The sequence below is a fragment of the Chitinophaga sp. G7 BAM 1005 genome, from assembly GCF_057126945.1.
Window position 1 is genome coordinate 2,710,557 of record NZ_CP181478.1, and the last position, 57,671, is coordinate 2,768,227.

Below are 57,671 nucleotides of genomic sequence, written 5' to 3' on the forward strand. Positions count from 1 at the left end.
AAGGTAAGCAATGCAAAAGCCAAAAAGCTATTAGGATGGCAGCCTATTGCTACACAGGAGCAAACCATATTGGAAGCAGTAAAGAGTATGATTAAATACGACCTGATAAAATGAGAGGAATAACAGAAAATCAACAATCCAATTTTTTAAAAGAACAGTTCATACCCGATCACGTTTTTTTATATGTGGTAAAAGGTAGTATTAGTTTCTTCGACGGGAATAAAACATATACACTTAAAACAGGTGGTTGTGGTATTGCCCGCAAAAATAGTTTAATGAAATTTATGTTGCCGGACAATGAAGAGACGTTCAATCCAATTATATTCTGCTTTGATGAAGAATTTCTTCAGCAATTTCAGACAAAACATAAGATCCAGCCAACTGCATCTAACATGATTGAAAGCTTTTTGGAGGTCAGAAAAACAGATTGGATTGATAACTTCATCACTTCCTTGAAACCGTATTATAAAGGGGTCATGCAATTAGATGAAGCGGTAGAAGATCTGAAATATGAAGAGCTTTTAATTATTCTACTCAAACAGCAACCCGAACTTGCTGGAGTCCTTTTTAACTACACCAGGCCTGAAAAGCTCAATTTAGAAGCTTTTATGAACAGCAACTACAAATTCAATGTGAGCATAGAACGTTTCGCTTATTTAACTGGACGAAGTTTGTCTGCCTTCAAAAGGGATTTCAAAGAAATTTTTGGCAGCACACCTAATCGTTGGTTAGTAAAGAAACGGCTAAATGAAGCGCATTTCCTCATTGATAAGAAAAAACAGAAGCCCTCTGAAATATATCTTGATTTAGGTTTTCTAGACTTATCGCATTTCTATTACGTCTTCAAGAAACAATTCGGTTACCCACCAAGTATGTTACAAAACGAAAAACCGAAGAAGTAACAAAGTCATTATAGCGGTGTAAGAAGAATAAGGGGCTGTATCATAAATAAATGATGCAGCCCCTTATGTACTTACCATTTCTTCCATGATGGCAAAAACATTATCTCCTTTTATGCCATAGGCGATATTTCAACAATAAAAGAATAAAATCAGTTACGGCCTAAACTCGAGCCAGTCCAGCGTAAACAAATGCTGGTCTGGTTGCTGATCTTTACTGAACACAAAGTAGAGATCATTTTTACCGGCGGGCATCTCCACCGGTGCGGTTACTTCTATAAATTTCTCCCAGCTGCCGGTGGCCTTGTATGCCAGCCTGCTGATCACCGGACCGTTAACGCTGCCGGTATGAATTTCCAGCACCGCATCTTTGTCGAGCGACGAATAACGGTAGGTTACTTTGTGGATGCCTTTCAGATCGATGTTCCTGAATACAAAGAACGATTTATTATGAATGGCTCCCAGGTGTTCAGCTGAACGGTTTATGTTGTTAACGGAGTCCGCATCTTCCGCCTGTACGCGGAGGGAGCGAAGTTGTAACAGTCCGCTGCCGCTGAGTGGGGAGGCGTTGCCGCCGCCATCTGTATAGGTGGCTGCCAGTACATAAGTACCATATTTTTCTTTGCCGAGGTGATCTTTCATCGCTACGGCGCCGGAAGCAGGCAGGCTACCTCCCGCCTGTGGTGTGCCCAGCGTGAGGATGTATTTTACAATTTGTCCGGCTTCATCCACTGACAGCTGCGGGTGTGCCGCCATTGAGTGTTCTCCCCAAACGCCACCGCCGCCTTTGATGATTTTGCCAGCAAGATAGGCCGGCGCTTTTGGATCTTTCTCATAACGTTTCGCTACCTGTGTAAAGGCGGGGCCTACGGAAGCTTTATCTACCTGGTGACAAGCCTTGCAGTCGCTGCTTTCCATCAGCAACTTACCCGGATGTGCCGGTACAGTGGTGATAAGCTGGTGTCCTTTCCCGGCTTTCGCTTTGCTGCGCGGAATGTAATGCAGGCCGATCATCAGTTGTTCGTTGTTGATAGCCGGATCTTCCTTGTCAGTAACCGTAACGGTATAATGCAGCGGGCTGTTATCAAAATAGAAAGTAGTGTTATCGGTGGTGCTGATCTTTACTTCCGGTATGGTGTTACCTACGCGGATGGTGAGGGTATCGGTGTTGCTGGCGCCTTCCGGATCCGTTATTTTCAGGATGGCATGGTACACGCCGTTCTTTTCATAGGTATGCACCGGTGCGGAATCTGTTACTGCAGCTGTTTCATCGCCAAAGTTCCATTCGTATTTCAGTGTCTGTCCTTCGTCAAAATCATAGCTCTCTTTGCTGCTGAAGTTTACCTTCATGGGTGCGGTACCTGCGGTATCCACAGTGGTAATAGCTGCTACCGGCGCCCGGTTGCCGCCGTTGTACGAAATACGTACCAGTCGCGCATCGTCGTTGTCGATACCATATACAGAGCCATATTCCAGTATGTACAGGTCGCCGCCTTTCCCGATGGCCATGTCTACCGGGCGTCTGAAGTCGCCGTTGGTTTTCATGAAGGGTTCCATCGATTTAAAGTTCTGCTGACTGTCCAGTCGCACGGCATATACCCAGTTACGCATCCAGTCGTAAATAAATAATGCGTTATCATACCATGCGGGTAAACCGGTGGGAGAAGCGGTAGCTTCATTATAATGGAATACGGGGCCGGCCATTGCACAGCGGCCGCCGTTGCCCAGTTGGGGGAACACTGTGGATGAGTCGTACGGATACCAGATCATTGCTTTTTGCGCTGGTGGTAATACTTTCAGCCCGGTGTTATTGGGTGAATTATTTACCGGGGCATCTGCTTTAAAAGGAGCGCCAATGGTTTTGGTGGCAAAATCATATTGCGGGTATACTTTATTATCGCCTACTACAAATGGCCATCCGAAGTTGCCTGGTTTTTTAGCCTGGTTGATTTCATCATATCCGCGTGGTCCCTGGTCGCTGTCTTCGCCGGCATCCGGACCTACTTCCCCCCAGTAAACGATACCGGTGGCGGTGTCTACCGACATGCGGTAGGGGTTACGGCAGCCCATTGCGTATATCTCGGCGCGGGCGCCGGCCGTGCCTTTGGGAAAGAGGTTGCCCGCGGGCACGGTGTAGCTGCCATCTGGTTCCGGATGGATACGCAGTACTTTTCCGCGGAGGTCGTTGGTGTTACCGGCGGAGCGTTCTGCGTCAAAGGTGATGCGGCCGGGAATTGTATCTATCGGTGCATATCCGTTGGAGGCAAAAGGCACGGTATTGTCGCCGGTGGAAATGAAGAGGTTGCCGTTGCGGTCCCAGTCGAGCGAGCCGCCGGTATGCGCGCTCACTTCCAGTTCCAGCGGGATGGTCAGTAATACTTTCTCGGAAGCTATGATCAGGGAGTCTTTGCCTTCCAGCGTAAAACGGGATACCTGTTGCACTGCCGGGAGTTTGTTGGGTGTGTAGTAAAAGTAGATATAATGATTTTTGTCGAAGCCCGGGTCCAGGGTAACACCCAGTAGCCCGTTACCAAATCCTTCCTTTGTGTCGGGAAGTACCGGGAACGTATATACGACTTTGGTGGCCTGGGTGGCAGGGTCGTAGTGATACAATTTACCGCTGCGTTCAATAAAATATACGCTGCCATTACCAGCTACGGCCAGTTCCATCGGCTCATTGAGGTCGTTGGAAAGAATGGTTTTGGTAAAACGGTTGTCTTCCGGGGCTTTGGCAGCTTTGCTTTTGGTAGGATGGTCGCCGCATCCCTGCATAATTAATGTTAATCCGACAATAAACAGGGCCGGGAGTTTCCGCGTGCATAACTTGAATTGTTCACTCATGTAAGGTGATTATAGATTTGATTAACAGGGCACAAAATAAAAGAATATTGTATTTTTTTTCTCAGAGATGGATGAAAGGAAATAATATGGGATAGCCATATCGTTTTAAAGATCGGGGAATATTGGCTAATTTAATATCAGAAGAGAAAGGGAAGTTGTCATTTTGTGTGCTGCTTCCGTATATTTGAGGCCCACATTATTCAGGCTGGTAAATTGAAAAGATGGATCTGAACGAATTTAAGCAATCTTTACAGGATGCGCATCCACCCAAAAATATGTCGGTATACCTTGAATCCCTTTGGTACGAAGGGAAAGGTAACTGGAAGAAGGCGCACGACCTGGTAGACGACCTGCCGGGAGCCGATGCTGCGAGGGTACATGCCTATCTGCACCGGGTAGAAGGAGATCAGGGAAACGCTGATTACTGGTATCGCCGGGCGGGAGCAACCAGGCCCCCTGGTACACAGGAAGAAGAATGGGAAGTATTAGTAATCCAATATTTAAAATAACCGGCAACTGACAGTTACCGGTGGCCAGCTTAGCGTGTACATTTTACATTTGTCATTGATTATTAGGCTATAAAAAAGCACTAATTTGTTTATTATTTGTATATTCCACGTGGCTTTAGATCAACAAATATTAGACAATCAGTTATTTTAGTTTTTTAGCGGAGTATGTGGAAATTTATCCTTTTACTGTTTTTATCTGTTCATCTGATTACAAATGCTGGTTATGCTCAATCCTATGGATTACGCTTTTCTAGTCATGAAGTGGTGCAGGAAAGAAGAACAACGCTGAACTTAACTTCATCCGGTCCGCTGTGTTTTAAAAAAAACGGAGAAATATCATTCGATCTGAACTTCCTTCCCTATAAAGAAACCTATTTCGGATACGTATTAAGGATCATCGCCGCCAATAACCAGAATATAGACCTGGTATATAACCAGAAAGAAAGAACCTTTAACTTCCTCATCGGGGAAAGTTTCTCCCGTGCATTTGCCATCGACTCCATCGCCCTCTTTGGCGGGTGGACGCATATCACTATTCATTTCGACCTGGAGCGCAATGAAGCCGCTATCTCGGTGAATAATAAATTTATTGCCAAAGGTCCTGCAAAACTGGGCAACCCGGCATGTACCCGCGTGTTCTTTGGCGCCAATACCTACGAAGGTTTTCAAACAGTGGATATCCCGCCCATGAACCTCCGTAACATCGTGGTGAAAGAAGGCGGGCATACCAGGTACAACTGGCCGCTCTCTGAAAACGACGGCAGCAAAGCTACCGACCAGCAGGAAGGTAAAACCGCCGTGATCCGCAACGCCAACTGGATAGGCCCGAAGCACCGCAACTGGAGCCTGCTCCGGAGCTGGGAAATAAACGGTACTCCCAGCGTGGCTTTCGACCGGGAGAAAGAAGTCCTCTACATTGTATCTTCCGATTCGCTCTATAATATCTCATTTAAAAATGAACAGCAACAGGGGACCCGGCTGGCTCAGCGCCTCGATAGCCTGATGCCGGGGAACCAATCGGTGTACAACCCGTTTCTCCATAAACTCTTTAACTTTTATATAGATCAGCAAAAAGCAGGGTCCTACGATTCCCTTACCCGGAAATGGGATATCAGCTACACACCAGACCTGCTCACCGTTTACTGGCAGGCCAATAAATTTATTTCCCACCCGGATTCAGCTCTCTATATCCTCTGCGGATACGGACAAATGCAATATAAGAATACCGTACAGCGCTATCATTTTGCCAATAAAAGATGGGACTCTGTACCCACCACCGGCGAAAGGCTCACGCCCCGGTACCTCGCTGCCGTTGGCGCTACCGGTAATGGCGACACGGCCTATATTTTAGGGGGCTACGGCAGCAACAGCGGCAACCAGGTAGTAAATCCCCGTCATTACTACGACCTCATGGCCTTTTATGTGAAAGATCATTCCTTTCACAAGGTGTTCCAGCTGGAAGATCCCCCCGTGCAGTTCTGCTTTGCCAACAGCCTGGTGATAGATCCCGACACGCAAAACTATTACGCTCTCATCTTCCCTGATGATAAATTTAATACCACCCTCCAGCTGGTGGAAGGCTCTCTGAAAGCGCCACGGTTAAAGCCGCTGGCCAATACCATCCCGTATTCCTTTCATGATATCAAGTCGTTCGCGGACCTCTACTATTGCCGCGATAGCAAAAAACTGGTGGCCGTTACCTTGTATACTTCCAAAGACAATATCACGGAAGTAAAGGTATACACCCTCGAGTTCCCACCAGATGCAATAGTGGCCGATAATTCCGGTCTCACGAAATTCTCCGCCGGGTACCTGCTGCTGCTGCTTATCCCGGTAGCGGGTATCGGCCTCTTCCTGTTCCTGCAACGCCGTAAAAAAACAACACCTCCACCGGCAGCTGCCGTGCCGCCGGCCCTGGTTACACCGCTTTCTCCGCTGCCAGTGGTAATACCCGAAACCGCCACCGATGAAACCGCACCGGAAGAGATCATTGCAGAGAAAAAAGGAAGCATCTATTTCTTTGGTCCGTTTGAAGTACTGGACAAAGAAGGGCAGGATATCACCAAATTCTTTACGCCGCTGCTCAAAGAACTATTCCTGCTGATAGCCATTAACACCATCCGCTCAGGAAAAGGGATTTCATCCGACCGGCTCTATGCTACCTTGTGGCGCGATAAGTCCAGCAAGGAAGCGCAGAACAACCGCTCCGTAAATATGGTGAAGCTGAAAGCCATACTCGATAAGCTGGGCGCCTGCGCCTTCGTAAAAGAGGCCGACCGCTGGAGTCTCCAATACTCGATCGCCGATATCGATATGGATCTGGCCGGGTTCCAGCAGCTGCTGCATTCGCCACGCCCGCTGCAAAAGCAACCTGTACGCGATTTGCTGAAGATCCTTCATAGAGGCTCCTTCCTGCCCGACACCAATTACACCTGGCTGGACGACATCCAGTCCGAAATCTCCGGTGCAGCCCTCGATATCCTTACCGAGGCAGCCAACCAGTTCAAATCAGATCCGGAACTCCTCATTGAAATTGCCGACAGCATCTTCCTTTTTGATCCCATCAATGAAGAAGCACTCCGTATGAAATGCAGCAGTCTCGTATCACTGGGCCGTCATTCTCTTGCCAAAACCGCCTTCAACAAATTTGCAAAGGAATACCTCCACATGTACGGGGAGGAGTTTCCGCAGTCCTTCACAGCCTACTCCGGGGATAAGTAGCGGAGGATCGCCTTCGGCGATTGTAAATTGTCTTGGTTCAGGATTAAGATGATTAACCGTGATTACGCTGATTTGATTATGTTTTGATTTTTTATGATTTTATAAAGGATTAAAGAAGATATAAGCGGATATATTAGCTTTTATCTCCCTTAATTATTATTAATCATTAAAAGTCAAAACAGAGATCTCTCTTAATTATTATTAATCATAGAAAATCAAAACATAATCAAATCAGCGTAATCACGGTTAATCATCTTAATCCTGAACCAAGACAATTTACAATCGCCGAAGGCGATCCTCCGCATTTTTTCGCGCAGTTAGTGCATTATTAGTGCTGCTGTTAAGGCCCCCCGCATAAATTGCATTGAAATGAATAAGACAAGGTTCCACGACTATGGCACTCAGGCCGCTTTATTACAAAAAAGAAGAATGCTGGTGATTAAAATCATCAGCATTCTTTTTCCCTTTTTAATTATCGGTGGAGTGGAAGCAGGACTGCGGTTATTTAATTACGGCCACAACCTGGAACTGTTTATTACATCTCCCCAAAACAATAATTATTACCAGCTTAACCCCGCAGCCTCCCTGAAGTATTTTTCCAACACGGAAATCGCCACCAAAGGCAATAGTGAATTATTTAAGAAAGTAAAAGACTCAGGGACACTCCGGATCTTCGTATTGGGCGAATCCACTACTATCGGGTATCCCTATTTTCATAACGGCTCTTTTCACCGCTGGCTGCAATACCGCCTCATGCATTCCTGCCCGGAGAAGCACCTGGAGATCATTAATCTTTCACTAACAGGCGTTAATTCCTATACAGTAGAAGGTTTTACAAAAGAATTATTGCCGTATCAGCCGGATGCAGTACTTATTTACACCGGTCATAATGAGTATTATGGTTGCCTGGGCACAGGCAGCACCGACAAAGTGGCTGGCAGCCCTTTCCTTATCCACCTGGTGCTGAAGCTCCGGGAATTCCGGATCACCCAGCTGATGGCCAATGCACTCCATAAAATTTCCACGTTGAAACCCGCCAGCCCCGGAGGCGCGGGCAAAACCCGCATGGAAATGATGGTGGCCGCACAACAAATCCCTTTCGGATCAGCGATGTACGAAAGAGGCATTGCCCAGTTCACCACCAACATGGATAACACGTTGCGTATACTGGATGAGGCAAACGTTCCGGTGTTCATCAGCAACCTGGTATCCACTGAAAAAGACCTGTTCCCTTTTATCAGTGTATCACCCGACAGCATAAAGTATCCCGGCTTCAACACCGCATACCGGCAGGGTGAGCAGGCCATTACCAAAGGAGATTCGGCCACGGCATTGCAGTATTTCATGACCGCGGACAGCAGCTATAACGCGCACGCCGGCTGCAACTACTACCTGGGATTATTAACCCTGCACAACGGCGACAGCACCGCTGCCAAAACGTATTTCGATAAAGCAAGAGACCTTGATGCGCTTCGTTTCCGCGCGCCCTCCAAACTGAATAACGTGATGCTGGAACTATGCAGCAAATATAAAAATGCCCACCTGGTAGATGCCAATGCCGCTTTTGAAACCGCCAGCGCCGGCCATATTATCGGTAATGATCTGATCCTGGAACATGTGCATCCTAACCTGAAAGGCTATGCGCTGTTGTCGGATGTGTTTTATAATACCATGAAAGCACAGGGACTTTTCAAGGCGCCGCGTGAAACAGAAATGAGCTTTGCACAGCTGCAGCAAACAATGCCCGTTACCGTAATCGATAGCTTATCCGGCGCCTATAAGATCGCCAATCTTAAAAGAAGCTGGCCTTTTAGTAAAACGCATGCTTCCGATACCATGCTGATTTCCAGTGCAGAAGAACAGCTTGCTTATGAAGTTGCTTTCAGGAAAACATCCTGGGCCGCAGCGTTGCAACAACTCTATAACGCCTATAATCAGAACGGCGATTTTGCCAACGCCGCTACCATCGTAGCGGCATGGGTACAGGAGCATCCCACCGAAGCAGGCTACTATGAAGAAGCCGGTAACTACTATGGCAAGCTGGATAATACGACAGAAGCCATCTTCTACTTTAAAAAAGTATTTGGCATGTCGCCCTCATTTGAGGTGGCCAGAATGCTTTTTGTGCTTTACCTGAAACAGGACAATGCTACCGGGGCATTGCCTTATCTGAATTACGCCATCGATCATAACGCGCGCCGTTTAAACCTGCTGCCCGTAAAAGATTGCCTGTTGCAGATCCTGGAGCTGCAAACAAAGGCGGCAAGGGAGCCGGCAAATATAGACGTGCTTAACCGGATCGCCGGATTGTACTACCGGATGGGAAATAAAGATGGCGCCGTACTATACGTAGAAAAAGTACTGCACGCCTCACCGGGTAACCGGGATGCACGTACGATGCAACGTCAACTGAAAAAAGTATAGTCATGTGGAAAGGCATTACCAACATTACCCGGCAGCAATGCATAGAATTTGGGCAGGTGGCAGCCACGGTGCTATTGGTTGCGGCGTTGTATTTCCGTGATTTCACGCTGGTGGCCGTTGCGATACCGGTGCTGCTCATCACAATGCTGGTGCCCCGGCTTCTTTATCCGCTGGCCGTGGCCTGGTTTGGGTTAGCAAAAGTTTTGGGAGAAGTAAACATACGCATACTCCTTACCCTTGTTTTTATACTGGTGGTAGTGCCCGTGGGTATATGGCGGAAGTGGCGGGGCAAAGATGCTTTACAGCTGCGCAGGTTCAAAAAAGAGAAGACATCGGTGATGGATATACGTAATCATGTATATACGAGAGAGGATTTGCGACACACATTTTAAAACGACTATAATTTTACGTCATGGAATTTCTGCATGAACTGCTTTACTTTTTAAGAACACGTAAGAAGTTCTGGTTGCTTCCGCTGATCATCGTGTTGTTGTTGCTGGCATCGCTGGTAGCATTGACCAGTGCTTCAGCGCTGGCGCCTTTTATTTATGCCATATTTTAATTGTGTTGACGAAAATTATCCTGGGCATATCCGCATTTTATCACGACAGCGCCGCCGCGCTGATCATCGACGGGCGCATTGTTGCGGCTGCACAGGAAGAACGTTTTACGCGCATAAAGCAGGATGCTTCTTTCCCGGCGCAGGCCATTAAATATGTATTGTCGGAAGCGGGGATCTCTTTTGATGAGCTGACAGCCGTGGCGTTTTATGACAAACCGCTGCTGAAATTTGAACGGTTGCTGGAAACTTACCATGCCTTTGCACCGCGCGGCTGGCGCAGCTTTATCACGGCCATGCCGGTGTGGATGAAGGAAAAAGTGTTTATGAAGAAAATGCTCCGTCAACAGTTCCGGGCACTGGGAGCTACCGTGAAAGTGCCGTTGTATTTTCCCGAACATCATTTATCCCATGCTGCCAGCGCTTTTTATCCGTCGCCTTTTGAGTCGGCGGCCATTCTTACGGTGGATGGTGTGGGGGAGTGGGCTACCACTACTATTTGTTATGGCGTCAATAATGACATCAAAATTTTAAGGGAACTGCGCTTTCCACATTCTCCCGGTTTATTATATGCCGCCTTTACTTATTTCCTGGGGTTTAAAGTAAACAGCGGCGAGTATAAATTAATGGGACTATCGCCTTACGGCCTGCCCGATGCCCCGCAAACCGTTGCGTTCCGGGAAAAGATCCTGGCAACGTTGGTGGATATACGAAACGATGGTTCCATCCTGCTGAACATGGATTATTTTGAATTTGCCACGGGGCTGAAAATGACGGCCACCCCATTATGGGAAGCGCTGTTTGGTTTTTCCCGCCGCGAGCCGGAATCAGCCATCACGCAGGAGCATATGAACCTGGCGCTGGCTATTCAACAGGTTACAGAAGAAATTGTAGTAGCGCTGGCACGCACGGCAAAAGAAATTACGAAGAGTCATCACCTGGTGATGGCGGGCGGTGTGGCGCTCAATTGTGTGGCGAATCATAAAATAAAAGCCGCCGGTATTTTTAAGGATATCTGGATACAACCTGCAGCCGGTGATGCCGGCGGCGCATTAGGCGCTGCATATGCTGCTTATCATGTAGGTATGGAACAGGCGCGTATCTTTTTTCCGGGAGATGATGGGATGCAGGGTACATTTCTCGGCCCCGCTTATGGCGACGCTGATATCCGGAAGCTGCTGACCCGCTATGCAGCGGTAGCTGTTCATCAACCGGACTTTGATGTACTCACGCAGGAAGTGAGTGAGCACCTGGCCAACGGAAAGGTGGTGGGCTGGTACCAGGACCGGATGGAGTTTGGTCCGCGTGCCCTCGGCAACCGGAGTATCCTTGCGGATCCGCGGCAGGCAGCCATGCAACAGCAACTGAACGCGAAAATAAAGTTCCGCGAGAGCTTTCGTCCCTTTGCACCCGCCGTCCTGGCAGAAGATGCGCACCATTATTTTAATGATGCCACTGCTTCTCCTTATATGTTATTTACCACCACGCTAAAAGAAGCGCTGCGCACAAACACCCCTGCGGATACTACCGCCTCCATATATGAACGGTTGCATCAGCAACGCGCTGCTATCCCCGCGGTTACACACCTCGATTATTCTGCGAGGGTACAAACCGTACACGATACGCTTCATCCAAAGCTCTGGCAACTTATTAATTGTTTTAAAAAACTAACAGGTTGCAGTGTGTTGATCAACACCTCTTTTAATATAAGGGGAGAGCCGGTAGTAAATACGCCGGAAGATGCATGGTTTGCTTTTATGCGAACGGAAATGGATTACCTGGTAATGGGTAATTATGTTTTTGATCGCCGTTACCAGCCTGTGTTGCCACCAGGATTGTTTAAATCCTTTGAAAGGGATTAAGATCTTCTTCTCATCAAAGAAAATTAAAAAAAACAGCACATTAATACGGCAGTTAGTTCATTATTAGCGCTGCTGTTAGGCCGGTGATGCTTACTTGCATTCATTATTTTCTTATCAATCGAAATATCGTTCGCGTTATGAAAAGATTACTATTGCTGATGCTCCTCGCATCGGGCCTGCTGCAGGCCTATGCACAAAAGCAGTTGACAAAGGGTAAAGTGCTGGATGAAACCGGCCAACCACTACCCGGAGCAACCGTTAGAGTAAAAGGTACCAACATTTCAAGTCCTACCAATGCACAGGGCGAATTCCAGATTGCCACCAGCGAAACAGCTTCCCCGGTACTGGTAATTTCCTATATCGGCTACCTCACACAGGAGGTGGCAGTAACCGGTGGCGACTTGTCCATTACATTAAAAACGGATGCCAGATCCCTGAATGATATTGTGGTAGTGGGATATGGTACACAGAAAAAGAGCGACGTGACCGGCGCTACCAGCTCCGTGAAAGCCGTGGAAATTGCCAAACGTCCTTTGGTAAGAGTAGAACAGGCTTTACAGGGTACTACCTCCGGCGTAACGGTGCAAAGTAACAGTGGTCAACCTGGCAGAGGGATCAGTGTAAGGATTCGTGGCGCCAGCTCCATCACCGGCGGCAATGATCCGTTGTATGTAATCGATGGTTACATTGGCGGCAACCTGGAGTCGATTGCACCCGGCGACATTGAAAGCATGGAAATTCTGAAAGATGCTTCTGCCACCGCCATCTACGGTTCCCGCGGATCTAACGGCGTGGTAATGGTAACCACCAAAACCGGTAAATCAGGGAAGCCCCGCGTAGATGCAAGCGCCTGGATAAGCAAAGCGTCTTTGCCAAAAAAATTAAACCTGATGAACGCCTACGAATTTGCACAGCAGGTAAATAAAAAAGGAGATGTTGCCGGAACAGGCCATCCGTTTACCGATGCACAACTCGCAGAGCTTCAGAAAAATCCCGGCGGCACCGACTGGCAGGATGAGCTGACCCGCAAACCATTAACACAAAATTACCAGGTTGGCGTATCCGGTGGTTCTGAAAATGTAAAGTACTATTTCTCCTATAATCATCTTGATCAGCCAGGACTGCTGATTAACTCCGGCTATAAAAGAAATACACTGCGCGCCAACGTGGATATTAAGCTGAACAGGAAAATGGACCTGAAAGTAAATATTACCGGTCTGCTGCCGGAATCGCACAACACAGATTTCTCCGGTGATATCACCGATCCGTTCTCCCAGTCCAGTATGTGGGATCCCACCAGCCCCGTGAGAAATGCGGAGGGTGATTATATCAGCCAGTCTAACTTCGCCTCCCTGGCTAAAAACCCGGTACAAAATATCATGAGCCGTTCAGTAGATGGAAAAACTTCCAACTTAACCGCTACCGGCGTTTTTACCTACCGGATCATCGATCACCTCACCTTTACTTCCAATAACAGTTACGAGCTGCAAAACCAGCAAACGCAATCTGTTTTCCCTCCGGGAACCAACGAGGCCTTTAACGGTAACGACTATGCGAAAATGGAAAACAACCGGTACAGAAGCTGGCAGAACTCTAACTTCCTGACGTATAATAATCGTTTCGGTGATCACTCACTCACCGTTACCGCGTTGGTGGAACAGGCTTCCAAAACTAATACCAGCACCATTGCACAGGCCAACCAGTTATCTACCTACAGCCTCGGCTACTGGAACCTGGGATTAGGTAAAACACAGTCCACCAGCAGCGGCTACTGGGCAGATGCCCTCATTTCCTATATGGGAAGGGTGAACTACGCCTTTAAAGATAAGTACCTGTTAACTGTTTCTGTTCGTACAGATGGATCTTCCCACCTGGTAGAGAAGTACTCCACTTTCCCGGCAGTTGCGTTGGGATGGGCGGTAGACAAAGAAGGATTCATGGCCAACTCAAAAGTGGTAACCGGCCTGAAGATCCGCGCCAGCTATGGTCAAACAGGTAACCAGGCCGTTCCTTCCTATTCTACCATTGCCCAGATCGGTACAGCACTGCCATACTACTTCGACGGTAGTACGTCGAGCGTAAACACACCGCTGGGAACACCGGTATCTACCATGCTTCAATGGGAGAAGAACACTACCTATGATGTGGGGCTGGATATGGAATTCTGGCGTGGCCGCTTAACCTTCACCGCGGATGCCTATAATAAAAAAGTATCCGACCTGCTGTACGCCACCGACAATCCTTTCTATTATGGCGGCGGCAGCTTCCAGCGTAATATCGGCAGCGTAAGGAATACAGGCCTGGAATTCAGCGTAGGCGGTATGCCCGTTGTTGGAAAAGATTTCAAATGGACCAGTAACTTCAATATCTCCTTCAACAGGAACGAAGTATTGGATCTGGGAGGTCAGGACAATATCATCGTAAATGGTATCGGCTCTGCACAACAGGGCGTATCTATTATTAAAGTAGGCGAACCGCTGGGTACCTTCTATGGTTACAAATACCTGGGTACCTGGAAAAGTGAAGAGAAAACAGAAGCCGCTTTATATGGCAAGAAACCGGGAGATACAAAATATGCTGACCTCGATGGCGATCATAAACTCTCCGGCGGCGATCTTACCACTATTGGTAACGGTATGCCTAAATACTATTTCGGTTTCATCAATGATTTCTCTTATAAAAACTGGAGCCTGAACGTGATGTTCCAGGGCACTCACGGCAACCAGATGTATTCCTTCACCCAGGCGTATACGATGGGCGGACTGGGAGATGCACGCGATGCCACCAATGCGCAGCTCCTCGATATGTGGACGCCTGAAAAACAGACAGACGTTCCTACCTACGGCAACCAGAACGAAATCAAAAGCAGCCGTTATGTATACGACGCCAGCTATATCAAACTGAAAAATATCTCCCTCACTTATACCATTCCGGAATCACTGCTGGGAAGGATTCATGCACGCAGCCTGGATGTTTATATCAGCGCCCAGAATATCTGGACCATCACCAATTACCCTGGCTACGATCCGGAAGTAACCAATGCTACCAATGCCATCACACAAGGACTGGAAACAGGTACCATACCTAACCCCAAAACCTATACGATTGGTTTAAGACTTGGTTTATAATTGAAATAGTGTATAAGTAAGGATTCTGTTTTTCTAAAAAATTACTATTATGAACAAAAAATATTTCCTCCCTTTAGCGATTGCAGCCATGATCGGCGTATCATCCTGCGTGAAGCTGACGGAAGATCCAAGAGCAACACTCACCCCGGGCAATTATTTTAATACCCAAAGTGAACTGGACGGCGCCGTAACGGCTGCTTTCAGGGCGCTTGCCATAGATGGCGCATGGGGTTTTACCAGTAAAATGACCAGCTATTTCGGTTCTGATGACTTAACCACGCACCCCGCTTCCAACAAAGCCGATTCGCGGGAATTTGACCGGCTCCAGGGTACCACCACCAACGCCAGTATGAGAAGCGAATGGGAAGGACCGTGGAATACCATCTACCAGGCCAACAACGTGATCACCAATTTTGAAAAAGTAGCCGCCACTACCAACGACGCCATTCAGCAACGTACCTATTCCGGCGGGCAGGCATACTTTCTCCGGGGGCTGTGTTATTTTTATCTCGTAAGAACATTTGGCGCATTGCCTATTGTTACCGGTCCGGCAGATATCACCGTAACACCGCCCAGGGAAGAACCCGCAAAAGTATACGAACTGATCGTCGCCGATCTGAAAAAAGCGGCTGAAATGCTGCCCGACAAATGGACCGGCGTAAATGTAGGCAGACCCGGCGCATTGGCTGCAAGAGCCGTGCTGGCAAATGTATACCTCACAATGGCAGGCTGGCCTGTTAACCAGAATTCCAACTATGCGCTGGCCGCTACGGAAGCAAAGGCCGTAATGGATGCAGGGAAATACGACCTGATGCCTGACTATCTGGATGTATTTAAAACCAACAATAATATTGAATCTGTATTCGGACTGCAATACAATGTAGGCGGTCAATTGCCTAACCGCTCCTTTGGCGCTACCTGTATTCCTGATGATGAAGGCGGCTGGGATGACTTCTTCCCTGAAATCAACTACTTCAGGGATGCACCGGTTTGTAAACGTACCGATCAAACATTCCATACACAAATTAAGAGTAATAAGATCGGCGTAGTAAGCTGGGATGATCCGAGAACAGCTACGCACCATCCTTACTATAACAAATTCCGTTATGGCGCCGGCGATGGTATTGTTGAAACGCCTACCCAGGTAGTAAGCTTTAACGCCAGTACCAACAAAACCACCGATATTGTTCGTTTTGCAGAAACATTGCTTACCTACGCAGAAGCTTCTGCAATGGCGGCCAACACCGTTTCTGATGAAGCTTACGAAGCGCTGAACAGGGTAAGACGCCGAGCCGGTTTGCCTAACATCGTAAAAGGTTTAACTGCGGTGGCTTTCCGCGACTCCGTAGTGAATGAACGCAAATATGAGTTTGCCGGTGAATTCGGGCAACGCTGGTTTGATATCGTTCGTTTGCAGTTGCTGCCAAAAGTAATTGCACGCCGCGATCCGAATGAGTTCAAGGATCTTCCGTTGAATCCTGCTGCTGTTGCTAACCCGGGTCCTAAATACATCGCGCCGATTCCTTTCAGGGATCTGAACCTGAGCCCGGGATGGACACAAAACCCAACATACTAAGTAGTTTTTGATTTGACCCGTAAATAGTTTAATCATGCCTTGTGCATGATTAAACTATTTTGTTAATTCGTTCTGTGACCAATGAGGAATTCTCCCTGCGTATAAATTTTAGTGAATGAAAAAAACAAACTGGAAGCTGTACAGCCTTCTGTTGCTGACGCCTTTTGTATGCTTATCCGGCCGCGCACACGCTGCGGTGTATGATACGATCCCCGGAGCAAAGCAACCCATCGACCTGATTGACCCTACCATAGGAAACGTAGGGCAGCTGCTGGAACCCACCCGGCCCACCGTGCAGTTGCCGAATCAGCTGATCCGGTTTACACCGCAACGGAAAGATTTTATGGACGACCAGATCTCCGACTTCCCCCTGAACGTGGTATCCCACCGGCTCGGGCAGGTATTTTCCGTGAAACCCGCCACCGGCAAGCTGTCGGAAAACGATTGGAAAACCCGCATGGCATATGACCATAACCTGGAAACGAACCGTCCCTGGTATTACTCCACCTGGCTGCTGGATGAAGAAGTAAACGTGGAATTTACTGCCGGCAAAAAAGCAGGTTACTACCGTTTCCTTTTTCCCGCCGGTAAAGAAAAATCCCTGTTGTTTGGTACCTACAACGATGGTGAAGCGGTTTACAGCTTCCTGCCCAACAAGGTCATCACCGGTATGGAAACCTACAACGGCTATGTAAAAGTATACCTGTACGGCGTTTTCAGTGAAGCAGGTGCGCCCGGAGTAGTGGAACAGGGACAGTTGAGCAACCATAAAAATATTGCTGGTAAAGGAATCAGGGCATTTATCAGTTTCCCTGCTGCTACAAAGGAAGTTACTTTTAAATATGCTATCAGCTACATCAGCCAGGAACAGGCAAAGAAAAGTTATGAAGAAGAAATCAGTAAGAAAGATTTTGACGCCGTAGCTGCCAATGGAAAAAAAGCCTGGGCAGATGTAATGAACCAGGTTAAAGTAAAAGGTGGTACGCCGGCGCAACAACGCTCTTTTTATACCGCTTTGTACCGTTGCTATGAAAGAGCCGTGGATATTACGGAAGACGGACAATATTACAGTGGCTATGATAAACAGGTCCATAAAGACAGTCGCCCTTTTTATGTGGATGACTGGACCTGGGATACCTACCTGGCGCTGCATCCGCTGAGAATGATCCTCAACCCTGCAAAGGAAGAAGATATGCTGCAATCATTTGTACACATGTACGAGCAAAGCGGCTGGTTACCTACCTTCCCCGTGCTGTTTGGCGATCATGCCTGTATGAACGGATTCCATTCTTCTGTAGTAATGCTGGACGCACACCGGAAGGGACTGAAAAATTTCGATATTGAGAAAGCCTATGAAGGTATGCGGAAAAACGCAACAGAAGCTACCATGCTTCCGTGGCGCAACGGCCCTAAAACAGCGCTCGATGATGTGTATCACAACAAGGGCTATTTCCCTGCACTGCGCATCGGCGAAAAGGAAACCGAACCTGCAGTGCATCCTTTTGAAAAAAGACAGGCGGTAGCCGTTACCTTAGGCGGTAGCTACGACGACTGGGCATTGTCTGAACTGGCAGGCGATCTGAATAAGAAAGATGACCAGCGTTTGTTTGCACCAAGAGCGAAGAATTATAAAAATCTCTGGAACGCCGATAAACAGTTTTTCCTGCCAAAAGATAGTAATGGAGAATGGATCGACATCAACGTAAAATATGACGGCGGTATCGGCGGTCGTGATTTCTATGATGAAAACAACGGCTGGACATACCTCTGGCAGGTGCAGCAGGATATTCCCGGCCTCATCAGCCTGATGGGTGGTAAAGATGCTTTTGAAAAAAGACTGGATCAGCTGTTCCGTGAACCGCTGGACATGTCGCGCTATGCTTTCTGGAGCAAGTTCCCGGATGCCACTGGTCTCGTAGGGCAATACTCTATGGGGAATGAACCCAGTTTTCATATTCCTTACTTATACAACTACACCGGCGCTCCGTGGAAAACGCAGCAACGTATCCGCTTCCTGCTGGATACCTGGTTTAAGGATAACATCTTTGGTATTCCCGGCGATGAAGACGGCGGCGGTATGTCTGCCTTCGTAGTATTTTCTTCTATGGGCTTCTACCCGGTAACACCCGGTATCCCGGAGTATACTATTGGCAGCCCGGTGTTTGAAAATGTAAGCATCGCATTGCCCAACAAAAAACAGTTTACCGTGATAGCGCACAACAGCTCCGTGGTAAATAAATATATTCAGCAGGCAAAGTTCAACGGTAAACCGTTGAACAAACCTGCGTTTACGCATCAGCAGTTAACCGATGGCGGAACGCTGGAACTGTTCATGGGCCCCAAACCTAACAAGAGCTGGGGTGTGCAGTAGTAATGGTGCAATAAAAAGTTTACTGGTCTAGTGAGCCGGTAACAATGATGAAGACAAAAGAAAGACCGTCTCTTTATGGGGCGGTCTTTTTTTCTTTTTTAGTGGCTGTAAACCGGCGCTGCATTGTTATCTTCGCATCTGATATGGCATCTTTCATCGTTACCCTGCAGCTTCAGCCCGATGACGCCGCATTCTTTAACCGGATGCGCCGGCAGTATTATCCTGCTCATGCCAACGAGGTAGCTGCACATCTTACTTTATTTTACCGCCTGCCGGCGGACGAGCCACAGATCATTACTTCCCTGGCTACGATGGTTGCGCGGCCTCCTTTTATAGTGCAGGTAAATGAAGTACAACGGTATACCAACGGCATCGCCTATACGTTGATGTCTGCGGAATTACAGGCGTTACATGAAGCGTTGCAAACCCATTGGGCGCCCTGGCTCATCCCGCGCGACCGGCAGCCGTTACGGCCGCATATCACCATCATGAACCAGGTAACGGCTTTTAAAGCGCAACAGGCGCATGAACAACTAATGGCGAACTTCCGTCCTTTTGAGGTAACTGCCACGGGGATACAGGTGTGGCGGTATTTAAAGGGCCCCTGGAAGCTGGTGGGAGCGTATCCTTTCCTTACATAAGAAAGCCTTCCCGCATTACCGGAAAGGCCTTCTTACTTCATTCATCTTTCTATCGTTGCTAAATAATTCTGTTCACATGTTTTATTTTAACAACTACTTCATAAGTACCCTCCTGGAAGATCTGGAACTGGAACCTTGGGTTTACGTTATAGATCTTTTCGTTGGTGGGTGCATACCCCGGATCCACTGTTACAAACTGGCTGGGAATACGATAGTAGATCAGGTATCCGTAAGCACTTTGTAATAAAGGGAATGGGGTGGTTTCAAAGTTGCAGACCATGCTGGTATCTGTTCTCTCCAACGGATGGAACTGTGCATAGGTCTGGAAGTCGCTGCGGTCGCCTCTCCGGATAATCTCTCCTTTGGCCGGGTTAAAATAGCGGCCGTTCTGATCCGCGATCTTCAGGATAATATTGGTGCCTTCATCAGAAATCTTCCTGATGGTAACAGTGGGCACGCCCAGATCGCCATTGGCATCGGTGCCGTCTTTAAACCAGGCAGCGCCGCCGTCACCTACGTGGTAGGGGGGCTCATCTATCAGGGTAAAGGTGGCAATGTTTTTATACTCTTTGCTGCCGTTCTGATTGGAAGCCTGGATATCAAATTCGTAGGTACCCAGTGGCACTTTGATGGACGTACCGTAAAAAGTAAAGGCGCCGGTATGCTCATTGAATTCAAAGCAGGGGGTATTTACTTTTTGTCTTTTTGTATTCAGCAACTCCACCGTGGTATCTTTTTCCGGATCAAATTTCCCGATCCATTCATAGCGCTCATAATTGGTAAATACAGAGTCGGCATGGGTGTGTTTTTCTGCATCGCGGATATCCAGGAGCTTGTATACTACCGGTGCACTGGAGCCATCGTTACTAACGGGGTTGGTGGATTGTATCTGTCCCCGTTTTATTTTAATCGGGTTATCGATATAACGAATCTGGTTGCTGAGAAAACCGTTTTCCACTTTGGAGCAACCGTACATAGCTGCCGAAACAGCCATCACCACGGCGCCGAATATTTTTATATTTCTTTTCATGATCATTGCGTAAGGGTGAAAACTCAGTTAAACGTATCCGCGAAATAGGTGAACGTGTGATTGTTATTCAGCACATGCAATATTCCGTTGGTGGTGAGTATGCCGGTAGTCTGACAGCGTGTTTGCAGGTATTGCTCCGGTATAGTGTTAGCAAGGTCGGCATCCGTTACAGGAACAGGATAGCCGGGTTTTGCAATCAGCTTGGTCAGGTACAGGTATACCGGGTATTGTGTAAACACACTTCCATCTGTATAATCCGTACTGGGAATGCCTTGAACCAGGCGCAGTTCCCCATCGTTTGCTTTATATAACTTCCCGGTTTTGGTAGCCTTGTCCAGAGGAATGAGGTCTTTGAAGAGATATGCCCGCAGGGAATCTCTCATTACGCCAAAATCCAGTGAGTCGAAAGTAAAGATATAGTTAGGATCCACTCTCCGCGTGCGTTCCAGCTCCTGCCGTAAACTGATGTAGTTGGTGAGGTCATAATCCGTGATGGCAAAGAAAGTGCCGGTAGCATTTACTTCTTCCTTCAAACCTGTTTTATCGATCATGAGCACAACCGTATCAAAAAGCGGATTTGTTTTCAGGTAATCGTAAGTGGTCATGTTTACATGCGGATCATGCAAACTGCCGCCGATGGTATATTCCTTCTTACAGGAAAATAACACCACGGCCACCAGAGCGATGAAAGAGATATATATTTTGTGTTTCATACTGCTGATTTTAATGGGTTAGAGTTTACCTCTCCAGTAGGGAGTTTGTGTAAGGGTGAAATCGTCTTTGAACATGTTGGGATCAATGGGCCATAACCAGCCGCCGTTTTCAAACTGATCGCCGGGGAAATGTTCGTTGTACGAAGTCAGTTTTTTGTTACGCACCAGGTCGTAATAAGCATGGCCTTCGTAGAAGAGTTCCCGCAGGCGTTCTTCCAGGATGGTAGTAGCGAGTTCTTCACCGGCGCCAACATAATCATCCAATCCTGCGCGTTCGCGTACCCTGTTAAGCAGTGGTAGCGCATCGCCATCCTTACCCAGTTTACTCAGCGCCTCCGCCCTGAGCAGCAGCATGTCTGCCAGTCTGAAGATGGTGAGGTTGTTGGTCATGCGGGGATCTTTTTTGGCAGAGCCGTCGGCATAGGCAATGTTGGAGAACTTGATGATCTGTCCCTGGTTACCGCCAAGTCCGTAGAAGAAGTCTTTGAAGCGGATATCTTTATCGCGGTCGTCATAAATAGACAGGTAGTTTTCATTCACCGGCCATTCTATATATCCTTTTCCGTCAATAAACGGCATCATCAGCGTAACGCCTGCACCGCCATTGGTGGCGAGGGAAATTCCTTCTGATTGGCCGTCGTTGATGTTGATTTCAAAAATGCCTTCCTGTGTTTTGCCGATAAATACTTTCATGTAATTGGCAGAATCGATCAGGGTATAACCGCCGTTGGTGATCACTTCATTCGCGGCTACTTCACAACCGGCGTAATCGCCTTTCCATGCCAGGATATGTGCCTGCAGGGCAAATGCGGCCCCTTTATTGGCTCTTACCGCACGTTCAGATTCATCTTCATAACCAAAATCCAGGTTTTGTTTAGCTACTTCAAGATCGGCCAGGCATTGCTTCCATACACTGTCGGCCGGGCTTCTCGGGATGTTTTTTGCAGTAGATACATCCAGGTCCGGTTCCAGTTTCAAAGGTATATCTCCCCAAATCCTGCTCATATAGAAGTAGGTAAAGGCGCGGAGAAAATAGGCTTCGCCAATCACATGCCGCTTGTTATTGATATTCGTGAATTTGCTGTCGTCGATACCGGGTACTTTATTGATGATCAGGTTTACCTGTTGCAGCAGCTGGTAGTATTGTTGCCAGTTCCAGTTGCCGCTGCCTACGTTGAGGCCAACAAATTCGCCGTTGGAAATATTGAAGTTGCCATTATCCCGGCCCCCGTCGATACTCAGTTCTCCGGATACAATGTCTCCGTATTTATGCCAGGAGTTATCGCGGATCAGGATATTACGCAGGATGGCGTAAGCGCCGGCAAGCGATGTTTTGGCATCTGTTTCCGTAGAAAAATAAGCGCTGGTAAAAGTAGAGTTATGCGGTTCCAGGTCCAGTATTTTGGAGCAGGACGACACCAGGGTAGCTGCAGAAATAACAGCAGCTGCATAAGCGATATATAAGCGTTGTTTCTTCATGATTTTCTTTTTTATGGTTAAAGGCTAAGATCCAGTCCCAGGGTGAATTTTCTGGGAATGGGATAACCACTGCCGCTATATACTCCAAAGGCATCCACCTGCTCGGGATCAGGTATATTTTTAGATTGTTTGAAGATATACAGGTTGTCGGCCAGCGCATAGATCCTTAAACGTCTGAAGTGAATTTTATCCAGCACTTCCTGTTTGAAGGAGTAGGAGAGGGATACGTTTTTCACCCGGAAGTAGGCGCCGCTTTCAATCCATGCAGAACTCACCATCGCATATTTGTAATGGGTACCGTTTACGGAACTGAGGCTGGGATAGGTGGCATTATCGCCCGGGTTTCTCCAGTAGTTAATATTACTCAGGTCAGGCATGGAATGGGTGGAAAGAGAATGATAGGGATCGGGATCGCCATCATCCGTAGGTACCAGCTGGGAGAGCTTTCCGGCGAGGTAGTCGTTGAATACTTTACGGCCTGCCGTGAAAGTACAGAATACATACAGCGTGAAATTTTTATAGCTGAAGGTATTACCAAAACCACCTGTTACTTTGGGGTTAGGGTTACCAGCTGGTATGTAATCGGTATTATCGAGGATACCGTCGCCGTTGGAGTCCTGCCAGATCGGGTCGCCACCTTTAAATGGATAGCCATAGAAACTGAGCGGCAATCCGCTTGCTTTATTTACGGGTACATCTGCATCTGTAAAGTAGATGCCTGTTTTGTTGAATACGTTGTATGAATTCAGTGGCTGTCCCTGGCGGAGCAGGTATTTATCGAGATAAATATCACGGCCGCCGTTTGGCAGGGAAGTGATCAGGTTATCGTTATGCGCCAGGTTTAATAACGCCTGCCACTGGAATTTTGAAGATGGCTTCAGGATGTTGGCAATGAACTGCACTTCCACACCGGTGTTGCGTATGCCGATGGCATTGGCGGTGAGGATGGAGTAGCCGGTGGTTACGGGTACATTCAGGTTAAAGATACCGCCGTTGGTATTCTTAATATAAGCATCGGCAACCACATTAAACCTGCCGTTATATAAGGTTACATCCAAACCAAGATTGCTTTGTGTACTCTTTTCCCAGCTCAGGTTATTGTTGGTGAGTCCTTTGTCGAAGTCGAGGGACACCGCCGGGATACCGTTGTATGCAAAGCCATAATTATTTCCGGTAGCAGGATTGGTGCTGCCTGGAAAATCACCTGCGCCAATACGGTAGGTATTATAAGAAAGGTAGTTGTCGCCACCATCCGGTTGCCGGCCGGCCACGCCATAGCTGGCGCGCAATTTCAACAGGCTAAGCCAGCTGCTGGCAGATTTCAGGGCGGGCTCGTCGCTGATCACCCAGCCACCGGATACGGAAGGGAAATAACCCCAGCGGTTGTTTTTACCAAAACGGGAAGAGGCATCTGCGGTGATTACGGCAGATAACAGGTAACGTTCTTTATAGCCGTAGTTGGCCCTGAAGAAAAGTGATTGGATACCGCTCTGTAACAGGTCGGAGCGGGTATCAGCCAGGTTTTTATTGAGCACGGTAACGGTGCGGATCTGGTCATTCGGAATGCCGATAGCGCTGGACTGTGTAGCCCGGTATTCCCAGTACTCTGTATTCTGACCGGCCAGTAAGTTGAACGAGTGATTGGTATTCAGCGTGGTGGTATACTGGAGGGTATTGCTCATTAAGTAGTTGTTGGATTTATCAACAAAACTGGTGGCTTTACCGGTTCCGTCTCTCCTTACAGCGCCGGGGGTGTAAGAGTCCATCCGGCTGTTGGTTTGTGTAAAGGAGATCACCGTGGTGAAGTTGAATTTGCTGGAGATCTTCCATTCAATGATCGGGCTGATAGACAGGTTGTCGTTGCTGTTCTGATCCGTGTTGCTGGTGGTGTTGCCAAAGATGAAGTCTTTGTTGGCATCGGTCATATACAGCAGGGAAGTAGGCAATGCGTTGGAGGCATAGTACCCGCCATTGAAGGGACCGTAGCCGCCGGAGAGATCATTAATAGATCTCGGGCGGTCTATTTTTGAATAACGGATCTGTGTATTGATCTGTACATTGGGAGAGAGGTTCAAGCCGGTGCTGCTGCTGAAGCTGTAACGTTTCAGGCCTGATTTCCGGATGATGCCATCTTCACTATAGTAGTTGAGGCCATAGCGGTAATTGATCAGGTTATTACCCCCGGAAATGGAGAGGTCGTAATTGTCCACCCGGCCGGTTTGATACATACCGCCCTGGTAATCGTTGGCGTTATTGAAAGCGGGATTGAGGCTATCGGTCAGCACCTGCGGAATATTTCTCAGGGTACCCCAGTTACCGTAGTGGTTGATCAGCTCCATTTTTGCGCGGCGTTCTTCTGCGCCGATTAACACTTTATCCAGCTGCGGCATTTCAGTGAAGCCATGATAGGTAGCGAAATCAATTTTCGGTTTGCCGGAGATGCCTCTTTTTGTTTTGATGATGATCACCCCGCCTGCGCCTCTTGATCCATAGATCGCAGCCGCGGAGGCATCTTTGAGGATATCGATGCTTTGAATATCGTTGATGGAAATGCCGGCCATTACGTCGGTGTTGGTACCGGAGCCGTAATTGATGGCGGCAATGTCTTCCGTGGTTTGCGGTACGCCGTCTATTACGTAAAGGGGGCCGCTCAATGCGCGGGCGAGACTGGCCTTCCCGGCGTTGCTGGTAAAATCGCTGTTGATGTTACGGCTTACGGCGGTGTTACCGCGCATTACCACGTTGCTTCTTACACCGGGTTCGCCGGAATAGTTCTGTACATCCAGGCCGGGTGCGCGTCCCTGCAGTAAGGCGTCGAAGGTAGGTGTGGGTACATCCAGTAATGTTTTTGGATTAATGGAAGTCACGGCCGCAGTCACTGTTTTGCGGGATGTTTCCTGGTAACCGATAACTACCACATCTTTCAACACTTTTTTGTCTACCGGCAATACTACGTTCAGGTGTGTGTTGGCTTCCTTTACTGTTACCGAGTAGGGGAGGTAGCCCATCATGCTGAAGGTAAGTGTGCTGCCCGGATTCATTTTGAGCGTGTAGCTGCCATCTGGGTTGGTGATAGCGCCTGATTTGGTATCTGAAATGCTTACAGATACGCCCGGCAATGGGTTGCCGTCTGAACCATCCTTTACTGTGCCTGATACGGTGATCTGTGTGGAGGCAGATTTTACCTGTGCGGTACCTCTCAGGCATAGGAAGGCGAGGCAGAACGTTAATAACATAACAGCGCCGTTACGGCTGTTTTGTGTAAAATTAACAGTCATGTAAATTGATTTGAAACTGATGAATGATACTGGAATGCTGATTACCCAGTTGTTATTATGGTATTGGTTGACGTATTATGCCCGGAATAAATATTGCTAAACGTATGCGTTGTTATTGATTGATTTTGATTTGATAAATACCATCGTTATTTCCGATGGCTGAATGCTGGCCTGATAAATTCCTTTTTCTGTTACTGATTTACTTTTGGTCTGATAAAATTCTTATCTTGCTAAATCGATTTTCTGAACAAGTCACAGGTCTCTGAATGTGAAGATGAAATTAGTATGAAAGAGAAAAATAACTTGTTAATGAAATTTAAAAGATTGTAAACAATATTAAAAAGAAGCGGGTCTCACGGCGGGCTGTATCTCCCTGCAGGTATACAAAGACAGGAATTTTTTCCACTCCGTTTCCGGAGGATAGATATATAGTTTAAAAATATTATATTTACAGGTATAAACAAACTACCTATCCGGAAATTATACCTATGAAACAACGCTACTTATTTGTCGGCATCCTGCTGACTATTTTCAGCATCCACAGCTTTGCGCAACAGGCAGCCAACGTGGGAAGCAAGGCTAAAGCAGCCGCCGTATTTACCAAAATACTCAACGAAGCCGCCGTCGTATATCCGCCGGAGTTATCCTATCTCACAGAGGCGGGCGCAAAAATTGAGTCGTCTTTCCGCGTGAGTGAAGACGGTATCCTGTCGGTGACCTTCCGCTACCCGGTGGAAAACAGTTATAGCCTTTACCGCCTGAGCGCGCCGGTAAGCTCCATCAAAGGCGTATTCTACGACTATTATATCGGGCTGGAATTTGACGGCCCGGTAGTACACATAGCGGAGAGCGACAAAGGCAGCCGGGAGCTGAAAGAAAACAATGCACTGGCGCTTTTTCATATTGCCAGGCCAGGCGACGGGCCGCAGGGTGAAAAGCTGAAGGTACGGATGGAACAGGCATTGCAGGCGTTCCGGGAGAATTATAAGTAAAGGGATCTTCAGAAAGATATGTTAAAAAGAACGATGCGGGGCAACCGGCATCGTTTTTTTGTAGTCACCGGTTTATATTTAGATAAACCAGGTTGCATGAAAATGCTATTTCATTACTACAAGGCTATTCATAGTTTTAATATTCCGTTTTCCCTGCTGGCTGGGTTATTCGGATTAACAGGTCATGATAAGCTGGAAGGATTTCTGCGTGGATTTGCTCTTTCCCTGTTTACAGGCGGCTTTCTGCTATCGGTGTTTTTCTTCGGACTGGCCTATGAAAACCGGTATTACTTTTATTACAATAAGGGGTTTTCCAAATTGCAACTGATAGGAGGGGCATACCTGTTGAATGTATCCGTACTGGCGGTTTACGGGCTGATTAAATATATTTTCGCATGATACAAAATGAGTTGCAGGCCGATAGCGTTTTCAAGTATTTCGGTGACCGGGAAATACTGACTGATTGTTTTGTGAGATGTAAAACAGGAGAAGTGATTGGGATTTTAGGAAGAAATGGTTGTGGAAAGTCCACCTTTATGAAGATCATTTTTGGCGCCCTTTCCTCTCACCATAAATACGTCAGCATCAATGGAAAAAAGTACGATGCTCCTTATAAAGTAAAAGGACTGATGGCTTATCTGCCGCAGCAGAACTTTCTGCCGGATCTCTTAACCGTAAAGTCAGCCATCCGCCTTTATGCGGACAGCAATAGTGACAAGAGAAATATGTTGGCCGATGAATACATCTTACCACATCTCTCTAAAAATATATTTTCTCTTTCCGGCGGTGAACGCAGGTACCTGGAGATATTGTTACTGGTAAATTCACCTGCAAAATTCATCCTGCTGGACGAGCCCTTTAATGGGCTGGATCCATTGGTCAAAGAAAAGATTGTTGCCCTTATTCATGCGTACAGGACTACAAAAGGCTTTATTATCACTGATCATGATTATCGTAACATCATCGCCACCAGCGACCGGATTATCCTGGTCGCCAATGGCGCATTCAAAAATATTAAGGCACTGGAGGAATTGGAAACCCTCCACTATCTTCCACCGGGAAGTCTTGCACTGGCGGGGTTGATTTAGTTCAGTTCCGGGAACTGTTTGCTCACATAGCCTATGAAAGTCCATATCTCCAGTACTTCTTCAATCGCTACGGTTACTGTTTCATATTGAGGGTTTAGTGAATGCAGCGATAAGGTACCGTTTTGTTTAACGTGGTTGCCTACCACTTTAAATATAATTTCTTCTTCTCCGCCTTTCAGCACAAGGATGCAGGCGGTGTTATCTTTTAAGTGGGACCAGTCCTGCAGGTATTGCGCAATAACATGACTGCCATCCGGGATAGGCTCCATCGAGTCGCCGCTGATGGGGAACATGCGGATGGTTTTGCCCCTGGGTAAACCGGGCAGGGTAAATTTGGGCAATGCCGAAATAAATGCCGGGTCGCTGAAGCCGCTGCGGTAGCCTGCCCTGGCGCGTGCCGGTACAAACTCCATGTTTTCTTCGTTACTATTGTCTACCGTAATTGGGAGAATACGTATATGCCTGCCTGTTAGGTCCACTTTCTTGCCGGCTTCCAGCTCCTGGAGTTGTTCTTCCGGCAGCTGCGAAAGGTCTGTTTTTACCATGAGGTCCAGGTCTATTTTGAAATAACCGGAAATCAGCGCCAGGTCGTCCATCCGGGGATTGCGCGTTTTACCGCTTTCCTGTGCGGTGATCTTGTTCCGGTTCAGTCCAAGTAAGTCCGATAAATGTTGTTGGGAAATCTTCTTTCGTGTCCGTAATAATTTGAGATTAGCGGCCCAGAACAGGGGCTGTTTGTTCATGTATTATATATTTACAATAAATTATATTTATAACTAACAAGGGCAAATGTATGGCTTTTTACTCATTCTGTTTGTTCAGTAAACTGTTTAATTGCTGGTAGAGTGATTCTCCGGAGAGGTCTTTATTAAAGATCATGCCGGTAGAATCTATCAGGAAGTTCTGCGGGATGGCCTTCACGCCATATACCCTGGCAGCCTGGTTTTTATCTATTTTAGGGTCGGCGAGGTTGGTCCATACCATGCTGTCTTCTTTAATGGCCTCGAGCAAATATTTCCGGTCGGCCGGTGGGTCGAGTGCCACGCTGATAATGGTAAAGTTTTTATCCTTGAACTGTTTGTAGGCTTCGAGGATCTTGCGATGTTCGCGTCTGCAGGGTTCGCACCAGGAGGCCCAGAAATCCAGGAATACGGTTTGGCCTTTGAAGTCGGACAGTCTCACCATTTTCCCGTTTATATCGGGCACTTCAAAGTCGGGGGCATCTGATCCAACCGTCAGGCTCCGGGCCCGGGCAATTTCTTCTGCAAAGGCTTTTCCTTCGGTGGTATTGCGTATTTCTTCGGAGAGTTTAAGGAAGATAGGTTCCACCATATCTGGGTTTACATCCAGGCCGGCCAGTTCTTCCAGTGCCATAAGGCTGAAAAAGGAGTTGGGATTTTCGGCGATGTATTTATGTTGAAGGAGTTTTTGTGCTTCATAGGATACCTGGTAGCGCAGGGCCATTTGTTGCTGGAATCCTTTGTCGTCTTTTTTGCTGGCCGGCGCCCTGTTGTATTCTTTTGAAAGCTGGCGGACAGATTTCAGGACAGATTTCATGGACTTGTTGAAATTAATTTCTTCCTCGTTGAGTGGAGAGGAAATACGGGCTTTGCTCACGCGTTCGTTGATCACTATTTTGGTGCTTCCTTTTTCGAGGAAGAAGATCCGGGTATCCGCATCCGGGGGGAGCTGCATAAAATCGATGCCGCCTCCTTTGGTATTGAGGATGAGCATGGCGCGTATGGGACCTTCCAGGGTACCTTCAAAGCGGAATTCACCGTTTTGTACCTCCGCGGAGTCTACCACCAGGGCTTCATTCACTACTTTGTTCAGGTACACTTTGGCGGGTCCGTTCTGTTTGGTCAGTTTGCCGTTTAATATATATTTTGCAGGTTGGGCGCTCATGAATGCGGGCAAACACAATGCGATAAGTGTTATTTTTTTCATAAGATATGCTATCAGGACCCTAAACTATCAACAAAATTTATTCATTTGCAATGCAGGAGTTATTGTTAATAAGTGATTAACAGTTAATCCTGATTAACATTTAATATAGGATTATGGCAAATCAAAGTAAGTCGCCGCACATACTGAACACTTCCACCAATCTGCTGGGCTTTTGTCTGATCGTACTCACTTCCATTAAAGTAGCGCATTTTAATCATGCCACCATTATAGATGATTGCACCGGGATAGCCGCCATGCTGTTGATGGCGAGTTGCCTGTTGTCTTTTTTATCGTTGAAGAGCAGGGATGGAAAATACAGTGAGCGGTTGGAGCAGGTGGCAGATTATACCTTCCTGATTGCATTGATATGCATAAGTATCACAATTGTTTTTGTATCTTTTAATCTGCTGAGCTAGTTGGCGTTGCCGGAACGCCCGCCAACGGTTCATTTTGGCAGGTCTGTTTACGGTTTACCTTGTAATATCTCCCTCGTACCATGAAGATTCGCATTTATGAAGAAACCAGGAAGGTCTGGAATATACTGGCTGAACGCAACGACCCGCCGGATCTGGCGCTGGAGTTGGAAGTACACAGGAAGGTGCTCAGCTTTTTCCAGGTGGGGGCGTGCTACTACTTTATATTTAATGCGGTAAGGGGAGAACTCGACTACATGCATCCGGGCGTATCCGAAGTACTGGGTTATAACGCGGATGAATGTACGATTACTGAGATGATGTCGCGTATTCACCCCGAAGACGTGGCCAGCTTCCTTGAGTTTGAGCAGGCGACAGTGGATTTCTTTTCCCGGCTGCCGCCGGAGAAAGTGTTGAAGTATAAAGTGCGCTACGATCTGCGGGTGAGGAAAGCCAACGGCGAATATCTGCGGATGTTGCAGCAGGCCACCTGCATACAGCACGATGAAACCGGCGCCGTATTGCGCACCTTATGTGTGCATACAGACATTACCCACCTGAAACCCACCGGCCGGCCGGTACTGTCTTTTGTGGGATTGGATGGAGAACCTTCCTTTAACAATGTGGAAATCAGGAAAACGCTCACTCCCAGCCGGGAAGTCCTTACCAAAAGAGAAAAAGAAATCCTCCGTTTAGTGCTGGCCAGTATGCCCAGCCGGGAGATCGCCACGCATTTGAATATCAGCAAGCTTACGGTTGACAAGCACCGTAAAAACATGCTGAAAAAAACGGGGATCAAATCGGCAGCCGAGCTGGTGGTGAAGGCGGTAAAGGAAGGGTGGGTGTAAGCGGAATCCCTGCTGGTATTGAATAAACGCACTATTGAATGTAGATTTATTTATATGTCACTAGGGATAATTGTTTATATTGATCTTTTTTTATAACATTGTCGTTGTAATGATATCAACCAAAGTTTCACGATAAACAACCCGAACAACAAAAGAGAACTTCATATTCTCGTTTTTTTTGTCCACTAAGAAAAAACGTTTTAGCATACACATGAAGATGGATGAGATTAGTGAATGGCAGATGCAGATTGCGCGTTATGATGATGAACAGGCATTTGCCCGTTTGTTCCGTCATCTGTACGACCGTTTGTTACATTTCTGTATCCGGTATGTACATGTAAGGGAGGCGGCAGAAGAAATAGTGTCCGATGTTTTTGTGAAACTCTGGAACCGCCGTAAGGAAATAGAGGAGGTATCCAACCTGGAGGTATATCTTTTTGTAGCCGTAAAAAATCACTCACTCAATTACCTGGAGCAATATTCCCATCTGCGCATTGTACCGCTTTCCGGTTCTGATACGGCTGACCTGCGTAACAGCATCGACCTGGAGCGCGACCTGGAATGGAAGGAGATGCGTTTTAAAATGGACCAGATCGTGTCCTCGCTGCCGGCCCAATGCCGCCGCATTTTTCAGCTGATCAAGGAAGACGGCTTCAAATACAAGGAAGTCGCCGAAATCCTCAATATCTCTCCCAGAACCGTGGAAACACAGCTTTTCCGCGCCATGCGCCGGCTGAATGAAGGGCTGGGTGCTATCGGCAAAACCAAAGGCGTATTGCCCCCGCTGATCATTTTACTGGCTATCTCCTGCCGGATGTTGTGTTAAGCGAGGAATCGCCTTCGGCGATTGGAAATTGTCTTGGAGCAGGATTACACTGATTATATTGATTTCACTGAGATTATTTTTTTAGATTTTTAAAAAGATTAAGGGAGATAAAAGTTGATTTATTCGCTTTTATCTCCCTTAATCTTTTTAAATCTTACAATATCAATCAAAAAAATCAGCATAATCAGTGTAATCCTGCTCCAGGACAATTTCCAGTCGCCGAAGGCGACCACGGTAAAATTTTTTTTTTCCCGCTTGTAAGTAGTTTTCCCTCCGCTACCTGTCCTTATACCTGAACACGATTCCATTTTATGATTAACGAAGAACATTTCGTCTTACTGGTTACCCGTAAACTGGCGGGAGCTGCGACCCCTGGAGAACTGGCGGAGCTGGATGCCCTGCTGGAACAGTACCCGGTACCGAAAGAGAAATATCATCACCTCCACCACTATTTTAAAGATCCGCTGCACCTGTCGGCCGAAAACACGGAACAGGCCCTGGAACGGACGCTGTCTAAAATAAAACAACAAACGACTAACATCCATCCGATGGAGCCTAAGAGATCCGGGAGATGGAAATGGGTAGCTGCTGTTGCTGCCGCCATATTGTTACCGGTTGGCACCCTCTGGTTTTTTAACGCTACACGTCAAACACCGGATGCCGGACGGGAACAATGGGTGAAACGCAGTAACGGCAAGGCTACCCGGTCGTTTATTGAACTGGCCGACGGCAGTAAGATCTGGCTCAATGCAGAGAGTGTGATCACTTACCCGGAAAAGTTCCGGGGCGATAGTCGTGAGATCTTCCTCGAAGGGGAGGCATTTTTTGATGTAGCCACCAACGCCAAACGTCCGTTTATTGTACACCTGAAAAAGGGTACCATCAAAGTACTGGGCACCTCTTTTAATATCCGGGCCTATGAAAATGAACCGGTGCAAACCGCCGTGGTAACAGGCAAGGTGGCCTTCATTCCCCGTTATGAAGGCACTAAAAAGATCAGCGATACCATCCTGGTAACGCCTGATGTAAAAGTAACCTATACCGCCAGCAGCGGTACCCTGATCAAAGGCAATACCATCGGGTCGGAAGATAAAGCCTGGACAGAAGGACGGCTTATTTTCAGAAACGCAACACTGGAGGAAATCGGCGCCAGCCTGCAACGCAACTTCAACAAACGGGTAGCGTTTGAAGCCAATGCACCCAAACAGTACCGGTTAACGGGGGCTTTCCATAATAACTCCCTGGAAGATATTATGTACTACCTCAGTAAATCAAAAGCATTCCACTACCGCATCACCGATTCAACATTAGTTATAGGAGAATAATAAACATCAAGCCAACACCAATATTTATTCATTTTTAATCACCACTACGTTATGAGAAAGGTATTATACAAACCTTCTTTTCGTCCGCCTTTCCTGTCGCTGATAATCTGCTTATCGCTGCTGAGCGTGCTGGATCTGCATGCGCAGGTAGCCTATGCGGCAGGGGTACGCCGGCAGGTGCAACATCAGCCGGTAAAGGAACGGGAAAGACCTCCGGCAATGAACCAACTGATCAGTCTGCAGGTTGATAATGCCAGCCTTGCACTGGTACTGGAAAAGATTGAAGCACAAACCTCCCTGGTTTTCGTGTATTCCAACGATGATATTAAAGCCGCACAAAAAATATCCCTGAATGTAAAGGATAACAAGCTGGATGATGTACTGCAGATGATCCTGCTGCCACTTGAAATCAACTATGAATTCATCGCCAATAAAATTATCCTGAAGCGTGGTAATCTTACTGTCAACGGTGATCAGCAGCAGGATATTACCATTACCGGCCGCGTGGTGGATAACAAAGGTCAAACCATTCCCGGCGCCAACATTCGCGTAAAAGGAATGAGCCTTGGCACCGTTACCAACGCAGAAGGCAACTATACCCTGAAAATCCCCGCCAGCGCCGCTAACGGTACCCTGGTGTTTTCTTCTGTAGGGTATGTATCATCCGAAATATCCATCAGCGGAAGAACCAGCATCATTGCTATGCTGAACGTAGATTCCAAAGACCTCGGAGAGATCGTGGTAACAGCTTATGGCCAGCAAAAGAAAACACAGGTGACTGCGTCCATCAGCACCATTAATTCAAAAGATATCACCAGCAGGCCGGCAGTAAATATGTTCCAGGCCTTGCAGGGGCAGGCGCCTAACCTTATCATGCAGCAGAATACTGCAGAACCCGGTGCAAAAATGACGATGAACATCCGTGGAGTAGGTAGCTTAACCGGCAACGAGCCGCTTGTGATCATTGATGGGGTACAGGCAGGTACCAACGGCTTACAGAACCTCAACCCCTACGATGTGGAAACCATTTCTGTACTGAAAGATGCTGCATCTGCCGCTATCTACGGTTCACAGGCCGCCAATGGCGTGATCTATATTACCACAAAGAAAGGGAAGAAAGATGATCATCCTTCGGTAACCTACAATGGTATGTACGGCTGGCAGATGCCTACCACACTACCCCGGCAGATGGAAGCATGGCAGTACATGACCCTGAAAAACGAAGCCCTTGTAAACTCCGGTAAAACGCCGCAGTATACACCGGGCGATATACAGTCGTGGCACGACCGTGGTTCCGAACCCGCCATGCTCACCGAAATGATCCGTAAATACACGCCGCAGCAGAGCCACAATTTGAGTTTAAGCGGTGGCGGCAAAACCAGCAGCTACCTGTTGTCGCTCGGTTACCTTGATCAGGGCAATATGCTTCAGAATAAATATGTGCCGCAGGACTTTTACTACAAACGCTATAACGCCCGCCTCAATGTATCGGTAGATGTAAGCAAGTATGTGAAAGTAAGCGGTAACGCAGCTTACACCCGTTCCAATTACCGCACACAGGTATCTGACATCGGCTTCCTGATGCGTGATGCGATGCGCGTACCGCGTACTACAGCCGTAAAAGATTCTCTCGGTAACTGGGTAGTGCCTCCGCTGACCAGCAACAGCGTAATGGCTTTACTGGCGCAGGCCGGGTACAGAATGAGAACAGTAGATAACCTGATGGGAGGGATCGATGTAGTGATTACACCGGCGGATCATTTTAAGATCAACGTTAATGCATCCGGTAACTATAATATAGACAACACCAGCGTGCGTACTAATAAGTTCACTTATGCCCCTTATTATACTACTGCTACACCGCCGTTGTACAATCAACAGCGTAACGAGGAGTACAAAGACCTCACAACTAACGTATATGCTACTGCAGAGTATGAAAATACGTTTGGCAAACATTATGTAAAAGGACAGGTGGGTGTGCGCAGCGATGCGATAAACGAAGGTTACGGCTTTATGGCAGAACGTTATGGTACTACTAACCTGGACAACGACTGGGCTATCGGTGGCGGCTATATTCCTAAACCGGATGGCACCTACGATTACAGGGATATCGGTACTTATAACGACATAAGAAACCCGAATCTCTATGCACTCAACTCTCTTTTCGGAAGATTTAACTACGCTTACAACGATAAATACCTGGCGGAAGTAACCTGGCGTTACGACGGTTCTTCCAAGCTGGCTCCGGGCCACCGCTGGCAATTCTTCCCGGCATTTTCACTGGGATGGAGGGTAACAGATGAAGCCTTCATGGAAGAAGTAAAGGATAAGATCGGCAACTTTAAACTGCGCTACTCCTGGGGACAGGTGGGTAACTCCAACATCGGAGGATTTAACTATCTCTCAAGGGTAAGCATCAATAACGCCAATTATGCCTTTAATAATTCCATTGCTCCCGGTAATACTTTCTCTACTTACAACGACTTGTTGCAGTGGGAAATTTCTACCATGAGCAACTATGGTATCGATGCAGATTTCCTTAAAGGTGCATTAACAGCGTCTTTCGATTATTTTAATAAGACAACAGACGGGATCTATCTTTTCCAGACGGTACCGGGAACCGCAGGTACTGCCGCTCCGCTGGAAAACGTAGGTAAGGTAAATAACAAAGGCTGGGAACTGGCAGTGAATTACAGATTGACCATCGGTAAATTCCACCATAACTTTGGCTTTAACCTCGCCGATAACCTGAACAAGGTGATTAAATTCGGCCAGGAATCCGTACGTGGTTCTGACGTAACCTTTATTATTAAAGAAGGATTTCCTATCGCTTCTTACTACGGTTATAAATCCGACGGATTATACCAGAACCTGGATGATATAAAGAACGCGCCTAAAGTGCCGTTTGCCTACAACCAACAGGTAATGCCGGGAGATGTGAGATATATAGACCGTAATAAAGACGGCGTGATCGATGAAAACGACCGCTACATTTTTGGTAATCCTTTTCCCCGTTACACCTTTGGCTTTAACTACAGCGTAAGCTGGAAAAACTTCGACCTTAACATGTTCTGGCAGGGTGTGGGCAAGCGTTCCCAGTTCCTGAGAGGCGATATCGTGGAGGCATTCCACAACAACGAAGACCACGCAATGGTGCAGCACCTGGACCGCTGGACGCCTACCAATCCGGGCGCTTCCTACCCACGGTTAACCATCGGTTCTGCAGATGCCAACAACTTCGCTTATTCCGATTACTGGCTGTTTGACACCAAATACCTGCGTCTGAAAAATTTCCAGCTGGGATACAACCTGCCTGCATCTTTAGTGAACCGGGCGCGTATCCAGGGTGTGCGGGTATACTTTACCAGCCAGAACCTGATAACGATCATGCCTGAACGCTTCCGTGAAATAGGCGTGGATCCTGAGTTTACACAGTTTGATGATAAGTTGTCCATGTCTAATTACAATCCTATTGCAGGACGTAATTATCCGAATGCGGCCACTTTTGCTTTTGGTCTGGATGTTAAGTTTTGATGCCTAAACAATCAATTGTATGAAGAAATTAGTTTTATCAATATTAATGGCCGGCACATTGTTCAGTTGCCGTAAACTGGATCAGCCGATCACCCGGGAATTTACTGAAACTGCCTACTGGCGTGATTCGCAGGATGCCCTTGATGCATTGACTGCCTGTTATGAACATCTTTCAAAAGATGATTATTATTTTGGAGATGAAGCGCTGAGTGATAATGCGTATAACAGCGGCGGTGGGCTGATCAACGTAAACGCTATTGCCAACGGCGGTTATGATGGCGCCAATGGCCGTGTATCAGATACCTGGTCTTATTATTACACTACTATTCGTAGGTGCAATACCGTTACCACCAACATCGACCGTGTGCCGAATATGGATGCTGCGCTGAAAGCACGCATCCTGGCAGAAACCCGCTTTATCCGTGCTTACGCTTACTTTCAGCTCACCGCCTGGTATGGTGATGTACCTTTTTATACAGACCTTATCACCATTGATGCTTCCCGCACTATTGCACGTACCGATAAGAACACCATCCAGGAGTTTATATTAGCAGAACTGGCGGATATTCAGAAGGATCTGCCCACTAATGCGCAACAGTCGCAGAACGACCGTGGCCGTATTACCCGTGGCGCTGCAATAGCCATGAGCGCGCGTGTACACCTGTTCCGCAGCGAATGGGCCGCCGTGGCAGCTGATTGCGAAAAGCTGATTGGTAAAACCGAGAATGGTACCTATGCTTTGTTTGGCAACTACAGCACCCTGTTTACCGTAGCCAATGAATACAACAGTGAAGTAATCCTGGACCTGCAATATGGCGGTGGCAGAACATACGACAAGCAACGTTCCTTTATGCCGCAAACCATTGCTGCATTAAGAAGCGTACTGGTGCCTACCCAGGACCTGGTGAATGATTACATCATGACCAACGGTAAAGCCATTGGGGAAGCCGGTTCCGGTTATAGTGAGAACACGCCGTATATCAACAGGGACCATCGTTTTGAGGCTACTATCCTGCATCATGGATCTAAAGTAATAGATTTTGCAGGAGCGGAACAAACCATTCTTACACAGCCGGGTTCTGTACCTGCTACCAATACGGTAGATGATCAGGGTGCTTCTCCCACCGGTTATTACTTCTATAAATACTACGACCGCGCAGCTACCAACTACGCTTCGGGATTAAACCTGATCATGATCCGTTATGCCGATGTACTGCTGATGTATGCAGAAGCAAAGAATGAGCTGGGGCAAATGAATGCGGCCGTATGGAATCAAACCATTCAGCCTATCCGTGTGCGTGCCGGCTTTAACGATGCAGGCGCCACCGAGTTTAATGCAACGCTTAACCAGGATCAGCAGCGTGCCGTGATCCGCCGGGAAAGAAGATCTGAGCTGGCATTTGAAGGACTGCGTGTTTATGATATACGTCGCTGGAAAACCGCCGATGTAGTGATGAACAGACCGGTAAGAGGCATCAAAGTAACTTCCGGCGCTTTCAATAAAGATCCGAACGGTTACATCATCGTGGAAAACAGGTTGTTTACAAATCCAAAGCACTACCTGTGGCCGGTGCCAACCGTAGAACGCGATCAGAATAAGAATCTTTCACAAAATCAAGACTGGTAATATCCTTCCACCTAAAACTGTAATAACATGCAAAAATATCTGATCATCATACTGAGTGTTTTATTCTTTAGTTGTAAGAAAGACGATTATTCACTCAACACCAATATGCAGCCGGTGCCTAAACTCACCGCCCCGCTGGACAACAAGTACATCAAGCTGCAGCCTACTACCAGCGCTACCGTGAGCTTTGAATGGGATCAGGCGCGTGCTGAAGATGGTTCTCTCGTGCAGTATGAAGTGGCGTTTGATAAAGCAGGCGGCGATTTCTCTTCTCCTGTGGCAAAATTTTCTTCTGATGGCGGTGGCGTACAGAACAAACTGACCTTGTCGCATAAAGACCTGAACAGTGTAGCAGGTAAAGCGGGTATCGCTTCCCTGGCCACCGGCAAACTGATATGGACAGTGCTGGCATCCAAAGGATATAATATCCAGAAGGCAGCCGAAACAAAAACCATTGAAGTAGAAAGACCCAACGGTTTTGCGGAGATCCCCACAGATGTGTACCTCACCGGTGAAGCTACCGAGGCGGGCGCTGACCTGTCGAAAGCCCTGAAGCTGAAATCCACAGCTCCGGGGGTATACGAAATTTACACATCTCTCAAAAACGGTAAATATCATTTCACCAGCAGGAACACCGGAACACCGGACGTGTATTCCATTGCCGGTACAGCCGTAAAAGAAGGTGGCGAAAGTGAACAGACCGCAGGTACTAAAGTGTATCGGGTACGCCTGGACTTCAATAACGCCGCCGCAACTGTAACGGAGATAGGCACTATTGGTCTTTGGTTTGCGCCACTGAATAAATTTTTATTCGAGATCAATTACGCCGGTGGCGGCACGTGGAAAATTCAGAGCCAGCTGATCACGTTCAAACAGGAATCATGGGGCCGCGATGAGCGCTACAAATTCCGTGTCAACGTGAAAGACAGTGATGGCAATGCCGGTGAGGAGTGGATAGGAAGTTCCAATGCAGATAACAACCGTCCGACTTCCGCTACGCCACTGAGTTTCTGGGAATTGCGTCCTATTACCAACAATGACCAGTGGAACTATTGTTACAAATTTGCAACAGAAACAGACATGAAGAATTGTGATGTGAACCTGTACTTCACCACGGATAAAAATTACACCCACGAAATCATTGTAAAATAATGACCGCTATGAAGCAGATACGATATTCCCTTTTGATACTCTCCCTGGCCTTCACTGCATGTTTGAAAGAACCTGTAGATGATGGCCCGGGTCCGGGAGCCAACAAGGCACGTTATGTTTTTGATTGGGCGCAGATAGGGGATTCCTCTTTACAGGGGCTCACCAGCAATTTCTGGAACCAGGAAAAATATTTTAACGCCAACAATGCAGGCGGCACCACCTTTAACTACTGGCCCAATGCACATGCACTGGACGTACTAACGGACGCCTATATACGTAAAAATGACCCGGCCATCAAAGCCCGTATGGATGATTTGCTGGCGGGCATGAAAACAAAGAATGGGGGCACTTACATCAACCATTTCTATGATGATATGGAGTGGATGAACCTTGCCTGTTTACGCGCCTTTGAAGCCACCGGTGATACCAAATATAAAGATGTGGCCGTATTGCTGTGGAACGATATTAAAGGCGGCTGGGACGATGTTTGGGGTGGTGGTATCCACTGGAATAAGGATAAATCAAAGAACTATAAGAACACACCTGCCAATGCGCCTGCGTGTATTATTGCCTGCCGGATGTATGGTCTTACACAAAATCGGGATGATATTGCCTGGGCAAAAAAGATCTACGATTGGCAGAAAAACACGCTGGTAGACCCGGTGACCGGTCTTGTATGGGACGGCATCAACCAGGACGGCAGCGGACAGGTAACCAAAAACTGGAATTTCACCTATAACCAGGGGGTGTTCATTGGTGCAGGCGTGGAGCTGTATAAACTCACCGGCCAGAACGTGTACATCAATGATGCGTTGAAAACCGCTAACAACACCTTAGCCGGCGGATTTACCAATGCCAATATCCTGAAAGATGAAGGTGGGGGAGATGGCGGTTTGTTCAAAGGGGTGCTGGTGCGTTACCTGATGTTGCTCATCACCGATGGCAGTATCAGCAGCACCGATGTGGCGAAGTACGCTGCTTTCCTGCAGCTGAATGCGGAAACGTTGTGGCTGAAAGGTACCACCCGTCCGCAGGTATTATTTAATAAGGATTGGGCTGCCACTGCATCCGGCAGCGACCTGACCACCCAGCTGAGCGGCGCCATGCTCATAGAAGCGGCGGTAAAGCTGAAGAGCATGGGACTGATGAAGTAATGAAAATTATAAAGCCCGGCTGGCGGGTAATATAATAAGGGAATAGATATTAAGAATCCCGCAACGACTGCTGTTGCGGGATTTTTTATTAGAAATATTATGAGAATCTCGTTACCAGTACAATACCCTGATAGGCACTGAGTGTGTTTTCATCCATAAACAATACCTTACCACCTTTATTGAGTATTGTATCTATTAAGATCAGTGTAAGATCTTCTGTACCGGGTTCATCAGATGCAGTAATAGTACCCTCTTCCAGCTTGCCATTGAAGAAATAATTTTTTTCGAGATAGAGTGTTTCCGCGGAGCCGGCTTCAGCCGCGCGGAAAATATCGCCGAAGTCTGTCAGTATGCGTTGTTTTGATTGTGCTTCGTTGATCGCGTTCAGATAAGCCAGTTGTTTATCTGCCATGCGCTGTTGCACAAGAGGGAAGGTTATTTTTAGTATTTCGTGGGCAGGAGTGTCATCGTAGCTACCCGCTGCAGTATAGGTCACTATATTTTTAATATCCATCTGATCCTTGTAATAGGCAATACTTTTGGCATCGCCGAGCAAGATGAGAGGGAGGGGGTTTTCGTAGTAATATTTCTTAAAATGTTTGTCTGCTATGTTAAAATATTCCTTTTGCAAATCATCACCAAAGGAGTCCTGCTGTTGTTTTGCATGATCGGTGGTGTAGTAGCGGTTGGCGAAGGGGAAGTCGTTGTTGCTGACCTCCCTGATGAGGTTATCATTATAGGCCTCCAGCAACCTGATCTTCTGGCGTGAAATGGTGAGTATATAGTAATGCTCTTCCTGTTGCAGTGCTTTCAGCAACGGTCTGATTTCAAAGCGGTCGCTGATCACAACCCGGTCTGTGCCAGGAACAGGTAGTTTTATAACCTGTATTGTTTCCGAATTGGCAAAAATAGCCAGGCTTTCGAGGTTATAGTCGTGGTTGATCTCTGCTTCTGCGATTTTAATTTTATCCAGTACGGGCCATACTTCTCTCTTATCATACAATTCATACAGCCTTGTCTCAACTGTTGAGATCAGTTTTTTCAGCTGAATGGAATCCTGAATATTATCAGGGTGCGTCCTGTGGGTATTTAGTAAGACAGATACAGCCGGAGTCCCGTAATATTGACTGAGTGTCAGCAGTGTTTGTTCTATCATTTCCGCTTTTTTATAGATCTTAACAATCGGTTGAATACAATGTTTAATTCATTTCCAAAGGTAATCTGGAGGGTCAGGTGGCTTCCTGACAGGAGTCAATGGAGGGGATGATTCTGATCAGCGGACATTATTATTTTGCTATAATATTACATAATTCCTTAATTTTATAATTTTTTTTATTAATTTATCACCGGGGAAGTTATTCCTGATCATCAAAAAAAGAGAAGAAGACAACCTATCCTATCCTTATGAGGCTGATGTTATTGCTGCTTTTTGCTTTCGTGCCGGTATCTGTTATGGGACAGACGGTGGCGCCGGCGGCTAAAAAGGGGAATCGTGCAACGGAATTCCAGATGAAGGAGGGCAGTTATCTCAGTTTTGCCCAGGTAAATTTAAGTCTTGGTGAAATAGGCTTCCGCGTAGAAGTGGCATCGGAACATAAAAAGAGCAATGCCCGGCTGGAGTTCCGGATAGATAAACCAAAAGGTAAAGTTATTGGCACCCTTGATATTCCTTATACGGGAGACAGCACGTATGCGTTGAAGTTAACGGGAAACCTGCGTCATGCTGAAGGTGTGCATGACCTGTACCTGGTGGCGAGGGGGGGGATGCCTTTCAGCATTACGGCATTTGGCTTTATTTTTAACTATTAGTGTAGGCGTTCGCGTTATTTTTTTGGAAAATTAAAATAGCTGCATATCTTTGCGCTCCCTGACACGATATCAGTTGCCCAGATGGCGAAATTGGTAGACGCACTGTGTTCAGGTCGCAGCGCCTGCAAGGGTGTGCTGGTTCGAATCCAGTTCTGGGCACAAAAAAGGCTCGTAAGTAATAAGCTTGCGAGCCTTTTTCTTTTGGTTAAGTGCCGTTTTTAACGGTTTCTACGATCCCAAATTCATGTGCCGGCATATATTTTTCGTTTTTGATGTTTATGTTTATATTCGGGGCGTATTCCACACACAATGGCCAATAATCAATTAAAAAATTTAAGCGAAGATGAATTATTGGAAAGGTTACTAAAAGGTGACACTTATGCTTTTGACTATATTTTCAAAAGATTTTACGGTGCGTTGTGCTTATTTGCCACGCGATTAACCTCGGATAAATTTACAGCCGAGGAAATCGTTCAGGACATTTTTTGTACGCTATGGAGAAAACATGAAGACTTTTACAGCCTGAACTCAATTAAAGCTTTCCTTTATATAAGCACCCGGAATGCTTCAATGAACGTCTTAAAAAAGCAAAGCCGTAAAATGAAGCGTGATCAGGCATTTGCTTTTTTCAAAGATGGATTTGAGGAACCGTTTATCAACGAAATCATTTACATTGAAGCCCTTCGCGAAATTTCAACTGAAGTCAATGCCTTACCGGATCAATGTGCGAAAATCATTAAAATGATTTTTGAAGATGGCCTGCAACCAAAAGAGATAGCAGATAAACTTGATATTGCTGTCAGTACGGTTTACAATCAGAAAATGCGCGGGCTTTCCATTTTAAGGACGCGCCTTTCGGATAAAGGATTTGCTGTTTTAACATCTATGATATTATCTATATATTTCAAGTGAAGAACTTTTGCCGTTATAGCTGAATCATTCCCATCACTACCCATGCCATCTCACCGATTCGGTACACCATCACTTATTCTTATTTATTATATATGAAATTTTTGCCGCTTCGATTGCGGCGTCATATTCCAAAAGATTTTTTTTCAAATCCTTTAGAGGAAATGTGATAGTATGTTGTTTCTATTATGCAACACTAATTAATCGCCATGTCCGATAAAAAATTATCTGATCCATTGTATATAAGCAGCCTGTTAGCGCGCAGGTTGTATAGTACCCTGACAGCCTCTGAGGAAGCTGAACTGGAAGCATGGTTGAATAAAAGTGCAGACAACAGGGAGATGCTTGAAAGGTTCTTGAGCGAAAGCACCCGGAAGCAAGAGATTGAACGCTTGCATGAATTTAATGAGGAAACTGCATTAAAAAGCGTCTGGGCCAAAATCGGGGACCCTGAAAGCACCGGCAGAAGTACTTTGAGAGGTTATATGACAAGGATTGCCGCTGCAGCAGCAATAGTTATAGTGCTTTCAGTTACCTTTTGGATAGCTAAAGTTAAATCACCGGCAAAGGTATTGTCATATCAGGTAGAAAAAACGGAAATCCCGCCTGGCACCAATAAAGCAACGTTGATTCTATCTAATGGTACTAAAATAGATCTTCAGGCAGCCAAAAGCGGAAATATCGCTTACCAGGCAGGCGCTATTGTGAGCAAGCAGGCAGACGGTAAAATAGATTATCAGGGCGCTGATTCTACCACTGCTCAATCAGGTACAACAGATGTGTTCAACACTTTGTCCGTTCCCCAAGGAGGACAATATGAACTGACACTTCCGGACGGCACCCATGTCTGGTTAAACGCAGCCTCGTCATTAACATATCCGGTTGCATTTACCGGGAAAGACCGTCGCATCAGATTAACCGGGGAGGCCTATTTTGAGGTGGCTAAGAATCCCGGTAAACCATTTCTTGTGAATGTAGATGGAAAGCAAACAGTGGAAGTGTTAGGAACACATTTTAATATCAAGGCTTATAATGATGATCCTGACATCAGGACTACTTTACTGGAAGGTTCGGTAAAGATAAGCTGTAAAAGCAGTCATGCAATTATAAAACCTGGTCAGATGGCTGTTAATAACCTAAAAGCGCCTTTGATTGTCAGGAATGCAAACCTGGACGAAGTAATGGGCTGGAAGAACGGACTGTTTGTGTTTAATGACGAGCGTATTGAAGACGTGTTAAGAATAGTTGCAAGGTGGTACGATGTAGATGTGGAATACCAAACCAATGTCAGTCAAAAGAAACTAAGGGGTATTGTATCTAAATATAAAAGTATCAGAGAACTACTTGATAATATAACAATTACATCCGGGATTCATTATAAAATAGAAGGAAGGCGCGTCATCTTTATAAATTAATCTTACTGAATAAATTTTCCGGAAAAAAAAGCAGGAGCAGTTGCAACGCGCTCCTGATGAAACACGGCTGTGGGAGCTGTATACCTGGGTAATCATTATAATCGCTGTTATCAACCAATTATTTAACCTGAGATTCAAATGTATAAAATTTATACTGCATTTGAACGCGGATGTTCATTCCGTGTTCAGCCTAAACTGTTGTGCGTTATGAAACTTTCTTTCTTCATCTGCCTTATTGCCTTTGTGCAGGTAAGTGCATCTACAAAAGCTCAGAAAATTAACTTAAATAAAAAGAATGCCCTATTATGGGAGACGTTAAATGATATTCGCCAGCAGACTGGTTACAGTATTCTTTGCGACCCTGATATTTTAGGCGCCGCAAAACCTGTTACCATTAAAATAAAGGACGGCACATTGGAAGAGGCCTTAAAATTATGTTTTAGTAACCAGCCCTTCAATTATGTGATTAATCAAAAAACTATATTAATTACACCGGTGAAATTGCCTGCCCCGATAGTCAATCAATCTACTATCAGGATAACCGGGAAGGTAACAGATGAACAGGGTAGTCTGCCGGGGGCCAGCATTAAATTGAAAGATTCTAATATAGGTACGATATCAGACACGAAGGGCAATTATTCCCTCTATGTTCCGGATAACAAAGGAACGCTTGTTTTCACCAGTGTTGGTTATTTAACACAGGAAATTCCTATTGAAGGGCGCACTACGATTAATGTTCAGCTAAAGGTGGAATCAAAAGGACTAAATCAAATAGTAGTGATTGGTTACGGCACTGTCCGTAAAAAAGATCTGACTGGTTCTGTTTCCTCCATAGGATCAAATGAAATAAAGTCGCGACCTGTTAACTCTTTTAACCAGGCATTGGAAGGTAAAGTTTCGGGTGTACAAATTACGCAGGCCTCCAATTCACCGGGTGGTGGCGTAACTATTCGTGTGCGTGGCGGCAACTCTATTTCCGCCAGCAATGATCCTTTATACGTTGTTGACGGTTTTCCGATTTCCGTACCTGCTGCTGCAAATGGGGCAAGCGGAAGCGGCGCCAGCTATGCTAACCCGCTGTCTACTATTAATCCTAATGATATTGAGTCAATAGAAGTGCTGAAAGATGCTTCCGCAACGGCAATATATGGTTCAAGGGGAGCGAACGGCGTTGTTTTAGTAACCACCAGGCGTGGAAAACTAGGGCAGCCGAATATTGAGTTTGAAAGCTACGCAGGTGTGCAGGAAGTTGTAAAACAATTGAAGCTGGGGAATGCGATGGATCATCTGAATCTGAAAAACGAGCAGCTTGCCAATCTTGGTTTCGCTTTAAGGTTTGGAAACCCTAATGGGCCTTATCCTAAGCCCGTTACATCCTACGGTGAAGGTACTGACTGGCAGAAAGAAATATTCAGGACTGCATCGATGCAGAGTAATCAGTTGTCTATTAGTGGAGGTACCGACAAAGTACGTTATCTGGTAAGTGGAAATTATCTCAACCAGGACGGGATCATCATTAATAATAACTTTAAACGTTATGCTGCAAGGGTTAATTTAGATGCAACTTTGAGTGAACGTATCAAAATAGGCTCCAATATTACGGCATCGCGCACCATCAATAACGGGGTTTCTGAAGGTCTTGTTGCCGGCCCGATATATGAGGCGCTGACCATCTCTCCGGCTAGTCCGGTTTACGCGCCAGATGGCAGCTACCAGTTACTTAATCTGGGGCCGGGCACGGGCTTTGCGAGCACTCCCAATCCTGTTGCCATGCTGAAAACCTCCACCAATTTACTTTCGACGGATAGGGTACTGGGCAATGTATTCGGAGATTTTAGTATCACAGAAGGCCTGAAGGCGCACATTAGTTTTGGAGCAGATATTCAAAATTCGTTCAGGAATGTTTTTTTTACACCGCAAACACTTGCAGGAAGCGGTCGAAATGGCTATGGAAGCAACGGTACTTCGGAAAACATCAATACTTTAAATGAAAACACACTTACCTATACTAAAAAAATAAACAAGGACAACGCCTTTGATGTACTTGCCGGTGTAACTTTCCAAAGCAACAGAATGCAGCGGACCTACCAGGAAGCGGAGAATTTTCCCAACTACGTTTTGGGAGCCAACAACCTGTCGGCAGCTAATACACTGGATATCACCAGCAGCAGTTTAGAAAAATGGGGGCTAAACTCTTACCTGGCCAGGATAAATTACCGCTTTAAAGATCGCTATCTGTTTACGGTTAGCGCACGTGTAGATGGATCATCACGTTTCGGTGTTAATAATAAATATGGATTTTTCCCTTCTGGCGCATTTGCCTGGCGTGTATCTGACGAAAATTTCTTAAAGAACAGTCGTATCCTTAGCGATCTTAAGCTAAGGGTTAGCTATGGCATAACCGGTAATGATGGAATCGGCCTTTATAATTCCCTTCCGCAATATACTATCGGGAAAACGGTTTTTAACGACGTTGAGGTGCTCACCAACCAACTTTCGCGTATTGAAAGCCCGGATCTGAAATGGGAGAAAACAGCTCAGTTGGATATTGGTTTTGATGCTGGTTTTATGAGCAACCGGATTACCGTTGTGGGCGATTATTATTTGAAAAACACCAGCGGTCTGCTGTTATATGTGGATCTGCCGGCAACAACAGGTGCAACCAGTGTACTGCGCAATATTGGTAGCGTACAAAATAAAGGCTTTGAACTTGCGATCACCTCGGTAAATATCGACAAGGGTGCAAATGGATTTAAATGGACCACGGCTGGCAATGTTTCCTATAACGAAAACAAAGTGACATCACTTGCCAATGGCGTAAATCATTATTTTTCAGGATTAACCATTATAGAAGTTGGAAAACCGCTGGGTTCTTTTTATGGTAACATATTTGACGGTATATGGCAAACAAAAGAACAGATTGCTGCTGCAGGTCCATTAGCGCAGGCAGGCAGTTTACCTGGTGCATATCGCTGGAAGGATATAAACGGCGATGGTATATACAATGAGTCGGGTGATCGCAAAGTGTTGGGCAATGGTCTCCCTAAGTTTATTTTCGGTTTAACCAACAATTTCTTTTACAAAGGATTTGACTTTTCTTTTTTTCTGCAGGGTGTACAAGGTAACAAGATCTATAACAATTATACTACGTTGATCGATGCACAGTATAACCACCTGAAATCCTATTATGTGAATCACTGGACTGCGAAGAATCCCAGTAACTCGGTCGGAGCGATACGCCAATGGGTTTTACCGGCTGTTTCTGATTTTGCCATCGAAGACGGCTCATTTTTAAGATTAAAAACGGTCACTTTGGGTTACCAGTTGCCGGGTTTTAAGAAGGTCATAAAAAGGGCCCGCGTTTACTTCAGTGCAGAAAATCTGCTTACGTTCACCAGTTACACAGGTTATGATCCTGAAGTCAACGGTGATTTCAATAGTAATACCCAATATGGGGTAGATAATTTCAATTATCCGCCGTCAAGGACTTACACGCTTGGTTTGTCCATTACTTTATAATTAAAACCTGATAAAGATGAAATCACAATATAAGTTATTGAACAAAGCGCTGTCTGTACGCGGTCACGCACTGCTGTGCGGTTTTCTGGCTATAACAATGATTTTTGGGGGAAGTTGTAAGAATAACCTTGTTGAGGTTCCTTATTCGTTCCTGGGAGAAGAAAACTCTTTCAAAACAGCAAGTGATGCCACTGTTGCGCTTGATGCAGTGTATGACAGACTGCGCAATATTTATAACATGACGATGATCAACCTTGCAGATGTAAATTCTGAAGAGCTGACTGTGCAATCAAACGTTGGCGCAAGCATATTAGAACTAGATAATAACCTTTATTCGCCCTCTAATCCTTCTTTTGATGCGTTTTATACAAGCTGCTACCTGATGATCGACAGGGCAAACCGGGTAATTAAGAATGTACCTGGAATTACTATGGATGCAACCATTAAAGCGCAGATTATTGGAGAAGCGAAGTTTTTGCGGGCATTGATTTACTTCGATCTCGTACAGGCTTTTGGAGATGTTCCACTGGTTACTACTCCTACTTCCGATGTGGTGAATGTCAGCATAAAACGCACACCCGTAGATGCGGTTTATGCCCAGATTACAGGTGATTTGAAAGATGCTGTAGCCGCGAACCTGCCGGCGCAATATACTACCCCAGGGACGATTGGGCGGGCAACCAGTGGCGCTGCGAAATCACTTTTGGCCAAGGTTTACCTTACCCGTAAAGATTATGTAAATGCGGCGACTGTTGCTAAGGAAGTGATAGACTCAAAAGTTTATGACCTTTTTCCTGACTATAAAAACATCTTTCCTCCTGAAAATAAAAATGGTCGGGAACATATTTTTTCAACTCAGTACAGCTGCATAAAAACAACATACGGTAGTACAATGGCCGAATCTTTTGCAATTTATTTTTCGTACCCGATCAACCAGGGTGGAGGCGCATACCAGGCGGATTCCAATTATGTAAAATCTTACCTGCCTGGCGACTATCGAAAACAAGTAACAATTATTACACAAAAGGTGAACCCCGCAAATAACACATTAGTACTATCGCGTACCGGCCCTGCGGTTGATAAGTATTGGGACCCATCGCCCTGCGCCGAATTTGCAGCCCGGAATAACTTCATGATCATTCGTTACGCCGATGTCCTTCTTATCTATGCTGAAGCAATTAATGAAATTAACGGACCAACTCCCGATGCATATGATGCAATAAACCAGGTGCGGGCCCGTGCGAGAAATGGTAATCCATCCGCCAATCCACAAAATCTGGCCGGTTTATCGCAGGCCCGGTTCAGGGATGCCGTTTTAGAGGAAAGGGGGTGGGAACTATGCTTTGAAGGACACCGCCGCTGGGATTTGTTGCGGACTGGCAAATACATCAGTACCCTTCAGACAGCTGGAATACCTGTTTCACAAAAAAACTTGCTTTATCCCATTCCACAGCACCAAATAGATGTTAATGAAGCACTCACACAAAATCCGGGTTACTGAGTGTCCTGAATAAGTGCTTCAATAGGCATGGGCCGTTTTATAAAGAATCAGAACTAAAATTTGAAAATGAAAAGGATATATATAGTTATGGCTATCCTAATGTTTTACGCATTAGATGGAAATGCTTCCGGTAACCCCACCGTGGTAATATATGGAGGTACGCCTGGGGGCATATCGGCCGCAGTGGCAGCTGCACGGGAAGGTGCTAAAGTGATTCTTATTGAGCAGACCCGTCATGTAGGAGGTATGAACACCAGCGGGATTGGCACTGCTGAAACCGAGCACATGATTGAAGAAACCATTTCGGGAATTCCATTGGAGGTTTATACCCGCATTGGCAAATTTTACGGGAGAAATAAAGCCGCTTATTATTTCGAATCACATGTTGCCGAAAAAATATTTCTGGATATGCTTGGCGAACAGCATGTATCCATCATCTATCAGGCCTATGTAGATAAGGTGAATAAAAAAGAGAACGTTATTAAAAGCATTGTATTGTCGAACGGAGAAACAATAAGTGGCGACATATTTATCGATGGAACGTATGAAGGTGACTTAATGGCAAAAGCAGGGGTATCCTATACTTATGGCCGCGAAAGTAAATCTCAATACAATGAATCGCTTGCCGGGATTCGTCTTCTAGATAAACCGATTGATGTCTCACCGTATGACGACAAGGGGCATTTACTACCTGGGTTTGTGGAAGCAAAAAATTTAACCAACGGCGAAGCCAGTAAAAGAATAATTAATTACAATTTCCGGTTAATGATGTCAGCAAATGCAGACAGAGTCCCTTTCCCGGCGCCACTGCATTACAATCCAGGCCGCTTTATTACGCTTAAACGTTTGTTGATCGCTCACCCCAACCTGAGGCTGGCAGATATCATTGATATGTATTCCTGGAGTTATCCCCCGGGAAAGTATGAAACCAACAACAAGCAAAATGCAGTAATTTCATTAGGGCTTTTTGGTGGTAATACCGGATATCCGGATGCAGATTATGAAAAAAGAAAGCAGATATACCAGGATCACAAGGATTGGACATTGGGTTTACTTTATTTTTTACAACATGACCCGTCAGTGCCAAAACCATTGCGGGATGAAGTTGATCACTATGGCCTTGCCCCGGATGAATTTAAAGATAACCATAATTTCCCCTATTATTTATATGTGCGGGAAGCCCGACGTATGATTGGCAGCTATGTACAAACCCAGAAGGACATTTTTGACGAGCCCGGAAAACCTGACGCTATTGCTTTGGGATCGCATTTTGTGGATTGTCATCATGTGCAAAAGGTAGCTATATCCAAAACACAATACATAAATGAAGGCCGCATTTGGGTCAAAGTTGAACAACCGTATGAACTTTCGTATCGTATTATCACTCCCAAACAAAATGAATGTACAAATTTACTGGTACCCGTTTGCGTTTCAGCTTCTCATGTCGGTTTTTGTTCTATTAGGGTTGAAGTTACCTGGATGCAGCTTGGTCATGCCGCAGGTGTTGCCGCAACTATAGCAGCTAAAAATAAACAACCAGTACAGGAAATAGATATAAAGCAATTGCAGGAAGCCTTGAAAAAAGAGGATGTATTACTTAATCGTGATGAGCAGCATTGGATTAATAACGACAAATTGTAACCTTTGATAGTCTTTAAGGGTACCACCAGATATTTTTTATTGCAATTATAACAGAGCGCGCAATGCCCTCTTATTTTTGAAGGCGCTGACGCCTGACGCGGCTCAGGGTGTCTTTTGTGACGCCAAGATAAGAAGCAATGATATGCTGCGGGAAACGGTGCAGCAGCTCTGGATAACAGGCAATAAAATCTGCATATCGTTTGTCTGCGGTGCCACTTATAGATGAGGTCAGCCTCCGTTGATTGGCAATATTATTCCGCTCGTCAAGCTGACGTATCATTTCACAAAAGGCTGGTACCGTTTTGATGAGTTCAAGGGTATTATCCCTGTTGACCAAAAGCACTTCGGTATCTTCCCATGCATCGATATTATACAAACTTGGCGTAACCAGGGCCCAGCTTTCCCGGTCGCCCATCCACCAGCCTTCCACACCCAGCCGCACGATGTGTTCAGATCCCTTGTCATCCACCGAATACATCCGCATGGAGCCTTTTACAATAAAGGCAAAATGTTTGGACTGGTTGCCTGCCTGCAGGAGATACTGTCTTTTTCTCAATCTGGACGGAATGAATGCTTGTCTGAGTAACAATTTTTCATCTTCTGAAAGTGGATCAGCACTGAATTTTTTCAGATAGTCAAAAAAAGCTTCGTACATATTAACCTCGCGTATCATTCTTATATTAAATATTTAGACAAAAATACTGATTAAATACACATTTCTACCTTTACAATCCAATTGCAACACGTCAACTGACTGGACCGTATGCGAGATGCCAATCTCTGGGCCGCAATATATTGTCTTATCGTAAACACCCCGATAAACGTAGACATTTGTCTACTTTATTTTTCGACTTATATCATCTTTCTCTTTTTGCCCGGTTCCTGAACTTTGCTTTTGACAATCGACAAATAAAGAGACCGGCTTATCTCCTGAAATATTTAAGAAGTCAGCCCTTTCTGCACAGTGATTTGCCGAAGCTTTACATCTGTACCCGTAATTTTCAATTTCAATAATTAATATACAAAATCAACAACATGTCAAAAAATGTAAAAAAAGGCCTTGAAGCCCTGCTGCGTCCAGAGGACAGTATCTTAGTACTGATCGATCATCAGCCTTTCCAGTTCGCCAACCTGAACAGCCACGAGCCAACTATGATCATCAACGCTGTGGCGGGAATTTCAAAAGCGGCAAAAATCTTTAATGTACCGACCATTCTGACCACAGTTATAGAGGAACGCGGCGGTTTGATCATCAAACAGATCCAGGAAGTATTTCCTGAACAAAAACCCATCAACCGTACCTTCATTAATACCTGGCAGGACCCTGCTGTCACCGATGTTGTGGCAAAAAGTGGCCGCAAGCAGCTGATCATTGCAGGTTTGTGGACAGAGGTATGTGTAGCCATGCCGGCGATCCAGGCAGCAGGTGAAGGTTATGATGTATTTGTTATCACAGATGCCTCCGGGTCAGTTTCAAAGGAAGCTCACGATATGGCTGTACGCCGTATGGTACAACATGGTATTACGCCGATCAGTTGGATTGCTGTAGCCTCTGAATGGCAGCGTGATTGGGCCCGTACCGAAACAGCGGGTCAATTGGCTGGTCTTATGATAGCGCATGCCGGGGGAAGCGGGGTTGCATATGCCTGGGAACAGCAACTGCTGGCTACACCTGTTCCGGCAGAATAATAAGTAATTCAACAAAGCAACATCCCGATCGATCCGGGGTGTTGCTTTTGTTTAACCAATTACCGCTACTATTTAGATATGACCGACGAAGCAGCTATCATGATGGAAGACAATCTTAACGAGGTTTGGAATGAAAGAGTTTTTCGTTGACCGGGATATCAATGCGATTGAACGTTACTGGCACGAATCATATATATTCAGCACAATTCATCGATGATTAATGGTCATCAGGGGTTAAAAGATATCCTGGAATCCGGAAGAAATATTAGCTTTTAGAAATAATATTGAGAAAGCCAGGAAACGGGTGATCAGCAATAAGGAGGAAATAAAAGTAATGATGGGAAGAAAATATAATGGGAGTCTAGCTTCAGTATGTTCGCTCTTCTATTGAAAATAATATTATCAGGGTATAAAGTTCAGAGATATGAAAACTCAGATGGATCTCCTGCGGCCAGTTTATTGCTGATTGAGCAGTAGTGAATAAATATGATATTGATTTCAATACCCGCTTTATACAGATAAAGGCGAAGGATAATGGAATGGGCATCTATGCAGATGAACAGGGAAAAATATTTGAATCCTTCTACCGGGGGAAAAATGCTGTCTCAGTCATGCTCTCCTATTCCCCCTTTTTTCTTCAAATTTTCAGTAACTTCCCTAAAGGAACCCCAATATCCATTAACAATTAATCTACCCCCAAATGTTCACTAAAATACCTAATCAATCACCAGGGATCGTACGTCCACAGCATTCTCCCTTTTTTAGTGCCAAAAAGGATCCCCCGCAATCTGCGAACCCCGCCTTTTTCCAGCCCCGTCTAAAGGTCGGACAACCGGATACCCTGCTGGAGAGAGAGGCCGCCGCTCCATCCGCAGACATGATAAATGAAGTGATTTCTACTGGCGGGCAGCCACTGAATAACATCATCCAGCGGGAAATGTCACAGAAAATAGGCTACGACTTTAGCAATGTAGTGCTGCATACAGATAATAAAGCTGCGCAGTCGGCGGAGGCTGTGAACGCCCGGGCCTACACTCTGGGCAATCATGTTGTATTCAATGAACAGGAATACAATCCTCATTCCCGGGAAGGACAACATTTATTGGCGCATGAGCTTACACATGTAGTGCAGCAAAACGTCACAGCACCGGCCACGGTACAACGCCAGGTAGCTGGTACGCCGGGCGGGCCGGATCCCTGCTTTAATTTGCTCCAGGAGATCATTGCTTTGCTGGATGAAGTTGCACGCCGTATTATGGATGCTGAAAACGACCCGCATGGCCTCTTTGGCAGGAGTACCCCACATCCCGACTATGGAAGCTGGGATGGGCACCGCGACCGTTTTAACTATGACCGTGGCCGCCTGCGCACCAAACTGGGAGAATGGGATATTAACGACAGGTGCCGGGGCTACCAGTTAACCAGGGAGCAAGCGCAGGATTTTGCTGAAGCAAGGGAATTTGCTGAAAGAGAGTTTCCCTCAAGGCCACTCCCTGCCATGCGGCGGGAGGGAACGCCCGTAACGGCTTCACCAGGCCCCGACACAAGCCCGGAATTACGGCAACGGGTAGAGCAATTCCTGATCAATATTGGCATCCCGGCCTTCGCCCTTGGAGGAATGGTCGTATTAGTGATAGCTGCTTTAGCAGACCCCGAGCCTGTATCCAAATTAGGACTGATCATCGGCACCGCAAGCGCCGCGGCCTTATTAATATTCCTGGGTGGAGATTCATCCTCCTCCGCATCCGGAGGCCCTGTAGCCAGTGAAGATCATGCAATCACAGACGATAGCGCCACTGCATAAACATACCCACGAAATTACAACGGGTGTATCTGAACATTGATACACCCGCTTCTCTACTCATGTCTTTTCTTCAGTTGAATAAGGACCAGGACCTAAGCAGAAGAAAGGAGGAGTCATTAACCGTTTAAAAAAATCATGTAAATTAGTAATCAGCGACAGGCTTATACCCCGATATTTTCCATTACCCCAAAGTATGTTTACAATTTAATCCCTTTATGAAAAATTTATATATAGTATCTGTTATTTCCTGCTGCTTAATGGCCTGCAATTACGGACGCCCGTCCAAAGAGGTAAAAAGCATGGCTAATTCCATTGGTTGCGCAGTTCCTGCCACCACTGACAAAGAATGGTATACATCCGGAAAGAAAGCGCCTCTGTTTGATGGGTTGCAAGGCATTCATTTCACGATTTCAACATCCGTGAAAGCGGCACAACTTTATTTTAACCAGGGAATGATGCTGTCCTATGGATTTAACCATGCAGAAGCAGCCCGCTCTTTCTTTGAAGCCACCCGGCTGGATTCAACGTGTGCAATGGCCTATTGGGGCTTTGCGTATGTACTGGGCCCCAATTACAATGCCGGCATGGAATCCGATAATTTTCAACGCGCCTACGAAGCAGTTGTGAAGGCACAGGCGCTTTCCCATCAAAGCAGCGCAAAAGAGCAGGCTCTCATCGCCGCTTTGACCAGCAGGTATGCTAAAGAGCCACCGGCTGATCGCAGCGCCCTGGACATTGCCTATGCAGCAGCCATGAAAAAAGTGTATACGCGGTTTCCCGATGATCCGGATATCGGTGCTTTATACGCAGAGGCGATGATGAACCTGCATCCCTGGGATTTGTATGAAAAAAGAACACAAGCGCCCAAAGCATGGACACCCGCGATAGTAGCGGTACTGAAACACCTGATGAAACTTCACCCCGCTCATCCCGGCGCGCATCACTTTTATATTCATGCAATGGAAGCCTCTTCGCAGCCGGAAAAAGCTTTGCATAGTGCAAAATTATTGGATACGCTGGTACCCGGCGCCGGACATTTGTTACACATGCCTTCACATGTTTACATCCGTACCGGCGATTACCATGAAGGCTCACTGTCAAATATCCGCGCTTTGGCAACAGATAGTGTGTATACAACTGCGTGTCATGCACAGGGGGCTTATCCTTTGGCGTACCACCCGCATAATTATCACTTTCTGGCAGCTACTGCCACACTGGAAGGCCATTCCACACTGGCCTGGCAAACCGCTGTAAGGTTGCAGCAACATACCTCCGGAGAGATTATGAGCATGCCCGGCTGGGGCACTTTGCAGCACTACTATACCATCCCGTTTTATATTGCCGCGAAGTTATCGATGTGGGATACCATACTGGCGCTTCCATCGCCGGAAAAGAACCTGGTGTATCCCCGGGCCATCTGGCATTACGCAAAAGGACTGGCTTTTTTAGGCAAGCATGAGGTAACAAAGGCCCAAAAAGAACTGGATAGCCTGAATGTACTTGCTGCTGATACCATCCTGCAAAGTCTGACGATCTGGAATATCAATACGTCGGCCGACCTTGTACAAATTGCCGGAAAGGTGTTAGCTGCGGGCATCGCAGTTCAGCAACAGTCGTCCGACACGGCTATTTCATTGTTAAAGGAGGCCGTGGCAATGGAAGACCACCTCAACTACAATGAGCCGCCAGACTGGTTCTTCTCCGTGCGGCATCATTTAGGTGCTGTGCTCCTCAAAGCAGGACAATACCGGCAGGCAGAGATAGTTTACCGGAAAGATCTGGAAATATGGAGGAAAAATGGATGGGCATTGATCGGTTTATATAATGCACTGGTTTTGCAGGAGAAAAATAAGGAGGCAAAGGAAGTATTAGCTGCATTTGAATCCGCCTGGCAATATGCGGATGTAAAAATTAATTCATCATCCAATATAACCCAGTAGGAACCTTTCATCCAGGAAATTTGGACAAATTGTAGACCAGCCCGATCGTTGCGGTGTCCATTTTCAGACACCGGTGTTCGTATCCGGACAGATACATGAAAACAAAGTGTTCATAGAACGGCTACCAGTAAGTATTACAGGTATGGCAGTATTATTGTTTTTCAACGGTAAATCAGTTAGCCATGTTAAGAAATCATGCCAGGGTTGCCTGGAGAAACCTATTGAAGAACAAAACGTTTTCGTTCATCAATATAGTGGGACTATCTACCGGCATGGCGGTGGCCCTGCTGATCGGTTTGTGGATATATGATGAGCTGACATTCAGTAAAAATCATGCGAATTACGATCGTATTGTAGCGGTGATGCAGCACCAAACCTTTAACGGGGTGGTAGGCACGCAAACGGCTAACCCTTATCTGCTGGGAGAAGAGATCAGGGATAAATACGGCAGCGATTTCAGGTATGTTGTAATGGCTTCGTGGGAAAATAAGCATGTACTGGCTTATA

42 protein-coding genes and 1 tRNA gene (2 of these 43 cut by a window edge) are annotated in these 57,671 nt (G+C 46.3%); 34 read left to right on the top strand and 9 right to left on the bottom strand.

Annotated features, from left to right (window positions below; genetic code table 11):
- Positions 1-114, top strand: the end of a protein-coding gene (locus ACMXI2_RS10720) for an SDR family oxidoreductase (protein WP_483781588.1). 924 nt of this gene lie to the left of the window's left edge; 114 of the gene's 1,038 nt are visible here — the last part of the coding sequence; its start codon lies off the left edge, out of view; it ends in the stop codon at positions 112-114.
- Positions 111-902, top strand: a complete 792-nt coding sequence (locus ACMXI2_RS10725) for a helix-turn-helix domain-containing protein (RefSeq protein ID WP_483781589.1) — start codon at positions 111-113, stop codon at positions 900-902. Before ACMXI2_RS10720 ends, ACMXI2_RS10725 begins: the two co-directional genes overlap by 4 nt.
- Positions 903-1,055: 153 nt before the next feature.
- Here ACMXI2_RS10725 and ACMXI2_RS10730 read toward each other — a convergent pair whose 3' ends face one another.
- Positions 1,056-3,740 (bottom strand): PQQ-dependent sugar dehydrogenase, encoded by a 2,685-nt coding sequence (locus ACMXI2_RS10730; RefSeq protein ID WP_483781590.1) that lies wholly within the window; start codon positions 3,738-3,740, stop codon positions 1,056-1,058.
- Between the two features lie 221 nt (positions 3,741-3,961).
- Between ACMXI2_RS10730 and ACMXI2_RS10735 the strand changes: the two genes are divergently transcribed.
- From ACMXI2_RS10735 to ACMXI2_RS10780, 10 genes are all read left to right on the top strand, one after another.
- On the top strand, positions 3,962-4,249 hold the full coding sequence (locus ACMXI2_RS10735) for a hypothetical protein (RefSeq protein WP_483781591.1): 288 nt from the start codon (positions 3,962-3,964) through the stop codon (positions 4,247-4,249).
- Positions 4,250-4,414: 165 nt separating this feature from the next.
- Complete coding sequence (locus ACMXI2_RS10740; RefSeq protein ID WP_483781592.1) at positions 4,415-6,970, top strand: AfsR/SARP family transcriptional regulator; 2,556 nt, start codon at positions 4,415-4,417, stop codon at positions 6,968-6,970.
- Between the two features lie 369 nt (positions 6,971-7,339).
- Positions 7,340-9,394 carry a hypothetical protein gene (locus ACMXI2_RS10745; protein WP_483781593.1) on the top strand — a complete coding sequence of 685 codons (2,055 nt, stop codon included), beginning with the start codon at positions 7,340-7,342 and terminating at the stop codon, positions 9,392-9,394.
- 2 nt (positions 9,395-9,396) lie between these two features.
- On the top strand, positions 9,397-9,786 hold the full coding sequence (locus ACMXI2_RS10750) for an SxtJ family membrane protein (protein ID WP_483781594.1): 390 nt from the start codon (positions 9,397-9,399) through the stop codon (positions 9,784-9,786).
- A gap of 20 nt (positions 9,787-9,806) precedes the next feature.
- Positions 9,807-9,956: a DUF5989 family protein gene (locus tag ACMXI2_RS10755; protein WP_168771530.1), complete on the top strand. Its 150-nt coding sequence runs from the start codon at positions 9,807-9,809 to the stop codon at positions 9,954-9,956.
- A 2-nt stretch (positions 9,957-9,958) separates the two neighbouring features.
- Complete coding sequence (locus ACMXI2_RS10760; protein ID WP_483781595.1) at positions 9,959-11,815, top strand: carbamoyltransferase family protein; 1,857 nt, start codon at positions 9,959-9,961, stop codon at positions 11,813-11,815.
- A 137-nt stretch (positions 11,816-11,952) separates the two neighbouring features.
- The gene (locus tag ACMXI2_RS10765; protein WP_483781596.1) at positions 11,953-14,943 is read left to right on the top strand and encodes a SusC/RagA family TonB-linked outer membrane protein; all 2,991 of its coding nucleotides are present in this window, start codon (positions 11,953-11,955) and stop codon (positions 14,941-14,943) included.
- A gap of 49 nt (positions 14,944-14,992) precedes the next feature.
- Positions 14,993-16,519, top strand: a complete 1,527-nt coding sequence (locus ACMXI2_RS10770) for a RagB/SusD family nutrient uptake outer membrane protein (protein WP_483781597.1) — start codon at positions 14,993-14,995, stop codon at positions 16,517-16,519.
- Between the two features lie 115 nt (positions 16,520-16,634).
- Positions 16,635-18,890: a GH92 family glycosyl hydrolase gene (locus ACMXI2_RS10775; RefSeq protein WP_483781598.1), complete on the top strand. Its 2,256-nt coding sequence runs from the start codon at positions 16,635-16,637 to the stop codon at positions 18,888-18,890.
- Between the two features lie 143 nt (positions 18,891-19,033).
- Positions 19,034-19,531 carry a 2'-5' RNA ligase family protein gene (locus ACMXI2_RS10780; protein ID WP_483781599.1) on the top strand — a complete coding sequence of 166 codons (498 nt, stop codon included), beginning with the start codon at positions 19,034-19,036 and terminating at the stop codon, positions 19,529-19,531.
- A gap of 58 nt (positions 19,532-19,589) precedes the next feature.
- Here ACMXI2_RS10780 and ACMXI2_RS10785 read toward each other — a convergent pair whose 3' ends face one another.
- The 4 genes from ACMXI2_RS10785 to ACMXI2_RS10800 are packed head-to-tail and all read right to left on the bottom strand — an operon-like array spanning position 19,590 to position 26,031.
- The gene (locus ACMXI2_RS10785; RefSeq protein ID WP_483781600.1) at positions 19,590-20,561 is read right to left on the bottom strand and encodes a DUF5007 domain-containing protein; all 972 of its coding nucleotides are present in this window, start codon (positions 20,559-20,561) and stop codon (positions 19,590-19,592) included.
- Between the two features lie 23 nt (positions 20,562-20,584).
- Complete coding sequence (locus ACMXI2_RS10790; protein ID WP_483781601.1) at positions 20,585-21,274, bottom strand: hypothetical protein; 690 nt, start codon at positions 21,272-21,274, stop codon at positions 20,585-20,587.
- Positions 21,275-21,292: 18 nt separating this feature from the next.
- Positions 21,293-22,753, bottom strand: coding sequence for a RagB/SusD family nutrient uptake outer membrane protein (locus ACMXI2_RS10795; protein WP_483781602.1), 1,461 nt, complete (start codon positions 22,751-22,753; stop codon positions 21,293-21,295).
- 17 nt (positions 22,754-22,770) lie between these two features.
- Entirely contained in the window at positions 22,771-26,031 is a 3,261-nt protein-coding gene (locus ACMXI2_RS10800) for a SusC/RagA family TonB-linked outer membrane protein (RefSeq protein WP_483781603.1), read from the bottom strand.
- A 488-nt stretch (positions 26,032-26,519) separates the two neighbouring features.
- Between ACMXI2_RS10800 and ACMXI2_RS10805 the strand changes: the two genes are divergently transcribed.
- From ACMXI2_RS10805 to ACMXI2_RS10815, 3 genes are all read left to right on the top strand, one after another.
- Entirely contained in the window at positions 26,520-27,023 is a 504-nt protein-coding gene (locus ACMXI2_RS10805; RefSeq protein ID WP_483781604.1) for a hypothetical protein, read from the top strand.
- Positions 27,024-27,119: 96 nt separating this feature from the next.
- The gene (locus ACMXI2_RS10810) at positions 27,120-27,422 is read left to right on the top strand and encodes a hypothetical protein (protein ID WP_483781605.1); all 303 of its coding nucleotides are present in this window, start codon (positions 27,120-27,122) and stop codon (positions 27,420-27,422) included.
- Positions 27,419-28,111: an ATP-binding cassette domain-containing protein gene (locus ACMXI2_RS10815; RefSeq protein ID WP_483781606.1), complete on the top strand. Its 693-nt coding sequence runs from the start codon at positions 27,419-27,421 to the stop codon at positions 28,109-28,111. Before ACMXI2_RS10810 ends, ACMXI2_RS10815 begins: the two co-directional genes overlap by 4 nt.
- On the opposite strand, the gene ACMXI2_RS10820 is transcribed toward ACMXI2_RS10815, so the two are convergent.
- Both ACMXI2_RS10820 and ACMXI2_RS10825 read right to left on the bottom strand, forming a co-directional pair.
- Positions 28,108-28,854 carry an XRE family transcriptional regulator gene (locus tag ACMXI2_RS10820; RefSeq protein WP_483781607.1) on the bottom strand — a complete coding sequence of 249 codons (747 nt, stop codon included), beginning with the start codon at positions 28,852-28,854 and terminating at the stop codon, positions 28,108-28,110. The genes ACMXI2_RS10815 and ACMXI2_RS10820 overlap by 4 nt on opposite strands.
- Positions 28,855-28,912: 58 nt before the next feature.
- Positions 28,913-30,058 (bottom strand): redoxin domain-containing protein, encoded by a 1,146-nt coding sequence (locus ACMXI2_RS10825; protein ID WP_483781608.1) that lies wholly within the window; start codon positions 30,056-30,058, stop codon positions 28,913-28,915.
- 113 nt (positions 30,059-30,171) lie between these two features.
- Between ACMXI2_RS10825 and ACMXI2_RS10830 the strand changes: the two genes are divergently transcribed.
- The 8 genes from ACMXI2_RS10830 to ACMXI2_RS10865 all read left to right on the top strand — a co-directional run bounded on the left by ACMXI2_RS10830 (position 30,172) and on the right by ACMXI2_RS10865 (position 40,937).
- Entirely contained in the window at positions 30,172-30,474 is a 303-nt protein-coding gene (locus ACMXI2_RS10830) for a hypothetical protein (protein WP_483781609.1), read from the top strand.
- 80 nt (positions 30,475-30,554) lie between these two features.
- Positions 30,555-31,319, top strand: coding sequence for a LuxR C-terminal-related transcriptional regulator (locus ACMXI2_RS10835; protein WP_483781610.1), 765 nt, complete (start codon positions 30,555-30,557; stop codon positions 31,317-31,319).
- Between the two features lie 211 nt (positions 31,320-31,530).
- Positions 31,531-32,145 carry an RNA polymerase sigma-70 factor gene (locus ACMXI2_RS10840; RefSeq protein ID WP_483781611.1) on the top strand — a complete coding sequence of 205 codons (615 nt, stop codon included), beginning with the start codon at positions 31,531-31,533 and terminating at the stop codon, positions 32,143-32,145.
- 311 nt (positions 32,146-32,456) lie between these two features.
- Positions 32,457-33,470, top strand: coding sequence for a FecR family protein (locus tag ACMXI2_RS10845; RefSeq protein ID WP_483781612.1), 1,014 nt, complete (start codon positions 32,457-32,459; stop codon positions 33,468-33,470).
- Positions 33,471-33,521: 51 nt separating this feature from the next.
- Positions 33,522-37,004 carry a TonB-dependent receptor gene (locus ACMXI2_RS10850; protein WP_483781613.1) on the top strand — a complete coding sequence of 1,161 codons (3,483 nt, stop codon included), beginning with the start codon at positions 33,522-33,524 and terminating at the stop codon, positions 37,002-37,004.
- Positions 37,005-37,023: 19 nt separating this feature from the next.
- A complete protein-coding gene (locus tag ACMXI2_RS10855) occupies positions 37,024-38,631 on the top strand; it encodes a RagB/SusD family nutrient uptake outer membrane protein (RefSeq protein WP_483781614.1) in 1,608 nt (535 codons plus the stop codon).
- A gap of 27 nt (positions 38,632-38,658) precedes the next feature.
- On the top strand, positions 38,659-39,783 hold the full coding sequence (locus ACMXI2_RS10860; protein ID WP_483781615.1) for a SusE domain-containing protein: 1,125 nt from the start codon (positions 38,659-38,661) through the stop codon (positions 39,781-39,783).
- An 8-nt stretch (positions 39,784-39,791) separates the two neighbouring features.
- Complete coding sequence (locus ACMXI2_RS10865; RefSeq protein WP_483781616.1) at positions 39,792-40,937, top strand: glycoside hydrolase family 76 protein; 1,146 nt, start codon at positions 39,792-39,794, stop codon at positions 40,935-40,937.
- Between the two features lie 97 nt (positions 40,938-41,034).
- On the opposite strand, the gene ACMXI2_RS10870 is transcribed toward ACMXI2_RS10865, so the two are convergent.
- On the bottom strand, positions 41,035-42,093 hold the full coding sequence (locus tag ACMXI2_RS10870) for a baeRF3 domain-containing protein (RefSeq protein ID WP_483781617.1): 1,059 nt from the start codon (positions 42,091-42,093) through the stop codon (positions 41,035-41,037).
- A 248-nt stretch (positions 42,094-42,341) separates the two neighbouring features.
- Between ACMXI2_RS10870 and ACMXI2_RS10875 the strand changes: the two genes are divergently transcribed.
- The 7 genes from ACMXI2_RS10875 to ACMXI2_RS10905 all read left to right on the top strand — a co-directional run bounded on the left by ACMXI2_RS10875 (position 42,342) and on the right by ACMXI2_RS10905 (position 51,731).
- Positions 42,342-42,746 carry a carbohydrate-binding protein gene (locus tag ACMXI2_RS10875; RefSeq protein ID WP_483781618.1) on the top strand — a complete coding sequence of 135 codons (405 nt, stop codon included), beginning with the start codon at positions 42,342-42,344 and terminating at the stop codon, positions 42,744-42,746.
- A gap of 75 nt (positions 42,747-42,821) precedes the next feature.
- Positions 42,822-42,905 (top strand) — tRNA-Leu (locus ACMXI2_RS10880).
- A gap of 150 nt (positions 42,906-43,055) precedes the next feature.
- Complete coding sequence (locus ACMXI2_RS10885) at positions 43,056-43,658, top strand: RNA polymerase sigma-70 factor (protein ID WP_483781619.1); 603 nt, start codon at positions 43,056-43,058, stop codon at positions 43,656-43,658.
- Between the two features lie 206 nt (positions 43,659-43,864).
- Positions 43,865-45,070 (top strand): FecR family protein, encoded by a 1,206-nt coding sequence (locus tag ACMXI2_RS10890; protein WP_483781620.1) that lies wholly within the window; start codon positions 43,865-43,867, stop codon positions 45,068-45,070.
- A 207-nt stretch (positions 45,071-45,277) separates the two neighbouring features.
- Positions 45,278-48,589, top strand: coding sequence for a TonB-dependent receptor (locus ACMXI2_RS10895; RefSeq protein ID WP_483781621.1), 3,312 nt, complete (start codon positions 45,278-45,280; stop codon positions 48,587-48,589).
- A gap of 16 nt (positions 48,590-48,605) precedes the next feature.
- A complete protein-coding gene (locus ACMXI2_RS10900) occupies positions 48,606-50,090 on the top strand; it encodes a RagB/SusD family nutrient uptake outer membrane protein (RefSeq protein ID WP_483781622.1) in 1,485 nt (494 codons plus the stop codon).
- 66 nt (positions 50,091-50,156) lie between these two features.
- Positions 50,157-51,731 (top strand): FAD-dependent oxidoreductase, encoded by a 1,575-nt coding sequence (locus ACMXI2_RS10905; RefSeq protein WP_483781623.1) that lies wholly within the window; start codon positions 50,157-50,159, stop codon positions 51,729-51,731.
- 70 nt (positions 51,732-51,801) lie between these two features.
- Here ACMXI2_RS10905 and ACMXI2_RS10910 read toward each other — a convergent pair whose 3' ends face one another.
- Positions 51,802-52,404: a Crp/Fnr family transcriptional regulator gene (locus ACMXI2_RS10910; protein ID WP_483781624.1), complete on the bottom strand. Its 603-nt coding sequence runs from the start codon at positions 52,402-52,404 to the stop codon at positions 51,802-51,804.
- 362 nt (positions 52,405-52,766) lie between these two features.
- On the opposite strand from ACMXI2_RS10910, the gene ACMXI2_RS10915 reads away from it, so the two are divergent.
- The 4 genes from ACMXI2_RS10915 to ACMXI2_RS10930 all read left to right on the top strand — a co-directional run.
- Entirely contained in the window at positions 52,767-53,420 is a 654-nt protein-coding gene (locus ACMXI2_RS10915) for a hydrolase (RefSeq protein ID WP_483781625.1), read from the top strand.
- A gap of 700 nt (positions 53,421-54,120) precedes the next feature.
- Complete coding sequence (locus ACMXI2_RS10920; protein WP_483781626.1) at positions 54,121-55,224, top strand: eCIS core domain-containing protein; 1,104 nt, start codon at positions 54,121-54,123, stop codon at positions 55,222-55,224.
- Between the two features lie 215 nt (positions 55,225-55,439).
- Positions 55,440-57,164 (top strand): tetratricopeptide repeat protein, encoded by a 1,725-nt coding sequence (locus ACMXI2_RS10925; RefSeq protein WP_483781627.1) that lies wholly within the window; start codon positions 55,440-55,442, stop codon positions 57,162-57,164.
- 182 nt (positions 57,165-57,346) lie between these two features.
- On the top strand, positions 57,347-57,671 hold the beginning of the coding sequence (locus tag ACMXI2_RS10930; RefSeq protein ID WP_483781628.1) for an ABC transporter permease. The gene runs 2,060 nt beyond the window's last position; only the first 325 of its 2,385 coding nucleotides appear in the window; its start codon is at positions 57,347-57,349; the stop codon falls past the right edge of the window.

What these genes read in the sequence shown, in the direction of transcription:
- ACMXI2_RS10735 (WP_483781591.1), top strand. Translation starts at nt 3,962, where the DNA reads ATGGATCTGAACGAATTTAAGCAATCTTTACAGGATGCGCATCCACCC.
- ACMXI2_RS10780 (WP_483781599.1), top strand. Translation starts at nt 19,034, where the DNA reads ATGGCATCTTTCATCGTTACCCTGCAGCTTCAGCCCGATGACGCCGCA.
- ACMXI2_RS10775 (WP_483781598.1), top strand. Translation starts at nt 16,635, where the DNA reads ATGAAAAAAACAAACTGGAAGCTGTACAGCCTTCTGTTGCTGACGCCT.
- ACMXI2_RS10790 (WP_483781601.1), bottom strand. Translation starts at nt 21,274, where the DNA reads ATGAAACACAAAATATATATCTCTTTCATCGCTCTGGTGGCCGTGGTG.
- ACMXI2_RS10820 (WP_483781607.1), bottom strand. Translation starts at nt 28,854, where the DNA reads ATGAACAAACAGCCCCTGTTCTGGGCCGCTAATCTCAAATTATTACGG.
- ACMXI2_RS10730 (WP_483781590.1), bottom strand. Translation starts at nt 3,740, where the DNA reads ATGAGTGAACAATTCAAGTTATGCACGCGGAAACTCCCGGCCCTGTTT.
- ACMXI2_RS10890 (WP_483781620.1), top strand. Translation starts at nt 43,865, where the DNA reads ATGTCCGATAAAAAATTATCTGATCCATTGTATATAAGCAGCCTGTTA.
- ACMXI2_RS10765 (WP_483781596.1), top strand. Translation starts at nt 11,953, where the DNA reads ATGAAAAGATTACTATTGCTGATGCTCCTCGCATCGGGCCTGCTGCAG.
- ACMXI2_RS10910 (WP_483781624.1), bottom strand. Translation starts at nt 52,404, where the DNA reads ATGATACGCGAGGTTAATATGTACGAAGCTTTTTTTGACTATCTGAAA.
- ACMXI2_RS10895 (WP_483781621.1), top strand. Translation starts at nt 45,278, where the DNA reads ATGAAACTTTCTTTCTTCATCTGCCTTATTGCCTTTGTGCAGGTAAGT.
- ACMXI2_RS10870 (WP_483781617.1), bottom strand. Translation starts at nt 42,093, where the DNA reads ATGATAGAACAAACACTGCTGACACTCAGTCAATATTACGGGACTCCG.
- ACMXI2_RS10810 (WP_483781605.1), top strand. Translation starts at nt 27,120, where the DNA reads ATGAAAATGCTATTTCATTACTACAAGGCTATTCATAGTTTTAATATT.
- ACMXI2_RS10800 (WP_483781603.1), bottom strand. Translation starts at nt 26,031, where the DNA reads ATGACTGTTAATTTTACACAAAACAGCCGTAACGGCGCTGTTATGTTA.
- ACMXI2_RS10825 (WP_483781608.1), bottom strand. Translation starts at nt 30,058, where the DNA reads ATGAAAAAAATAACACTTATCGCATTGTGTTTGCCCGCATTCATGAGC.
- ACMXI2_RS10920 (WP_483781626.1), top strand. Translation starts at nt 54,121, where the DNA reads ATGTTCACTAAAATACCTAATCAATCACCAGGGATCGTACGTCCACAG.
- ACMXI2_RS10900 (WP_483781622.1), top strand. Translation starts at nt 48,606, where the DNA reads ATGAAATCACAATATAAGTTATTGAACAAAGCGCTGTCTGTACGCGGT.
- ACMXI2_RS10795 (WP_483781602.1), bottom strand. Translation starts at nt 22,753, where the DNA reads ATGAAGAAACAACGCTTATATATCGCTTATGCAGCTGCTGTTATTTCT.
- ACMXI2_RS10850 (WP_483781613.1), top strand. Translation starts at nt 33,522, where the DNA reads ATGAGAAAGGTATTATACAAACCTTCTTTTCGTCCGCCTTTCCTGTCG.
- ACMXI2_RS10845 (WP_483781612.1), top strand. Translation starts at nt 32,457, where the DNA reads ATGATTAACGAAGAACATTTCGTCTTACTGGTTACCCGTAAACTGGCG.
- ACMXI2_RS10815 (WP_483781606.1), top strand. Translation starts at nt 27,419, where the DNA reads ATGATACAAAATGAGTTGCAGGCCGATAGCGTTTTCAAGTATTTCGGT.
- ACMXI2_RS10915 (WP_483781625.1), top strand. Translation starts at nt 52,767, where the DNA reads ATGTCAAAAAATGTAAAAAAAGGCCTTGAAGCCCTGCTGCGTCCAGAG.
- ACMXI2_RS10865 (WP_483781616.1), top strand. Translation starts at nt 39,792, where the DNA reads ATGAAGCAGATACGATATTCCCTTTTGATACTCTCCCTGGCCTTCACT.
- ACMXI2_RS10885 (WP_483781619.1), top strand. Translation starts at nt 43,056, where the DNA reads ATGGCCAATAATCAATTAAAAAATTTAAGCGAAGATGAATTATTGGAA.
- ACMXI2_RS10835 (WP_483781610.1), top strand. Translation starts at nt 30,555, where the DNA reads ATGAAGATTCGCATTTATGAAGAAACCAGGAAGGTCTGGAATATACTG.
- ACMXI2_RS10785 (WP_483781600.1), bottom strand. Translation starts at nt 20,561, where the DNA reads ATGAAAAGAAATATAAAAATATTCGGCGCCGTGGTGATGGCTGTTTCG.
- ACMXI2_RS10875 (WP_483781618.1), top strand. Translation starts at nt 42,342, where the DNA reads ATGAGGCTGATGTTATTGCTGCTTTTTGCTTTCGTGCCGGTATCTGTT.
- ACMXI2_RS10770 (WP_483781597.1), top strand. Translation starts at nt 14,993, where the DNA reads ATGAACAAAAAATATTTCCTCCCTTTAGCGATTGCAGCCATGATCGGC.
- ACMXI2_RS10805 (WP_483781604.1), top strand. Translation starts at nt 26,520, where the DNA reads ATGAAACAACGCTACTTATTTGTCGGCATCCTGCTGACTATTTTCAGC.
- ACMXI2_RS10745 (WP_483781593.1), top strand. Translation starts at nt 7,340, where the DNA reads ATGAATAAGACAAGGTTCCACGACTATGGCACTCAGGCCGCTTTATTA.
- ACMXI2_RS10740 (WP_483781592.1), top strand. Translation starts at nt 4,415, where the DNA reads ATGTGGAAATTTATCCTTTTACTGTTTTTATCTGTTCATCTGATTACA.
- ACMXI2_RS10755 (WP_168771530.1), top strand. Translation starts at nt 9,807, where the DNA reads ATGGAATTTCTGCATGAACTGCTTTACTTTTTAAGAACACGTAAGAAG.
- ACMXI2_RS10725 (WP_483781589.1), top strand. Translation starts at nt 111, where the DNA reads ATGAGAGGAATAACAGAAAATCAACAATCCAATTTTTTAAAAGAACAG.
- ACMXI2_RS10855 (WP_483781614.1), top strand. Translation starts at nt 37,024, where the DNA reads ATGAAGAAATTAGTTTTATCAATATTAATGGCCGGCACATTGTTCAGT.
- ACMXI2_RS10750 (WP_483781594.1), top strand. Translation starts at nt 9,397, where the DNA reads ATGTGGAAAGGCATTACCAACATTACCCGGCAGCAATGCATAGAATTT.
- ACMXI2_RS10840 (WP_483781611.1), top strand. Translation starts at nt 31,531, where the DNA reads ATGAAGATGGATGAGATTAGTGAATGGCAGATGCAGATTGCGCGTTAT.
- ACMXI2_RS10830 (WP_483781609.1), top strand. Translation starts at nt 30,172, where the DNA reads ATGGCAAATCAAAGTAAGTCGCCGCACATACTGAACACTTCCACCAAT.
- ACMXI2_RS10860 (WP_483781615.1), top strand. Translation starts at nt 38,659, where the DNA reads ATGCAAAAATATCTGATCATCATACTGAGTGTTTTATTCTTTAGTTGT.
- ACMXI2_RS10905 (WP_483781623.1), top strand. Translation starts at nt 50,157, where the DNA reads ATGAAAAGGATATATATAGTTATGGCTATCCTAATGTTTTACGCATTA.
- ACMXI2_RS10925 (WP_483781627.1), top strand. Translation starts at nt 55,440, where the DNA reads ATGAAAAATTTATATATAGTATCTGTTATTTCCTGCTGCTTAATGGCC.